This window comes from Candidatus Cardinium hertigii (assembly GCF_003788695.1).
The window spans coordinates 1-43781 of the sequence record NZ_RARA01000023.1 but is presented as its reverse complement, the minus strand read 5'-3'; the positions used below and the strand labels follow the sequence as shown (position 1 = coordinate 43781).

Genomic DNA, 43781 nt, shown 5'->3' with positions numbered 1-43781 from the left:
TAAAACAAGGGTTGCGTTTTTTAAGTGAACTGCTCTACAAACATTTTAACCAAAAGGTCTATATCTTGATTGATGAATACGATACCCCTATCAATAGTTCATATATTAAATTTGGTAGTCAAAGTGAGTCCTTTGAAGAAGTTTTAGAACTATTCCGTGGGATTTTTGGTAGCGCCTTAAAAAGCAATCCCTATTTAGAAAAAGGCGTTATCACGGGTATATTGCGCATAGCCAAAGCCAATCTCTTTTCAGATCTCAATAACATTACAGAATATACCCTATTAGACGAAGAATTTTCATCATTTTATGGTTTTACGCAAAGCGAAGTAGATGACTTGCTTAGTAAGGTAGCTACCCAAACAGAGCCAGCAAAAATTAAAGATTGGTATAATGGCTATACTTTCGGGGAGGAGGTAATTTACAATCCTTGGTCTATGATGCAATGCTTAGCACATAAAGGAAGATTAGATTATTATTGGTTAGACAGCGGTGGTACCGGTTTAGTGGATAAAGCATTGTTAACAGATTCTATACAATCAGATATACAAACTTTATTATCCGGGAAGGGATTGATTAGGAAATTATACAAACAGCTTTCCTTAGAAAAATTAACAGAGAATAAAGATCTGTTTTATAGTTTGCTGGTTTNAAGGTATCCAAATAGGAAAAGAAGAAGGTATCCAAATAGGCAAAGAGGAAGGTATCCAAATAGGAGAAACCCAAAAAGCCATGGCTATAGCCCAAAATTTGCTTCAAGAAAAGCTACCTATTTCCTATGTAGCCAAAGTTACTGGTTTAACCATTAGCCAAGTAGAACAGTTATATAACGTATCTTCCCAATAAATAAACAGAACGAGTAACACATGCCTAATTACGTATGGTAAGCATACATGCCAAGTGTATCAATTTTAAAACCTAAATTATAGTTAGNNTAGGCAAAGAGGAAGGTATCCAAATAGGTAAAGAAGAAGGTATCCAAATAGGCAAAGAGGAAGGTATCCAATTAGGCAAAGAGGAAGGTATCCAATTAGGAGAAACCCAAAAAGCCATGGCTATAGCCCAAAATTTGCTTCAAGAAAAGCTACCTACTGCCTATATAGCCAAGGTTACTGGTTTAACCATTAGCCAAATAGAACAGTTATACAACGCCTTTTCCGAGTGAACGGATACTTTCTATTTCCTTGCGGTTCCTACTGCCTTCCGTATGTCCTCCATGGTGCTAGATGCGTACTGACGAGCACGCTCTGCCCCTTGATTAAGAACGTTTTTTACATATCCTTTTTCCCCTTCTAGTTCTTTCCGCCGCTGACGAACGGTCCGAAATGTCTCATAAAAGCATTCGAGGAGACGGTGTTTATACGTACTATATCCCTTACCTCCTATTCGGCAACTTTCCTCAATATCAGCCATTTCCGATGGAGTAACCAACAACTGTAGCAGTGCAAAAATAGGAGATACACGCATATCTTTGGGTTCTATTACAGAAGAAGAATCGGTTTTGATTGACATAATCTTTTTTGTAATGATAGCTTCATCTGCAAAGATTTCAATTACATTATTATAACTTTTGCTCATCTTTGCTCCATCAGTTCCAGGCACAATGGACTCATCTTTCATAAAAAAGGGGGAAGGCAGCGTAAGTATGCCTGGTGCATTTCCCTCTTTGGTGCCTTCAGGGTCAGAAGCATCATAGCCTAGCACATAAGCTGTATTGAATTTGTTAGCAAGATCGCGAGCGATTTCAAGGTGCTGCATCTGATCTTTTCCCACAGGCACACGATCGGCACGATATAAAAGAATATCTGCAGCCATCAGAATGGGATATGCAAAAAGACCTACAGAGGGAAACAGGCCTCGAATAACCTTATCCTTATAGGAATGGGCCCGTTCCAGAAGGCCCATGGGAGCAACAGTAGCAAGATACCAAGCAAGTTCCGTGTGCTCCAACACGTCAGACTGGCGAAAAAGTATCGTCTTTTTGGGATCGAGGCCAAAGGCTAAATAGTCAAGAGCAAGACCATAGGTCATCTCTTGCAACTGTTGCCCATTACGCACTGTCGTAAGTGCATGGAGATCTGCAATAAAAAAAAGCGCCTGACCCTCTTCCTGTACTTTAATATATTTTTGAAGGGCACCAAAGTAATTCCCGAGATGAAGCCTTCCCGATGGTTGGATAGCTGAAACAATACGCATGTTGATACTAAATTAAGCGCAACCTCGTAAAAAGTGCCAAAAAAGTGAAAATAGTTTTTGTACGATTATAATCGTTTATACGTATCCGTTCACTCAATGGCGTCAACTTAAGGCAATTCATGATTAGCCTACCCTCCTATTCTACTTGGTTATCAATAACAGTTAAACCTTAAGTTGACGCCATTGTCCGTTCACTTGCGTGGTAGCCATATTTTATAGATTTAGGCCCCTCCACTGAACGGATACGTTTATACTTTTGCATTCTCTATTATATTACCATATATTGCCGCTTTTTATACTTTATAGGTAGGCAAATATAATATATATTATCCAATAAAATACATCTTTAATAGTTAAACTGTATTTACCGCTTCTGAAAAGCAGACACAATCCAACCGCCTCCTATCACATCTTCGCCTTCATAAAATACAGCAGCTTGTCCAGGGGTAATGGCATGCACTCCAGAACCAAAAAACACATGCATGCGATCATCTACCTGCTCAATCACCGCAGGGGTTCCTTGGTCATTATACCTAACCTTGGTAATCGTATCTAGCTTTTTCCCCTTAAGATTTACATATTTCGATAAATTAAGTTTATGTACATACATACCTTCTCGACGCAACTGATCAAATGTACCCAATACAACTCGATTTGTTTCTTTCTGAATTTCTGTTACATATACTGCATACCCTAAGGAGAGGTTTAACCCTTTTCGTTGACCAATGGTATAAAAAGGATAACCTTCATGCTGACCCACTACGGTACCATCCTCTAATACAAATGCTCCACCTTTAACTTGTTCGGCTAATCCTGGGACCTGCCGTTTGAGGAATCCACGGTAATCATTATCAGGAATAAAACATATTTCGTATGATTCAGACTTATTTACCAAGTCTGTAAATCCCCGCTCAGTAGCAAATGCACGAATAGAAGATTTAGTCAGTGTTCCCAACGGTAACAAGGTCCTACTAAGACTTTCTTGTGAAACGCCCCATAATGCATAAGATTGATCTTTCTTAGCATCTATGCCCTTAGAAATAATAAAACGCCCTCCCTCCTCTCGAACTTTTGCATAATGACCAGTCGCTAAGTAATCACAATTTAACTTATTGGCACGTTGCAAAAGTGCATCCCATTTAATATGGGTATTGCACAATATGCAGGGATTGGGTGTCCTACCTGCTAAATATTCAGACTTAAAATGGTTGATTACATGACCTCCAAATTCCGATCGGATGTCAACTACAATATGGGAAAAGCCCAATGCTACAGACACATTTCGCGCATCATTAATAGCATCTAAACTGCAACAGCCCGTCTCTTTTTTCTTCCCACCGCTACCAGCATAACTCCACGTTTTCATGGTAATGCCTACTACCTCATAGCCCTGTTCATGCAGCATCATAGCAGCTACAGAGCTATCTATTCCACCACTCATGGCTACTAATACACGTCCTTTTGTACTCATTACATTCTTTTTCGAAACCGGATTGTTATTTTGGATGGAGCTTTTTCCAAATGGCGTCCTTGAGGGCCGCAATACCTTCTCCTGTGCTAGAAGAAATACACAAGCGCTCTATGTCCTGAGGAAGCGCTTGCAACAAAGATGCGCGTCCTTTATGGTCTAATAAATCTATTTTCGAAATAGCGAGTAGCCTCGGTTTTTCTAGTAAAAAAGGATTATATGCTGCCAGCTCTCTACACAACATAGCATAATCTACACAGATATTTTCAGATGTTGCACTGATCATAAATAACAATACAGAGTTACGTTCGATATGTCGTAAAAATCGTGTACCTAAACCTTTGCCAGCAGCAGCTCCCTCTATAATACCTGGAATATCTGCCATCACCAAAGAATGATCATTTCGGTAGGCTATGACGCCAAGATTAGGTACTAAAGTAGTAAATGGATAATTATCAATACGTGGTTTAGCTGCTGATACAACCGAGAGTAATGTAGATTTACCAACATTAGGCAACCCTACCAGGCCTACATCAGCCAATAGCTTCAGCTCTAATACCATCCAATCTTCCATGCCTGGCTCTCCTGGATAAGCAATATGGGGCGCTTGATGGGTAGGAGATTTAAAATGGGTATTCCCCCAACCGCCTTTCCCACCTTGCATCAAAATATATTTTTGATTGTCCTCCAGTATTTCTACTAATACTTCTACCTGATCCCCCCTTTTAGCTACCGTCCCCAGTGGAACGTCTAATATAATATCTTTTCCACTGGCACCTGTTTTGCAGCCATCACCTCCGGGCTGCCCATTTATAGCAGCAATATATTTTCGGTATTTAAGATGCAGTAAGGTAGAACGCTGTTTATCACCACGTAAAATGATATGTCCTCCCCGTCCTCCATCTCCCCCATCTGGTCCCCCTTTGGGCACAAATTTAGCACGCATAAAATGGCTTACCCCAGCACCACCTTTACCAGCACGAAGGTAAACTTTAACATAATCAATAAAATTAGGAGATGACATAATGGTTATGGTCTTAATCCATCCATAATGCTTTGTATTACCTGTGTTACCCGATTTATATTTTGTCCACCATCTACTCTGTATAATTTATGTTGGGCTTTATAGTAGTCTACAATAGGTAGCGATTTTTGCTCATGTATACGTATACGTGTATTAATGTTATTAATATCTTGATCGTCTACTCTCCCTTCAATGGCTGCACGGTTTTTAAGCCGTTGTCGTAATATATCATGGGACACATCAAAAAAAATAACGCCATCTATTTTAGTATTATAGGTAGCCAACAAATCATCTAAAAAAGTTGCCTGTAGAATGGTTCTAGGAAAACCGTCAAATAGTAAAGATTTGGTTGCGCACTGCTCTCGCACCAGTTGTTCTACTAATGTAAAGGTTAGGCTATCTGGTACCAATTGACCATGATGTATATACCTTTCAATCAATGCTTTATCAGGGGAATTTTCTGCAATTTTCTTACGCAATAGTGCACCTACAGCAATGAGCGCAAAGTCATGCTTTTGAATAAGCCGTTCAGTTTGTGTTCCTTTTCCAGAACCAGGAGGACCCAATAAAATAATATTAAGCATGAATTATGGTAAGTTTTTTATAAAAAGAAAACTAATATCAATCTGACTGATGTTTCTCACATACATACATGTATATATACTTAGTATACCCGTTCGTGTGCGTGGCAGAAATATTTTTAATTTAATTACTAAATTATTGTATTTCTTTATTAGAAACTAATCTGTATCCGTTCACTTGCTTAGCAGAAATATTTTATAGATTAAGGCGCGTTTTTTATGACTTGCATTATTACACTATTTATAATTGGTACGAACACGGATACGCATAGGGGCCACATGGTTGAACGGATACACTAATCTTAAAGATAAAAATAGAAAAACTCCATTGCAAAATCGAATTTTGGATTAAATATAATTTGCATATTAACGTATTTTCAAACTAAAAAGTACTATATACGTAAACTATCCACTACACATTAAACACGTTTCTGCTTCATTTTGTATCTTACGTGTGAGCGGCGCAACAGGCAAAGGCGTTTCTTGAACAACTTCTTCTCTCTTTTGTATAGTAAACTTGATAGCGTCTGCTGCAGCCTTGGTACGCAGATAATACATCCCTGTTTTTAATCCTTTTTTCCAAGCATAAAAATGCATAGAAGTTAGTTTCCCCATTGTAGCATCTTTAACATAAAGGTTCAGGCTTTGACTTTGACAAATATAAGGTGCTCTATCTGCAGCCATATCTATAATAGCTTTTTGAGGGATTTCCCAGACAGTTCTATAAAGATTTTTAATGTATTGCGGAATACGTTGCATATGTTGAATAGAACCATTACCCATTATCAGCTCTTCCTTCATACGCTCATTCCAAAGACCCAGCTCAATCAAATCTTCTAATAGGTATTTATTAACCACAATAAACTCTCCAGAAAGTACCCTACGGGTATAAATATTAGAGGTATAGGGCTCAAAGCATTCATTGTTCCCCAATATTTGGGAAGTTGAAGCGGTGGGCATTAAGGCCACCAAGAGAGAATTTCTTACGCCATGTTGACCTATTTCTTTACGTAAATTATCCCAATTCCATCTACCTGAAGAAGGGGTTACCCCCCACATGTCAAACTGAAGAATGCCCTGTGAAATGGGTGATCCACGATAACTTTCATAAGTCGAAGTTTGCTGCGCTAAATCTTTAGAAGCAGTTAAAGAGGCAAAGTAAATGGTTTCAAAAATTTCTTGATTTAATACACGTGCTTCTAAGCTATCAAAAACAAGTTTCATTTTAAGAAAAGCATCTGCCAATCCCTGTACGCCAATACCAATGGGTCTATGTTTAAAATTAGAGGTACGGCTTTCCTGTACGGAATAGTAATTCCTATCAATGATCTTATTAAGATTTATAGTTACCAGATAAGTTATCTTATATAACTGCATATGGTCGAAAGATTGATCACCCTTTACAAACATGGGCAATGAAATAGAGGCAAGATTGCAGACGGCAATCTCCTCGGATGACGTATATTCTATAATTTCTGAACAAAGGTTACTAGATTTTATAGTACCCAGGTTTTTTTGGTTGGATTTTTGGTTGGCCGCATCCTTATAAAGCATATAGGGGGTACCTGTTTCTATTTGTGATTCCAAAATAGCAAACCAAAGCTCTTGTGCTTGAATAGACCGCCGTGCTTTACCTTCTTTTTCATATTGTTTGTATTTTTGCTCAAATTCGGATCCATAACAGTCCGATAGTCCCGGTGCTTCATTGGGGCAAAAAAGTGACCAGATGCTGTCGTCCTCTACACGTTGCATAAATAAATCTGGGATCCACAACCCATAGAAAAGATCTCTTGCGCGTCTTTCTTCTTTTCCATGGTTTTTTTTGAGATCTAAAAAATCAAATATGTCGGCATGCCAAGGCTCTAAATAGATAGCAAAACTGCCTTTGCGTCTACCACCACCTTGATCCACATAACGTGCTGTCATATCAAAATTCCGCAACATGGGTATAATTCCATTGGAATTACCATTTGTCCCCCGAATATAAGAGCCTGTGGCACGTACATTATGGATGCTTAAACCAATGCCTCCAGCGGATTGCGATATTTTTGCACATTGCGTAAGCGTATTGTAAATTCCTTCAATGCTATCATCTTGCATCATTAACAAAAAACAAGAAGAGAACTGGGGTTTAGGTGTTCCTGCATTAAAAAGAGTGGGCGTTGCATGGGTAAACCACTTTTCTGACATAAATTGGTAGGTTTCAAGTACAGCATCTAGGTCATTTCCATGAATACCTACGGCTACTCGCATCAACATATACTGAGGACGTTCTACTATTTCTCCATTTATTTTGAGCAGATAAGAGCGTTCTAATGTTCTAAAACCAAAAAAATCATAAGTAAAATCACGTTCATGTACAATCGCATCATCTAAACATGCAGCATGATCAGCAATAACCCTATAAGCATCCTTAGATATGAGTGAAGCGTTCTCTCCAGTTATAGGATTTACATAGGTGTAGAGCCTCTTTATAGTACTAGAAAATGACTTGCTGGTTTTTTTATGTAAATTGGAAATGGCTATTCGAGCAGCCAGAATGGCATAATCTGGATGTGATACCGTCATCGCCGCCACTGTTTCTGCAGCTAAATTATCTATATCTGAGGTAGTAACTCGATCGTAAATACCTCCAATAATCTTTTTAACAATAGCAATCACATCGATATAGTCCCTATTGAGCCCATAACAAAGCTTTTCTATCCTAAAGGTTATTTTATCGAATTTGACTGATTCTAAACGCCCGTCTCTTTTTACAACTAGCATTTACCTGTTTTTTGTAACTGTTTTTAAAATGCAATGGGAGAAACTTGCCAAGGCTAAAAATCCTCATCTAGCGCAAAGCGCGCTTTATCTTTATCTTGAGAAATACTGCCCATAACGCCTGATTTTTGGTATTCTCCTACCCTTTTTTCAAAGAAATTTGTTTTACCCTGTAATGCAATCATTTCCATAAAATCAAATGGATTGGTTACATTATAGATTCTTTTACACCCTAGTTCTAATAACAGCCTATCGGCAACGAACTGAATATACTGCGTCATCAGCTCTGCATTCATACCAATGAGCTTAACGGGTAATGCATCTGATACAAATTCACTTTCAATAGTCACTGCATCAGCTATAATTCTAGCCACTTCTTCTCGTGAAAGTTTATGTTTAATATGTTGATTATAGAGCAAACAAGCAAAATCGCAATGTAATCCTTCATCCCTAGAAATAAGTTCATTAGAAAAAGTTAGCCCCGGCATTAATCCTCTTTTTTTAAGCCAAAAAATAGAGCAAAAGCTGCCCGAAAAAAAGATACCTTCTACTGCCGCAAAGGCAATCAGCCGTTCCGCAAAGGAACCTTGGCTAATCCAACGTAGGGCCCAATCGGCTTTTTTGCCTACCCACTCAATAGTTTCTATAGCATTAAATAATCTGTGACGTTCCTTAGGATCTTTTACATAGGTATCGATCAGTAAAGAATAGGCCTCGGAATGAATATTTTCAATAGCTATCTGAAATCCATAAAAAAACTTAGCTTCAGTATATTGTACTTCATTGGCAAAATTCTGAACCAGATTTTCGTTTACAATACCATCGCTAGCTGCAAAAAAAGCCAGGACATGGGTGATAAAATGCTTTTCTCCTGATGTTAAATTTTCCCAGTCCTTTAAGTCTTGGCTAAGATCTATTTCTTCTACCGTCCAAAAACTGGCTTCTGCTTGTTTATAAAAACTCCAAATATCGTGATGTTCAATAGGAAATAAGACAAATCTATTTTTGTTTTCCTGGAGAATTGGTTCATCTATTCCAGCATCCATTCTGTTGTGCATCTGATTTTATCGTTTTAAATATTGGTAAGTGGGATACTTTTCGAAACATACCATAACGTGCACCACAAATTTAATTAAATAGAACAAAAGGTTCAACGCTTCTATACATTACCATTCTACATTACCAGTAGTGACATTTGACATTTAACGTTACGTATTCATATGGAGAAAGAAATAAAGTCTTTCCCTAAACTTCCCTAAATATATGCATTCAAACCTAAACCCCCAACTGCCCATGCCCAGATGTTTTATGCTGCATCCGACATTCTGCATAAAAAAAGTAGCTTTAAAATAAAATGATTAAAATAATTAATTACTGAATACTAGCAATTTTCTATAATCTATACCATATGGCTACTACATATATAAACCCATACGAATTATTGCACTTGGCTTTATACTCTGAATAAGATTTGAAACTTGTTACATTATTAATGTATAATGCGTATCATACATTATGAGGTCTAAAAATACTATTATTTATACAAAAAAAGCAGCATCAGAGGGCAACATCAGAGTGGCATTACACAAAAATGCTAACTGCTCTTATTATTTATTATTATATTAATTAGCTATAAATAGCTATTTTGGATAGCTAGTTTTCGAAACCCTACTCTAAAAAATTATGCAAAATCTTGTGACCGAACTTGACCAAGTATTTTTTCTTATGCTAAACAAATGTCACCACCCGGTTATAGATCACTTTTTTAGGCTGGTAACAAGCCATTTTTTTTCGTTGCCCCTGTATATATTTTTGATACTCTTTATAAGAAAAAATTTGGGCTGGTATGGCGTTATGCTTTTTGTCTTAACCATTGCCATTGCAGATCAATGTTCTGCTACATTGCTCAAACCCCTGTTTGGAAGATATCGGCCATGTTATGCAATGGATATGCTATCAATTCACCTGGTAGGTACACATAAAGGATTGTATGGGTTCCCTTCTTCCCATGCGAGTAATACATTCGCCTTTGCCATGCTTTTTTGGAAAATTTTTAAATGGAATTATAAATATAGTTACTTATTTTTCATTTGGGCTACAATCGTTTCTTATGGTCGAATATATGGAGGAGTGCATTACCCCCTAGATATACTTGGTGGTGCTATACTGGGAAGTGGCATAGGTATGTCAACTTACCAAGTTTATAAAAGAAGTAAATAAATAGTCGTTATGATTTATTTTTAAATAAAGAGGCTAAACCTTACATTCATAAAAAGCAGTCATTAATTCCTTTTTGCACTAGGTAGCCTACATGTCCCATTTTAAATTCTTTCCACTATGACCCATGTATCTACGCATTCCCGCATCCGAACCGGAACCGATGACTTTTATGACCTATTAGTAAATAGTGATGTATTTGTAGATAAAAGCTTAATGATTCAGGCCTTACTAGATGAGCCTAGTAAGGTAATACTGATTACCCGTCCCAGACGTTGGGGTAAAAGCTTGAACATGGATATGCTGCGCAAATTTTTTGAGATTGAAGTAGACCAAGAAGGGAATAAATTAGCAGAAGAAACACGCACAAATTATTTGCTTTTTAAGGGAGGTAGTATGGATGTAGGGTTTAACGAAACTAAAGTACTCTATCCTTTAAAAATTGCCAGCTATCCCCATGTTATGAAACGCCAGGGACAATTTCCAGTCATCTTGCTTAACCTGAAAGATGTTAAAGGAAGCAGTTATCAAGAAATTGAAGAAGGAATTAAAGATCAAATTATAACATTATTTTCCTACCATCGTTATCTAAGCGTACATCTTGCAGCATCAGGGAGATTACTGGATAATGCTCAAAAAGAGAAATTACAGTGCTATTTGGATGGAAAACTCTATAAAAATGATTTAAAACAAGGGTTGCGTTTTTTAAGTGAACTGCTCTACAAACATTTTAACCAAAAGGTCTATATCTTGATTGATGAATACGATACCCCTATCAATAGTTCATATATTAAATTTGGTAGTCAAAGTGAGTCCTTTGAAGAAGTTTTAGAACTATTCCGTGGGATTTTTGGTAGCGCCTTAAAAAGCAATCCCTATTTAGAAAAAGGCGTTATCACGGGTATATTGCGCATAGCCAAAGCCAATCTCTTTTCAGATCTCAATAACATTACAGAATATACCCTATTAGACGAAGAATTTTCATCATTTTATGGTTTTACGCAAAGCGAAGTAGATGACTTGCTTAGTAAGGTAGCTACCCAAACAGAGCCAGCAAAAATTAAAGATTGGTATAATGGCTATACTTTCGGGGAGGAGGTAATTTACAATCCTTGGTCTATGATGCAATGCTTAGCACATAAAGGAAGATTAGATTATTATTGGTTAGACAGCGGTGGTACCGGTTTAGTGGATAAAGCATTGTTAACAGATTCTATACAATCAGATATACAAACTTTATTATCCGGGAAGGGATTGATTAGGAAATTATACAAACAGCTTTCCTTAGAAAAATTAACAGAGAATAAAGATCTGTTTTATAGTTTGCTGGTTTTTTCTGGCTACTTAAATCCTATGCTGGTAGATGATGACCCGGAAGATCTAAAATATATATTAACGATTCCCAACAGGGAAGTACGGGGTATTTATGTAGAAAGAATTATTGATTGGGTGGGTAAGCAGTTACGTATAGCGCCTAGTGCATATCGTGATTTTATAGGGTTATTGTTAAACCAACAACTGGAACCATTTGTAGCGCAGCTAAGAAACTATTTGTTAAACGCTACGAGCTACCATGATTTAAGCCAAGAAAAAGATTATCATAATTTAATAGGCGGTTTGTTGGCTCCTTTATCAAATCGTTATCATATCACTTCTAACCAAGAAACGGGTTATGGTAGATGTGATCACTTGCTCTTTCCTAAAGTAGGCTATGGAGACTGGGCCATGGTTATTGAGCACAAATTAGCTGCATCATCTAATGATTTAGCAGCTACCGCTCAGGCAGGTTTGGAACAAATTATTACCAAAAAATATGATGCGCATCTCACAACCTATGCGCATATAAAAAAGATTAGTCGTATAGCATTAGCTTTTTATGGTAAAAAAGTTGCTTTGGCCTATCAAATGGATGAGCTAAGTGGTACAGGTAGGAACTCCTGAAAGGCTAGTGTCTGCTTAGGTATCCGTTCAATCATGTAGCCTACAATTCCGATCGCACATTATACTGCCACTATTTTAGCCACAAAACTAAAAGGTATCCGTTCATTTGCGTAGCAACGATATTATAGATTACAGCAAATGGCTAATATTATATTTAATAATTGATAATTTTATCCATTTTGTTAAAAACGACTTCTTTTAAAGCTACTTTTTTTGCTTGATCAAAAAAAGTAGCCAAAAAAAATCAAGCGCTGGTGAACAAAGCTGTTGAAAATTTCAGCCTGAAAGCTGAAAATCAAAACTCGCCCAGGCTTGCAGCCTTGGGCTTAAACAAGTTGATTTTCTAATAGCTTTCAGACTGAAATTTTCTAATCACAGCCTTGTTCAAGGCGCGTTTTTTTATGGTCTTGCATTATTGTACTATTTCTAATGGGTACGAACACGGATACGCATAGGCTACATCACTGAACGGATACAATTATTATTTCTCCCTCTTGTAATCCGGTATATTCATTTATAGTAAGCTTTTGAGTGTATTTACTTTTTAAGCATTTATATTATTATTCAATTGCTTATGAAGCTCTTCTATTATATCCATTTTATTAAGCATCTCTTCATAGACAATATTATACTTAGATTCAAGTGCCTTATACTCTTTATAAAATTCGTCACATTCTTTATTGTGTACACTTTTTAAATATTCACACCTTTTATTAAAATCTAGACACGCTTGTTCATGTTCATCGCGATCCCCATCCCACTCCTGTTCACGTTTAGTTATATACTCCTCTTGTGTAGCAAGTTTTGTTGCTAGCTCATTCTTTTGTTTAGTTACATCTCCTAGCGCATCAGTTATTTGATCCCAGGCATCTAAGAACGCACTATTTTTCTTTTCAAGAATTGCTACTTGCTTTACTTTCTTCTCCAATTCATTTTTTAACTTATCCTGAACGGCCCATCCATCTATTAGCTTGGTACGGACTTCAGATAATTCATCATCCTCATTTTCAATATTTTTTATTTTTTGACTTTTTGCATCAAGGAAATTTTGTAACATGACCTTTATTTCGACAAGATGCGATACTATTTCCTTATTATCTACAACAACTTCAACATAATGATCCCGTTCTGGCAATAATTTGTCACCATCTGAATCTTCATGAACAGCAATAGGCAGCGCCATACAGCTTTGATCGATTTCACCATCTATTATAGCAGCAACTGGCACCGGCGCCTCTGGCTTAATATTTTTGGGGACTGGTTTTTTTGCAAATTTAGTTCCAGTTGGATGGGAATATTTCAAATTACCTATACAATTACCCATATGACATTTCATTTTACTACAGCCACTTTGCACTATGCTAAGTAAAAACAAACCAAGAGCTGTAAATATTGTTTTTGAATGTGTTAACACTTTTTGAAAAAATGGAGTGTGGTTTTTCATATGATTTTCTTTTTTATATTATTGATTATGAATTTATTTAAGATTTTATTTTTTTTTAAAACTACTTCTTTTAAAGCTACTTTTTTTGCTTGATCAAAAAAAGTAGCCAAAAAAAATCAAGCGCTGGTGAACAAATCTGTTAAAAATTCAGTCTGAAAGCTGAAAATCAGAACTCGCCCTCTACGGTTACTCAATGGATTTGGGAAGCTGGCAAGGCGCGCGAGGGTGAAGCGCACGCAGCATAGTAGAACTATGTGAGTTCGCCCCATGATGTATATGCATACATCTGGGGACCCCAAGTACGCTGAATCCCGAAGCGGAACGCAGCCAGCTTTTCAAAGACGAAGAGTAGGCTCAAACAGGCTGATTTTCTACTACCTTTCAGACTGAATTTTTCTAATCACAGCTTTGTTCAAGGCGCGTTTTTTATGATCTTGCATTATTGCGCTATTGCTAGGTACGAACGTGAACAAATACGCATAGGTCACACCACTGAACGGACAATGGCGTCAACTTAAGGCAATTCATGATTAGCCTACCCTCCTATTCTACTTGGTTATCAATAACAGCTAAACCTTAAGTTGACGCCATTGACTGAACGGATACTTGTTTAAGGCGCGTTTTTATGATCTTGCATTATTGCACTATTTCTATTAGTTAGTACGAACAGGGATACGCATAGGCCACATAGCTGAACGGATATAAAAATTTTTAAGCAATTTGAGTGAAAAACCAACCTCTCAACCAAACGGTTGGAAACATATTATCCTCTAAATTAATCATTCCATGCTTTTAAAATTTTCTGCTTTTTATCTGGCAAGCAAGCAACTATTGTATTGTTATATTTGATAAGCAAAATAAAATATTTATATATGTTATAGTTAAGTGTATGGCATTTTTTTTAAAAGAAAAGTCAATTGTATACTGGTATATAAAAAATTTATACCATTATCGATAGTTCGTTTAACTAACTTACCGAATAATCCATTTTTAAAAATATTCGCTTTGCCATTTACTTTTTTTGCTTTACACTTATCAAAGCAGAATTTGTGTAGCAATTTTGCTATATGCCTTAGCTAGCTTCACTACCAAATAATATTCCTTAAGCTATTTTTTAATAAGCATATTAATAGCAATAAAATAAAAAATTACTATTTGACTATCGAACAAAAATAGCTAACTTGACTCAGCCAGCGTATTGGCTTACGCTACGCATGGTATTTGATACACAAGAAAGCGAGTGAAGCAAAAAGAGTGGGCTCTTAAAATAAAACTAATAGTGCTTAATGTGTTACACGGTATCCGTTCAACGGTGTGGTTTATGCGTATTTGTTCACGTTCGTATCTAGCAATAGCACAATAATGCAAGATTAAATGTATTAGCTCAATGATGTTGCCTATGCGTATCCGTGTTCTTACCAATTAGAAAATTAGAAATAGCACAATAAGAAAAAAGGAACGAATAATTTAGTAATTAAATAATTAAATGAAAAACATTTCTGCCACGCAAGTGAACCGATACATAAAGATCCTATTAAAAAATTATAACATTGCATAATAATAAATTTATAAGCTTAAGCTTATCCGCGGATATAATAAAGAAAAATACAATATGAAAAATTATATTCCCAACTGTTTATCTATTTTAAATTTGATTAGTGGCGTTATAGGCACTGTGTTGGCCCTAAATGGACATTTGGTATACGCTGCTTATGGCATTTTTTTGGGAGCTTTTTTTGACTTTTGGGATGGTTGTCTCGCAAAATTACTGAATGCAGATTCGCTTATTGGCAAACAATTAGATGCATTAGCAGATCTAATGACTTTTGGTATGTTACCTGCAAGTATCTTCTATATGTTGGCTAGTAACTATGGCACTTGTCCGTATAGTGCTTACTCGGCTTTGTTACTGGTTATTTGTTCTGCAGTTAGGCTAGCTAAATTTAATGTTGATGATAGCCAAAAAGATCAATTTATAGGGCTTCCTACACCCACTAATGCCCTAATAATAGGAAGCTTACCTATGATTTTGGAACGCGCCCTTTATCCTTGTTTGGTACATGCCTTAACACAGCCGTTTACGTTGCCTTTATTAGCTATTTTTCTATCTTTTTTATTGGTTTCCAGGGTTAAATTTATATCTATTAAATTTAAAGATTTTTCCTTTCAATCCAATAAATATCGCTATACTTTAATAGCCTTATGCACGGTTTTGGTAGCGCTTATGCAGGTTGAAGGATTTTTTTTGGGTATGTGGATATATATATTTTTCTCCTTGTATTACACCAAAACCAATTGAGACGGTACGATAGAAGAAATAGAAATCTACAAGAAACCACACCCTATTCTTAAACTTAAAAAGTTAATGATCGAAAAGAACATTCCCCATGCAGCTGTATTAACCACTATCAATCGAAAGGTGCAAGCGCAAATTTTGGAAGTGGTTGCTTTCGCAGAAGCGTCATCTTTTCTAGAGCCAACTACTCAGCCACTAACTGTTTATAATTATATTTACAAACCACCACACTATCCATTTCTTCAATATTAAGTTTTATGAAAATAGTAGATATCAATAGTATACCTAGAAGAGTAGTACCAAAGGGGCTTAATAGCGACCCCAAAAAAGCAATAGCTCCTATACAACCCAGGAAACGTATATTTTATGTTATAGGCTTTTTAGCAATATCCCACCTAATGGCTGCATCGATATGGTATACTTATCAAGAAAAACAAGAACTAGCCGCACAGAAGGAAATTTTCGAAGCTACCTACCACTTTGAATCTAGTGATTTTGATAAAGCACTAGAAGGAGATGGCACACATAAAGGGTTTTTGGCAATAATTAAACAATATCCCTATACAAAAACAGCTAATTTAGCCTGTTTTTATGTAGGGAGCTCCTATATGCACCAAAAAGAATATGATAAGGCTATCGCTTTTTTAAAAAAAGTGCATTTTGGGGATTTTATTTTACAAGCACGTGCTTGGTGTATAATGGGAGATGCTTATAGTGAACAGCAAGATCATAAGCAGGCAGCAGTATTTTACATAAAAGCAGCCCATTACAAAGAGAACAGTATATACACGCCCGGCTATTTGGTTAAAGCTGCTATTGCTTTTGAAGCGCATAACCGGTATGAAGATGCCTATGATTGCTATCAAGAAATTGTAAAAAAATATCCGAAATCTCAATATGGTAGTGATTTGGCTATTAAAGAAGCGAATCGCCTATCGGCGCTCCTCTTAATGGACTAATAATAGGCTGGTCAATCCTATTACTATTGCGTTTTATGCACAAACATTGGGTAATACAATCTTCTAAGGAAGCTGAAAAGGTAGCCGCATTGGGTGAAGTGCTAGGTACACCTCCTGCTATTTCAACTATTTTAGTCCAAAGGTCAGTAGAAACCTTTGAAGCAGCCAAACGTTTTTTTCGTCCTTCTTTAGAGGAACTCTATGATCCTTTTTTGATGCTAGGCATGGAGCGTGCAGTAGATCGTTTGTTGCAAGCGTTAGACAGAAAAGAGAAAATATTAATTTATGGTGACTATGATGTAGACGGCACGTCAGCTGTGGCTATGGTTTATTCTTTTCTGCAACAGCTCCCTGACGCTAGGGTAAGTTATTATGTTCCAGACCGTCTCGTAGAAGGCTATGGACTTTCTATGCAGGCTGTAGAAAAAGCCTACCAAAACAGTATTAAACTTATCATTACCCTAGACTGTGGCATAAAAGCGTATACATCCATTGCCCAAGCGGCTACATTAGGTATAGATGTAATAGTTTGTGACCATCATGAAGTAGGAGATTCTCTACCAATAGCCCATACTATTTTAGATCCAAAACAACCTGCATGTCCCTATCCTTTTAAAGGGCTATCGGGCTGCGGTGTAGGTTTTAAATTATTACAGGCGTTTTGCCAAAAAAAAGGATTAAAGCCGGAAATAACCTACCATTATTTAGATCTTGTATCCATTAGTATTATTTGTGATATTGTGCCTTTAGTGGATGAGAACAGGATTTTAGCCTACCATGGTATTAAACAGCTGGAAAACAATCCTCGCCTAGGATTACAACTGCTAATGGGTGATGGGCCTTTTGCTGCCGCTATTACGATTGCTGATATTGCTTTTAAAATAGGCCCCCGTATTAATGCCGCTGGACGCATTAGCCATGCCTCTTTGACGGTTCAATTACTAATAGAACAAGATGTAACAAAAGCCTATGACTTAGTCCAAACCATTAACCAGCAAAATCGCTTGCGTCAAGCACTCGATTATACCATTACGCAAGAAGCCTTAGCCATAATAGCCAATACTATATTGCCTAACCAAAAAAAAAGCAGTGTACTTTTTAACCCAGATTGGCACAAAGGTGTTATTGGTATTGTAGCGTCGCGCTGTATTGAACAATACTACAGGCCTACGGTTATCTTAACCCTTGCAGATGGGAAGGCTACTGGCTCAGCCCGGTCAGTACCTGGTTATAATATTTATGAAGCCATTGCCGCTTGTAGTGAGCTTTTATACCAATATGGTGGACATGCTTTTGCAGCAGGGTTTACGATGCCACTGGAAAATATAGCTGATTTTAAAGAAAAATTTGAAAAAGTGGTATCAGCAACCATAGCTGATCATTTATTAATGCCTCAGCAAACCATTCATCTCCTTATTTCATTTCAAATGATTACCCAAAAATTTGTAAATATATTGATGCAGATGGCGCCCTTTGGTATGGGGAATCCGACTCCAGCATTTGCTAGCAAAAAAGTTTATGCACATAAATGCAATCTTCTCAAAGGAAAACATCTTAAACTAGAACTCTTCCAAATAGATTGTAAACAGCGTTATGAAGCCATAGGGTTTGGCTTAGGGTCATACGAACCGCTGGTTTCTAGTGGGAAGCCATTTTCTATAGCCTATACCATAGGTTATAATTATTATTTAGGCACGCGGACATTACAGCTTATTGTAAAGGATATTAAAGAGGAAGCTTATGGTACAAATTGCCTAGTATAGCGTATATCAGTAATCCTTGTCATCTCTGCCGCTTGGGTCAGTATACGCAACGATAATGCATCCTTGTAAGTAAAAAGTGTAATAAATCAGCCAGTAGATAAATAGGATATATGCCTTCATAGGTACACAGGCCTGACTCAAAAACGTATAAATGTATTTTTACCATAGTGAAAAATAAATAAAATAGCTGTAATTTAGTTTCCTATGAGGAAAGTTATAATGCTAGCTTGGGGCTTTTTAATCGGAAGTTATACTGCTATGGCTTCGGCACGTTTTAGCGTCGAATTATCCCCTTCTTTTTCCATAAATAGGATTTATTGCCCGGATAAACCGCCCATCTGTGATAAAGGAGGTTCTGTAAAAATACACTTGGGTGCTGCCTATCATTTTACGCTACAAGAGCATTGCAGCCTTAGTACAGGTCTTTCCTATGCTTTGGGTCATATTGGATGGACTCGATCTGCCAGTGCCTCTACACTTGCCATAGATGAGGAACATTTTTTACAGTCTATTTGGGCACCTATATTATGCAGATTTTATACAAGTGAGATAATGATTGATACCAGTATCTATTGTAAACTAGGTCTGGTTCCTGCCATATATCTACCCACTAGACCTATTGTTAAATTGCATCCAGGAGGAGATACTGTTTTAAAAATGCGCCCATTTAGTTGTTTGATTCTTTGCGGTATGGGCATAAAATATGATTTTAGCCTAACCAATAGCCTTGCGGTTGGCTTAAGTTACTGTTGGGATGTATTAGGAGCGGGTATTATAAAAGTTACAAGCAATAACAGTGCAATATATTGCCATAACCATTTTGCTTGCTTTGATATTTGCGTTTTATTTTAAAAATTACCTACTAAAATATGTCCATAATCGTATCCGTTCAACGGTGTGGCCCATGCGTATTTGTTCATGTTCGTATCTAGAAATTTTGCTATAATCTATAAAATATGGCTACCACACCCCTGAACGGATACATAATACTTACTTAAGCGTTGCTAAATATAAACGCTTATTTTCTTTTTCGGTATAATTTTATTAAGTATAAATAAATCAATTTAAATACATATGAAATTATCAAATTTTAAGTTTGAGCTTCCAGCGCACAACATTGCACAGTATCCAATGCATCCAAAGGAAGATGCACGTTTAATGGTGCTACATAAAGATAGTGGACAAATAGAACATAAAACCCTGAAAGATCTTCCCTCTTATTTTAGTGAGGGAGATACTTTAGTAGCTAATGATTCTAAAGTTTTGCCATGTAAACTCTATGGCTACAAAGAAAAAACAAATGCAAAAGTTGAAGTGCTTTTGCTGCGAAAGTTGAATAATGAAAATGCCTTGTGGGATACCATTGTAGAACCGGCTCGTAAAATTCGTATAGGTAATAAAATTTATTTTGGCAATGGTGAATTGGTAGCTGAAATTATAGATAATACTACTTCACGAGGTCGGACCCTCAAATTGCTGTTTGACGGAACAGAAGAAGAATTCTATGCGCTAATAGACCAAATTGGCCATATGCCCCTACCTAATCAAATAGAACGCCCTTCAACGTTAGATGATAGAACATATTATCAGACGATATTTGCCCAAAATATAGGTAGTATCGTATTACCAGCCGCTGGATTGCATTTTACCCCTTATTTATTAAAGTATTTGGAATTACAGAATATTTCTGTTGTTTCTGTTACACTACACATTGGGTTAGGAGAACTAAAAATCATTGATATGGAAGATTTAACTAAGGTTAAGGCTTCCTCTGAGCGTTTTATAATTACCCAAGAAAGTGCAGATGTGGTAAATCAAAGTATTGCGAATCAAAAAAAAGTTTGCGCCATTGGCACTTCTGTTTTAAGAGCTATAGAATCTTCTGTTTCAGTTTCTTGCAAACTAAAAGCAAACAATAATTGGACCAATAAATTTATTTTACCATCTTGCTCCTTCAAAATTTGTAATGCATTGTTAACCACATTTCACCTGCCTTCTTCTATCTCTTTGGTTAGTGTAGCAGCTTTTGGAGGAGAAGAATTGGTTTTAGCGGCTTATGCCGAAGCTATAGATAAGCATTATCGATTTTTTTTGTACGGAGACGCTATGTTGATTATATAATCAAGCATATGGCTAATATTTAATAATTGATTATTTTATCCATGTTTTTAAAAACTACTTCTTTTAAAGCTATTTTTTTTGCTTGATCAAAAAAAGTAGCCAAAAAAAATCAAGCGCTGGTGAACAAAGCTGTTGAACATTTCAGCTTTGTTCAAGGCGCGTTTTTTACGATCTTGCATTATTGTGCTATTTCTAATGGGTACGAACATGGATACCTATAGGCCCCATGACTGAACGGATACACAGTTACATTTAGAACATAGCAAATAATATTTGCTATATTCGATAAAAAGTTGCGGCTAGCTGTAACGTATAAAGCGTGTTTTTTAAAAGAGATTGCAAATGAATTTGTATAACAGCATATTAGCAATTTTCATCTAATTTTATTGGATGGATATAAAGGTTCAATGGTCCTAATAAATGTACTTATTAAATATAATATAATGATAGATACCGGTATCAAAAAAGTCAAACGTTTTTTTCTTATGTGCTGCCTATCTATAGGTTTTACATGTCCAACGTTTGGATCGACGCGTTATACTGTGCAAAAAATTCAAGTAGTCGGTAATATTATGCTAGATCGTGAAATGCTCATTGCGCTTTCTGGTTTACAAGAGGGCACTATCATTGATCCGGATGCTGGGCAGATTCGTACTTCCATACGAAAAATTGCCAAACATGAGGGCGTTAAATCTGTTGAAATCTACTTAACTGATATGGATGCTACCCATAATTTAACAACTGTTGTTATTAATATTGAGGAACATGCTCACTTAGCTAACTATGTGATAGAAGGTTTAACTGGAAAAGAAAAAAAATCCCTTTTTGAAAAAGTTACGATCGATACTAATGTTGCGCTATCTCCCTTTTTCCTTCATAAGACAACGGCTAGCATTAAAAAATTCTTTTTAGATAAGGGGTTTAAAAATGTGCAGGTTTTTACAGAATTGGTTCCAGTAAAGGAAATGGCTGGAAAAGCAACCTTAAATATTAAGGTAAATAAAGGCAAAAAAATCACTGTTAATAAAATTATTTTTGAAGGGAATGAACAGATAGATGCCAATCTCTTACTATACCATATGCAAGAGCTTAACGAGGCGCCCCGTTTTACGCTTGTCAAGGATATCGTTCATAAAATAATTACCCTTGCCCCCATTCGTAAGGGAGGGATATTGTTACGGTTGCCTACAAAAATGGATGATGTCAAACGCTACTTTTTAAGCCATGTTTCCCTATTTGCATCTATTTTTACAGAAGAGAAATTTTTGAAGGCCAAAGAAAATATTATTCTTTTTTATCAGTCAAAAGGCTTTCGAGATGTCCGTATTGCAGAAGAACGTTTGGAGTATCTTGCTGCTGGGAAATTGAATATATTTTTAAAAATTGAAGAGGGCAAACAGTATACCATCCGTAATATGAAGTGGGTGGGTAATTATGTATATGATGAAGAGAAACTCAATAGGTTATTGAACCTAGATAAAAGCAAAATATATGATCCGATTTATATTAGTAGTCGATTCCAACCGGGCATGGCCAATGAAACCATTGGAGATCTCTATACCAATAATGGCTATGTCTTTTTTCATGCAGAAGCCATTGAAACTGGTATAGAAGATAACCAGGTAGATCTAGAAATTAGAATACACGAGGGCAAACAGGCCACTATCAATCAAGTAAATATTGTGGGTAATACCATAACCCATGATTATGTAATTCGTCGTGAATTACTAACGTTGCCAGGAGAAAAGTTTAACGTTAAACTGGGAATAGAATCTTTACGAAACTTGGCTATGTTAGAATTGTTTAAACCTGAAAAGTTAATTTTTCCAGAAATACATCCAAACGAGGCGAACGGCACGGTAGACCTTACCTATTCATTACAAGAACAACCTAAATTTGACCTTAAATTAGAGGGCAGTTATAGTGGAAAGCTTGTACTAGGATTTACGATGGGTTCAAACAATATTTCCCTTAAAAATCTCTTTACTGGCAAAAAACCATTGGGAGCTGGTCAACGTCTGCACTTAACAAGTGCATGGTACGGTAAAGACTATAAGCATTTTAGTCTTTCTTTGCGAGAACCTTATTTGTGGTTAGGAGAAAGTCCCTATATATTTGATCTAAGTGTAAATAGTTCTTTTCAAGAATTAGAACATGCTAGACGGACGGTTGCAGATAATGTAGCAGATGTAATACTATTTCCATTTGAAAAACTAGCTAAAAAAGGCAACATGATTGCCATTGGCAGTCGAGTTGCATTAGGGAAAAAGCTTTCTACCTATTGGGAAGGTCATTTCGGTATAGATTATCATTATTATACATACAAAAATTATGAATTGTTAGAAGATCATACAAAAAGATCTGGTACTTTACATGATATTAATGTAGACTTTTTATTAAGTCATGATAGTAGAAATAATCCAAATTATCCTACGCGTGGCTGGTCTTGGTCTAACTGTTTAACCCTTACGCCTCCTTATGCTTTATTTGGTTACAATGATGCCGAAAAATCGGTAATACCACGTTTTAAAGAATTCGCAAAATTTATGATGGACGCTTCGTTTTTCAAACGTTTACCAGGTAATTTTGTATTGAATTTACGTGGACATGCTGGATTTTTGCACGGCTTTTCTCAAAAAAAGATAGGGCCTTTTGGGCGATTTTATTTGGGCGGCACGAATATAGCAGATTTGAGTGGACTATTGAAAGCTGATTGTATTACATTACGTGGATATCCAGATGATAGCCTTACCCCCAAAAATTATGATAATAATATAAAAGGGGGCGTCTTATTTCATAAATTTGCTACAGAATTGCGTTATCCTATTATGCTTACGCCTTCTTGTCTTTATATCTTGGGATTTGTAGAGATGGCAGATAGCTGGTTAAATTACGAAGATTATGATTTATTCAGTATGAAAAAATCTGTAGGAGGTGGAGTCCGCATTCTTTTACCTATTGCGATTTTGCCCATGTTTGGGCTAGATGTTGGATATAGGCTTGATCGGGTAATGAAAGCAAGCGATCGCAATAAAGCTTTTGAATATCATTTTGTTTTTAGCAATAGCATGCGTTAAAGTTTAAGAATGGTGCGCTCGGAAGGACTTGAACCCTCAGCCTTCGGAGCCGAAATCCGACGTTCTATCCAGTTGAACTACGAGCGCAAATATATATGCTAGTCAAGCATTAGGCTACATATGCTCCTAAAACGCTAGCATAGGCGGGTCTTACAATAATACACAATTTTATGAACAATTTTATGAACAGTTTTATAAACATATATGCTTGTAGCCAACGAAATTTGCAAATCATACCATCAGCTTATGATTCTCAATAAGATTAGTTTATCTATCTATGCTGGAGAAATGGTGGCCATTATGGGGCATTCTGGTGCCGGAAAAACTACTCTACTACACCTTTTATCTACCTTAGATAAGCCAGATAGTGGCTCTGTAACGATGGATGGTATCAATCTTATAGGACTAAAGGGCTCTGCATTAGCGGAATTTAGAAATAAAAATATAGGGCTTGTCTTTCAGTTTCATAATCTTTTACCTGAGTTTACACTTTTTGAGAATATTTGTATTCCTGGTTATATTGGAAATTTTTCCAAAAAAGAAGTTGAAAAAAAAGCCAATGAACTTTTATCTTTATTGGGTATTAGCCATCGTAAAAATTACATTTTAAAAATTACCTACTAAAATATGTCCATAATCGTATCCGTTCAACGGTGTGGCCCATGCGTATTTGTTCATGTTCGTATCTAGAAATTTTGCTATAATCTATAAAATATGGCTACCACACCCCTGAACGGATACATAATACTTACTTAAGCGTTGCTAAATATAAACGCTTATTTTCTTTTTCGGTATAATTTTATTAAGTATAAATAAATCAATTTAAATACATATGAAATTATCAAATTTTAAGTTTGAGCTTCCAGCGCACAACATTGCACAGTATCCAATGCATCCAAAGGAAGATGCACGTTTAATGGTGCTACATAAAGATAGTGGACAAATAGAACATAAAACCCTGAAAGATCTTCCCTCTTATTTTAGTGAGGGAGATACTTTAGTAGCTAATGATTCTAAAGTTTTGCCATGTAAACTCTATGGCTACAAAGAAAAAACAAATGCAAAAGTTGAAGTGCTTTTGCTGCGAAAGTTGAATAATGAAAATGCCTTGTGGGATACCATTGTAGAACCGGCTCGTAAAATTCGTATAGGTAATAAAATTTATTTTGGCAATGGTGAATTGGTAGCTGAAATTATAGATAATACTACTTCACGAGGTCGGACCCTCAAATTGCTGTTTGACGGAACAGAAGAAGAATTCTATGCGCTAATAGACCAAATTGGCCATATGCCCCTACCTAATCAAATAGAACGCCCTTCAACGTTAGATGATAGAACATATTATCAGACGATATTTGCCCAAAATATAGGTAGTATCGTATTACCAGCCGCTGGATTGCATTTTACCCCTTATTTATTAAAGTATTTGGAATTACAGAATATTTCTGTTGTTTCTGTTACACTACACATTGGGTTAGGAGAACTAAAAATCATTGATATGGAAGATTTAACTAAGGTTAAGGCTTCCTCTGAGCGTTTTATAATTACCCAAGAAAGTGCAGATGTGGTAAATCAAAGTATTGCGAATCAAAAAAAAGTTTGCGCCATTGGCACTTCTGTTTTAAGAGCTATAGAATCTTCTGTTTCAGTTTCTTGCAAACTAAAAGCAAACAATAATTGGACCAATAAATTTATTTTACCATCTTGCTCCTTCAAAATTTGTAATGCATTGTTAACCACATTTCACCTGCCTTCTTCTATCTCTTTGGTTAGTGTAGCAGCTTTTGGAGGAGAAGAATTGGTTTTAGCGGCTTATGCCGAAGCTATAGATAAGCATTATCGATTTTTTTTGTACGGAGACGCTATGTTGATTATATAATCAAGCATATGGCTAATATTTAATAATTGATTATTTTATCCATGTTTTTAAAAACTACTTCTTTTAAAGCTATTTTTTTTGCTTGATCAAAAAAAGTAGCCAAAAAAAATCAAGCGCTGGTGAACAAAGCTGTTGAACATTTCAGCTTTGTTCAAGGCGCGTTTTTTACGATCTTGCATTATTGTGCTATTTCTAATGGGTACGAACATGGATACCTATAGGCCCCATGACTGAACGGATACACAGTTACATTTAGAACATAGCAAATAATATTTGCTATATTCGATAAAAAGTTGCGGCTAGCTGTAACGTATAAAGCGTGTTTTTTAAAAGAGATTGCAAATGAATTTGTATAACAGCATATTAGCAATTTTCATCTAATTTTATTGGATGGATATAAAGGTTCAATGGTCCTAATAAATGTACTTATTAAATATAATATAATGATAGATACCGGTATCAAAAAAGTCAAACGTTTTTTTCTTATGTGCTGCCTATCTATAGGTTTTACATGTCCAACGTTTGGATCGACGCGTTATACTGTGCAAAAAATTCAAGTAGTCGGTAATATTATGCTAGATCGTGAAATGCTCATTGCGCTTTCTGGTTTACAAGAGGGCACTATCATTGATCCGGATGCTGGGCAGATTCGTACTTCCATACGAAAAATTGCCAAACATGAGGGCGTTAAATCTGTTGAAATCTACTTAACTGATATGGATGCTACCCATAATTTAACAACTGTTGTTATTAATATTGAGGAACATGCTCACTTAGCTAACTATGTGATAGAAGGTTTAACTGGAAAAGAAAAAAAATCCCTTTTTGAAAAAGTTACGATCGATACTAATGTTGCGCTATCTCCCTTTTTCCTTCATAAGACAACGGCTAGCATTAAAAAATTCTTTTTAGATAAGGGGTTTAAAAATGTGCAGGTTTTTACAGAATTGGTTCCAGTAAAGGAAATGGCTGGAAAAGCAACCTTAAATATTAAGGTAAATAAAGGCAAAAAAATCACTGTTAATAAAATTATTTTTGAAGGGAATGAACAGATAGATGCCAATCTCTTACTATACCATATGCAAGAGCTTAACGAGGCGCCCCGTTTTACGCTTGTCAAGGATATCGTTCATAAAATAATTACCCTTGCCCCCATTCGTAAGGGAGGGATATTGTTACGGTTGCCTACAAAAATGGATGATGTCAAACGCTACTTTTTAAGCCATGTTTCCCTATTTGCATCTATTTTTACAGAAGAGAAATTTTTGAAGGCCAAAGAAAATATTATTCTTTTTTATCAGTCAAAAGGCTTTCGAGATGTCCGTATTGCAGAAGAACGTTTGGAGTATCTTGCTGCTGGGAAATTGAATATATTTTTAAAAATTGAAGAGGGCAAACAGTATACCATCCGTAATATGAAGTGGGTGGGTAATTATGTATATGATGAAGAGAAACTCAATAGGTTATTGAACCTAGATAAAAGCAAAATATATGATCCGATTTATATTAGTAGTCGATTCCAACCGGGCATGGCCAATGAAACCATTGGAGATCTCTATACCAATAATGGCTATGTCTTTTTTCATGCAGAAGCCATTGAAACTGGTATAGAAGATAACCAGGTAGATCTAGAAATTAGAATACACGAGGGCAAACAGGCCACTATCAATCAAGTAAATATTGTGGGTAATACCATAACCCATGATTATGTAATTCGTCGTGAATTACTAACGTTGCCAGGAGAAAAGTTTAACGTTAAACTGGGAATAGAATCTTTACGAAACTTGGCTATGTTAGAATTGTTTAAACCTGAAAAGTTAATTTTTCCAGAAATACATCCAAACGAGGCGAACGGCACGGTAGACCTTACCTATTCATTACAAGAACAACCTAAATTTGACCTTAAATTAGAGGGCAGTTATAGTGGAAAGCTTGTACTAGGATTTACGATGGGTTCAAACAATATTTCCCTTAAAAATCTCTTTACTGGCAAAAAACCATTGGGAGCTGGTCAACGTCTGCACTTAACAAGTGCATGGTACGGTAAAGACTATAAGCATTTTAGTCTTTCTTTGCGAGAACCTTATTTGTGGTTAGGAGAAAGTCCCTATATATTTGATCTAAGTGTAAATAGTTCTTTTCAAGAATTAGAACATGCTAGACGGACGGTTGCAGATAATGTAGCAGATGTAATACTATTTCCATTTGAAAAACTAGCTAAAAAAGGCAACATGATTGCCATTGGCAGTCGAGTTGCATTAGGGAAAAAGCTTTCTACCTATTGGGAAGGTCATTTCGGTATAGATTATCATTATTATACATACAAAAATTATGAATTGTTAGAAGATCATACAAAAAGATCTGGTACTTTACATGATATTAATGTAGACTTTTTATTAAGTCATGATAGTAGAAATAATCCAAATTATCCTACGCGTGGCTGGTCTTGGTCTAACTGTTTAACCCTTACGCCTCCTTATGCTTTATTTGGTTACAATGATGCCGAAAAATCGGTAATACCACGTTTTAAAGAATTCGCAAAATTTATGATGGACGCTTCGTTTTTCAAACGTTTACCAGGTAATTTTGTATTGAATTTACGTGGACATGCTGGATTTTTGCACGGCTTTTCTCAAAAAAAGATAGGGCCTTTTGGGCGATTTTATTTGGGCGGCACGAATATAGCAGATTTGAGTGGACTATTGAAAGCTGATTGTATTACATTACGTGGATATCCAGATGATAGCCTTACCCCCAAAAATTATGATAATAATATAAAAGGGGGCGTCTTATTTCATAAATTTGCTACAGAATTGCGTTATCCTATTATGCTTACGCCTTCTTGTCTTTATATCTTGGGATTTGTAGAGATGGCAGATAGCTGGTTAAATTACGAAGATTATGATTTATTCAGTATGAAAAAATCTGTAGGAGGTGGAGTCCGCATTCTTTTACCTATTGCGATTTTGCCCATGTTTGGGCTAGATGTTGGATATAGGCTTGATCGGGTAATGAAAGCAAGCGATCGCAATAAAGCTTTTGAATATCATTTTGTTTTTAGCAATAGCATGCGTTAAAGTTTAAGAATGGTGCGCTCGGAAGGACTTGAACCCTCAGCCTTCGGAGCCGAAATCCGACGTTCTATCCAGTTGAACTACGAGCGCAAATATATATGCTAGTCAAGCATTAGGCTACATATGCTCCTAAAACGCTAGCATAGGCGGGTCTTACAATAATACACAATTTTATGAACAATTTTATGAACAGTTTTATAAACATATATGCTTGTAGCCAACGAAATTTGCAAATCATACCATCAGCTTATGATTCTCAATAAGATTAGTTTATCTATCTATGCTGGAGAAATGGTGGCCATTATGGGGCATTCTGGTGCCGGAAAAACTACTCTACTACACCTTTTATCTACCTTAGATAAGCCAGATAGTGGCTCTGTAACGATGGATGGTATCAATCTTATAGGACTAAAGGGCTCTGCATTAGCGGAATTTAGAAATAAAAATATAGGGCTTGTCTTTCAGTTTCATAATCTTTTACCTGAGTTTACACTTTTTGAGAATATTTGTATTCCTGGTTATATTGGAAATTTTTCCAAAAAAGAAGTTGAAAAAAAAGCCAATGAACTTTTATCTTTATTGGGTATTAGCCATCGTAAAAATTACTTACCAACGGATATTTCTGGGGGAGAACGACAACGCGCAGCTGTAGCTAGAGCATTGGTTAACAATCCATCTATTATTTTTGCTGATGAGCCAAGTGGTAGTCTTGACACTAAAAGTGCAGGGGTACTGCATGAACTCTTCTTAGAGCTAAGAAGAACATTAAAACAAACCTTTGTATTTGTAACCCATAATCAATCGCTTGCAACTATTGCAGATAGAATTTTGTTGCTGCAAGATGGTAGATTACAGTAATGGTATGTATTTTTTGGTTTAAACAGTATCCAGACCCATATGATTCAATCAGCTGAAACTGTTTTACAAAATTTAGCAAAAAAAATTTATGAACCCATTTATTTTTTGCAAGGGGAGGAAGTCTATTACCTGGATGCCATTACCCGGCATATCGAAGAGCAATTGCTCACTCCAGCTGAAAAAGGATTTAATTTAAGCATTTTTTATGGAAAAGAATGTAGTATGGCTGCTCTACTCACCCAAGCGCGTCGTTTCCCTATGGGAGCAGACAAACAAATTGTTATTGTAAAAGAAGCACAAGAGATGGCAGACTTAAAAAATGCTACTGGGCAACAGTTATTATTGCATTACTTGCACCATCCACAACTTACTACATTATTGGTTTTTGCATACAAATATAAAACCATCGATGGAAGAAGTACTTTTAGTAAAGTGCTGAATAAAAATACAGTTCTGGTTACTTCCAAAAAACTATATAACCAACAGCTACCTACTTTTATCAAATCTTTTGTAAAAACGTTAGAGCTCTCTATAACAGAAAAAGCCATTTGGATGCTGCAAGCGTGCATTGGCAATGATCTAACTAGAATAGTCAATGAACTCCATAAATTACGGCTTAACCTGAATACAGGCAATACCATTACCGACAGCATCGTAGAGACCTATATAGACTTATCTAAACCTTTCAATGTATTTGAATTGCAGAAAGCCATTATGCAAAAAGATTACCCAAAGAGCTATCAAATCATTAGTATTTGCGCATTAAATGCAAAGGAACATGCTGCATTACCGATTATAACCATTTTATATATTTTTTTTTCCAAATTGCTTTTGTTACATCAAACAAAAGAAACCGATCCTGCTAAAATTTCTAAACACATTGAAATACACCCCTATTTTGTTCAAGGATATCTTGACGCTAGGAGACATTACCCCTTACACCAAATCCTGCAAAATATAACCTATCTACATCAAGCTGATGTGCAGGTCAAAGGAATTGATTGTAATACAAATGATTATCAGGTTATGAAAGAATTAATCTTTAAGCTTATGCACGCATAAAGATATCCGTTCATCTGTGTGACAGACATATTTTATAGATTACAGAAAATTGCTAATATTTAATAATTGATGATTTTATCCATTTTTTAAAAAAATTACTTCTTTTAAAGCTACTTTTTTTGCTTGATCAAAAAAAGTAGCCAAAAAAAATCAAGCGCTGGTGAACAAAGCCGTTGAAAATTTCAGTCTGAAAGCTGAAAATCAAAACTCGCTCTATGGTTACTCAATGGATTTGGAAAGCTGGCAAGGCGCGCGAGGGTGAAGCGCACGCAGCATAGTGGAAACTATGTGAGTACGCTGAATCCCGAAGTGGAACGTAGCCAGCTTTTCAAAGACGAAGAGTAGGCTTAAACAGGCTGATTTTCTACTAAGCTTTCAGACTAAAATTTTCTAATCACAGCTTTGTTCAAGGCGCGTTTTTATGATCTTGCATTATTGCACTATTTTTAAATAGGCATAGGCCATTCCACTGAACGGGCAATGGCGTCAACTTAAGGCAATTCATGATTAGCCTACCCTCCTATTCTACTTGGTTATCAATAACAGCTAAACCTTAAGTTGACGCCATTGACTGAACGGGTACGCATAGGCCATACCACTGAACGGATACTATTTTTGATCGGGTTTGTTATGAACATACTATGGAACATACGCCAATAAAAGTTGGCCATCCATGGACGAATGGACAATAACTTAATATTAATAATTATATTTTACAATAGAACTATTAAACGATTTAAGCCACTCCACTGAACGGATGCGTTTCATTTTGGTTATTTGGTTATTAACAATTTATTTTATAAATTTGTATTTCGGTAAATCAGAACGCTTTTGCCAACTATGTATCTATGTTAGATTTTTCATATGTTTTCAATGGAAATTATCATGATAGCTGCTGGGATAGCCGGCTTAATCAGCGCTATTCATTTAACTAAAAGCGGATTTGCAAGTAGCTTTTCTTGTCAAGAACAACTATCCTATGCTTTATGCTTTTCCTTACTTTAAATTTTTTATTTAATCAAAAAATCAACCCAAAAAATCAAACAGCAGCCGTTTCTATGCTACAGAGCATAATATATTTAATTTAAAACTTTTAAAACACCCATCATGTATTTTTTTCTAATTTTGTTCCTAATCTTCAGTGGATGTACTAAAGTACGGCAAGGTATAGGTACTTCAAACGACATGGCATTGGCAGGCAGTTCAAAAACAGATTTAGGTGAAAATCAAGAAAAAATTGATTATCCGGAACTCATGCAATTGATCAATGAAAATAAACTTAAAAATAATAGATACTGGGACTGGACGGGTCAACCGAATAACAAAATAAGTATATTCTTGGACAAGCTACATGGAAAATACGTGTCCACTTGCGTGTCCACTTTGGAGGTAAAAAATCTACTGGGTAAGTTGGTACCTTATCTGTGTAAGGCACCGTGCTCTAGTCTTACAGTAGATTGCAGTTCTGTAAATTTATTAGGTGAATATCTTGATGCGATATTGGTTGCTCTTAAAGATACAGCTGTTCGTAGCCTAGAGATAAAATCGGCTAATTTAGGCCTGATGCAAGCGGATCTATTGAGGACAGCATTTTCTAAACTCAAACATACAAAGATTGAAGAATTGAACCTGTATGGTAAAGATTTAGCAAATAATGTAGATTCCCTACTTTCTGCACTTGTGGACTCAAATGTGCGTGAATTAAATTTGAGTTTCAATTATTTACACCTGGTGCAAGCGGATCTATTGAGGACAGCATTTTCTAAACTCAAAGATACAAAGATTGAAAAATTGGCACTGTGTGATAACAAATTAGCAAATAATATAGATCCCCTACTTTCTGCACTTGTGGGTAACACAACTGTGCGTGAATTAGATTTGAGTTTAAATGATTTACACCTGGTGCAAGCGGATCTATTGAGGACAGCATTTTCTAAACTCAAAGATACAAAGATTGAAAAATTGATATTGTGTGAGAACGGATTAGCAAATAATATAGATCCCCTATTTTCTGCACTTGTGGACTCAGATGTGCGTGAATTAAATTTAGAAATGAATGATTTAGGCCTGGTGCAAGCGGATCTATTGGGGACAGCATTTTCTAAACTCAAACATACAAAGATTGAAAAATTGGGACTGGATGATAACGAATTAGCAAATAATGTAACTGTCCTGCTTCCTGCGCTTGTGGATAATACAGCTATACGTCACATAGATTTATGTAACAATAATTTAGATACAGTAGAATTGAAAACTTTATGTGAAGCTTTCTCTTCGCTTCAGCATACAGCCGTTGATAGTTTGAGTTTTCGTGAAAGGTTTCGTACAGTGGGTTTTGGCTCTTGGGATTTAAACAGTATGGAAAAATTGCTGGCTAAGTTAAGCGGTACAAAGATACGTAAAGTTTCGTGCTATGGACCTGAGGGTTCAGGAAACTTAGTTAATTGGTTTAATTCAAACATTGCTTATCCGCACGATACTGTGTACCATGAAAGTGGATTACAAAGAGCATGTATACGTACCATGATGCAAAACAATTTAGATCTAAATGCAGCAAGGTCTAATATACAATTAGAAAAAATAATTAATGAATATGAATCTGATGAACTTGGTTTAGAGATAGGGTCCATATACGACGAAGAGGATACAACAGATGAGGATATAGGAAATTCCGACGAAGAGGATACAACAGATGAGGATATAGGAAATTCCGACGAAGAGGATACAACAAATGAGGATATGGAAATTCCAACGAAGAGGAGCAAGCTGCTATAAATTATGTGGACAGGGATACCCATTTTGTCTAAGCCGGAAGCAGCAATCCTCAATAGCTTTGGAACGTTGGCAACGTATAAAGCTACTCCATATTTACACACTTAAATAGACAAGCCTGTAATAAAAAAAATCAAGCGCTAGTGAACAAAGGTGCGTTTTTATGATCTTGCATTATTGTGCTATTTTTAATGGGTACGAACACAAATACACAAAACCTTTGCCATACCATCTTTACCATAACAGCATTTTGAATAAAATAAATAATGTAGTGGAGTAAATTATATTATTTATAAACTTGTTTCCTATCGCAACGGTTTCAAAAGGTCTAATATTAAAAAATTTAACAGGCTTACCTTTAAAGGCAATTTAGTTATATTGTAAGTGGTTGGCTATGTATAATATTTAAGAACGCTTTATATTCGTATTTCTTCAGTGGTGTGGTTTATGTGTATTTTTTCACGTTCGTATTTAGAAATAGCGCAATAATGTAAGTTTAGTTCGTATTTAGAAATAGCGCAATAATGTAAGTTTATAAAAAACGCGCCTTGAACAAAGCTGTGACTAGAAAATTTCAGGCTGCAAGGTAGCAGAAAATCAGCCTGTTTGAGCCCAAGGCTGCAGGCCTGGGCGAGTTCTGATTTTCAGCTTGCAGTCTGAAATTTTCAACAGCTTTGTTCACCAGCGCTTGATTTTTTTTGGCTACTTTTTTTGATCAAGCAAAAAAAGTAGCTTTAAAATGAAATAATTTTAAAAAAAATGGATAAAATCATTATATATTAAATATTTATTTAGCCATTTGCTATAATCTATAAAATAGGGCTGCCACGCAAGTGAACGAACACTTTATATTCTCTATGATTCAAAAAGAAGAAATTATAAACGCCATTAAACAAGTCTATGATCCAGAAATACCGGTAGATGTCTATGAGCTAGGGCTTATTTATAACATTACGATTTTACCGCTCAACAATATTGAGATATTAATGACGCTTACTTCTCCTAATTGCCCAGCAGCAGATAGTATACCTGGACAAATAGAAGAAAAAATTAGAGCTATAGAAGACGTAAATGAAGTAATGATTCATTTAACATTTGAACCACCTTATACGCCAGACCGAATGTCGGAAGTGGCTAAATTAGCATTGGGGTTTTCTTAACGGCATACCACTTTTTCAAACTACTTTTTATATCTTATTTGACTTACCTTTTGTGTTAATGGCCAAAAATAATTATAAAGTCCAACCAGAGACTCCTAAAAAAAAACTTTCATTTAAACTATTTACGTTAGATCAACGTATCAAAATTGCCATTGGATTTTTGCTACAAGGCACTGCCATTTTTCTAGCACTTGCATTCTTTTCTCACCTTATTCATGGAGATCATGATCAACATATTATTGAATCTTTTCAAACATTAGGCGTAAAACAATCGGGCGCAGCCCTATGCAACTGGCTAGGTTTTATAGGAGCTTTTGTAAGCTATTATTGTGTTCATTTATGGTTGGGTATAACTGCTTTTATCTTTTTACCCTGCCTATTCTTTATAGGGATAAAAATGGTTACACAAAAAATTTGTCCTGATCTCTCCCTATTAAAGTTGATTATAGCATCTATTTTTCTTGTCTTATGGTTTAATATTTTATTAGGATACCTACATACCCTTTACCCAACCGCTCAAATACTTGCCAACCAATTAGGGGGCGTCAGCTATGAACTAGGCCCTTTGTTTAAAGGACTGCTGGGATATGGAACTTTTATACTGCTTTTTATTTCTTTTGTAATTTTTACGGTTGTATCCTTTAATGTAACCTCTTTTCCAATCATTTATTTTTTTATACGTAAGCTATCCCCTTCCCCTCATAAAGAGGATGACACATCCTTAAGCAAGGATAATGAAAGTAAGCATAATGAGACGTATGATTCAGAATATGGTTTGAACAATGAGGAAGTGTCCAGTAAAAAAAAAACGAATAATTTGGCAATAACACAGACAAATACTACGCAATCAAGTCTTATAAGTGGTGCAGAGGATCCAGATCTAGAAAATTATCCTCAACATAATCGCAATATAGACTTTGAAGTAGTTTCATGTACTCCCAAAACACTTTCTAAAAATTTGTTAAAGGAGCAAGCCATCCATACTTCCGCTCCTATTCGATTAGGTAATATTCAGGTAGAAAACTATGACCCTACCCTAGACTTATCTAACTATACGTATCCTTCCTTAGATCTATTAGAACGCTATGAACAAGAAAATATATCTGTTACGCAAGAAGAATTAGCTATAAACAAAAACAATATTGTACAAACCTTACACAATTTTAAGATCAATATAGCAAAAATAAAAGCAACCATTGGTCCTACCGTTACCCTCTATGAGATTATACCCGAAGCAGGCGTAAAAGTTTCTAAAATCAAAAACCTGGAGGATGACATTGCCCTTAACCTAGCTGCCCTCGGCATCCGAATTATTGCACCCATACCAGGAAAAGGAACCATTGGTATCGAAGTACCAAATAAAAATAGAGAACTGGTGCCCCTTCAAGAGATGCTTGCTTCTGAAAAATTTTTAAAGGGCAAGATGGACCTACCAGTTGTATTAGGAAAAAGTATTTCAAATGAACTATTTATTGCAGATTTAGCACGCATGCCGCATCTACTTATTGCGGGAGCTACCGGGCAAGGAAAATCTGTAGGTCTTAACGTACTACTCACCTCTTTGATTTATAAAAAGCATCCTTCTCAACTAAAATTAGTATTAGTAGATCCTAAAAAAGTAGAGTTATCGTTGTATAACAGGTTAGAAAACCATTTTTTAGCCAAATTACCCATTAGCGAAGAAGCCATCATTACAGAGACCAAAAATGTAGTCCATACTTTACATTCCTTATGTATTGAAATGGATCATCGGTACGAATTGTTAAAGGAAGCAGGTACACGCAATATTAAAGAATATAATGAAAAATTTGTAAAAAGAATACTTAATCCCCAAGCAGGGCATCGATTTTTACCTTATATTGTGTTAGTTCAGTTTCATAATCTTTTACCTGAGTTTACACTTTTTGAGAATATTTGTATTCCTGGTTATATTGGAAATTTTTCCAAAAAAGAAGTTGAAAAAAAAGCCAATGAACTTTTATCTTTATTGGGTATTAGCCATCGTAAAAATTACTTACCAACGGATATTTCTGGGGGAGAACGACAACGCGCAGCTGTAGCTAGAGCATTGGTTAACAATCCATCTATTATTTTTGCTGATGAGCCAAGTGGTAGTCTTGACACTAAAAGTGCAGGGGTACTGCATGAACTCTTCTTAGAGCTAAGAAGAACATTAAAACAAACCTTTGTATTTGTAACCCATAATCAATCGCTTGCAACTATTGCAGATAGAATTTTGTTGCTGCAAGATGGTAGATTACAGTAATGGTATGTATTTTTTGGTTTAAACAGTATCCAGACCCATATGATTCAATCAGCTGAAACTGTTTTACAAAATTTAGCAAAAAAAATTTATGAACCCATTTATTTTTTGCAAGGGGAGGAAGTCTATTACCTGGATGCCATTACCCGGCATATCGAAGAGCAATTGCTCACTCCAGCTGAAAAAGGATTTAATTTAAGCATTTTTTATGGAAAAGAATGTAGTATGGCTGCTCTACTCACCCAAGCGCGTCGTTTCCCTATGGGAGCAGACAAACAAATTGTTATTGTAAAAGAAGCACAAGAGATGGCAGACTTAAAAAATGCTACTGGGCAACAGTTATTATTGCATTACTTGCACCATCCACAACTTACTACATTATTGGTTTTTGCATACAAATATAAAACCATCGATGGAAGAAGTACTTTTAGTAAAGTGCTGAATAAAAATACAGTTCTGGTTACTTCCAAAAAACTATATAACCAACAGCTACCTACTTTTATCAAATCTTTTGTAAAAACGTTAGAGCTCTCTATAACAGAAAAAGCCATTTGGATGCTGCAAGCGTGCATTGGCAATGATCTAACTAGAATAGTCAATGAACTCCATAAATTACGGCTTAACCTGAATACAGGCAATACCATTACCGACAGCATCGTAGAGACCTATATAGACTTATCTAAACCTTTCAATGTATTTGAATTGCAGAAAGCCATTATGCAAAAAGATTACCCAAAGAGCTATCAAATCATTAGTATTTGCGCATTAAATGCAAAGGAACATGCTGCATTACCGATTATAACCATTTTATATATTTTTTTTTCCAAATTGCTTTTGTTACATCAAACAAAAGAAACCGATCCTGCTAAAATTTCTAAACACATTGAAATACACCCCTATTTTGTTCAAGGATATCTTGACGCTAGGAGACATTACCCCTTACACCAAATCCTGCAAAATATAACCTATCTACATCAAGCTGATGTGCAGGTCAAAGGAATTGATTGTAATACAAATGATTATCAGGTTATGAAAGAATTAATCTTTAAGCTTATGCACGCATAAAGATATCCGTTCATCTGTGTGACAGACATATTTTATAGATTACAGAAAATTGCTAATATTTAATAATTGATGATTTTATCCATTTTTTAAAAAAATTACTTCTTTTAAAGCTACTTTTTTTGCTTGATCAAAAAAAGTAGCCAAAAAAAATCAAGCGCTGGTGAACAAAGCCGTTGAAAATTTCAGTCTGAAAGCTGAAAATCAAAACTCGCTCTATGGTTACTCAATGGATTTGGAAAGCTGGCAAGGCGCGCGAGGGTGAAGCGCACGCAGCATAGTGGAAACTATGTGAGTACGCTGAATCCCGAAGTGGAACGTAGCCAGCTTTTCAAAGACGAAGAGTAGGCTTAAACAGGCTGATTTTCTACTAAGCTTTCAGACTAAAATTTTCTAATCACAGCTTTGTTCAAGGCGCGTTTTTATGATCTTGCATTATTGCACTATTTTTAAATAGGCATAGGCCATTCCACTGAACGGGCAATGGCGTCAACTTAAGGCAATTCATGATTAGCCTACCCTCCTATTCTACTTGGTTATCAATAACAGCTAAACCTTAAGTTGACGCCATTGACTGAACGGGTACGCATAGGCCATACCACTGAACGGATACTATTTTTGATCGGGTTTGTTATGAACATACTATGGAACATACGCCAATAAAAGTTGGCCATCCATGGACGAATGGACAATAACTTAATATTAATAATTATATTTTACAATAGAACTATTAAACGATTTAAGCCACTCCACTGAACGGATGCGTTTCATTTTGGTTATTTGGTTATTAACAATTTATTTTATAAATTTGTATTTCGGTAAATCAGAACGCTTTTGCCAACTATGTATCTATGTTAGATTTTTCATATGTTTTCAATGGAAATTATCATGATAGCTGCTGGGATAGCCGGCTTAATCAGCGCTATTCATTTAACTAAAAGCGGATTTGCAAGTAGCTTTTCTTGTCAAGAACAACTATCCTATGCTTTATGCTTTTCCTTACTTTAAATTTTTTATTTAATCAAAAAATCAACCCAAAAAATCAAACAGCAGCCGTTTCTATGCTACAGAGCATAATATATTTAATTTAAAACTTTTAAAACACCCATCATGTATTTTTTTCTAATTTTGTTCCTAATCTTCAGTGGATGTACTAAAGTACGGCAAGGTATAGGTACTTCAAACGACATGGCATTGGCAGGCAGTTCAAAAACAGATTTAGGTGAAAATCAAGAAAAAATTGATTATCCGGAACTCATGCAATTGATCAATGAAAATAAACTTAAAAATAATAGATACTGGGACTGGACGGGTCAACCGAATAACAAAATAAGTATATTCTTGGACAAGCTACATGGAAAATACGTGTCCACTTGCGTGTCCACTTTGGAGGTAAAAAATCTACTGGGTAAGTTGGTACCTTATCTGTGTAAGGCACCGTGCTCTAGTCTTACAGTAGATTGCAGTTCTGTAAATTTATTAGGTGAATATCTTGATGCGATATTGGTTGCTCTTAAAGATACAGCTGTTCGTAGCCTAGAGATAAAATCGGCTAATTTAGGCCTGATGCAAGCGGATCTATTGAGGACAGCATTTTCTAAACTCAAACATACAAAGATTGAAGAATTGAACCTGTATGGTAAAGATTTAGCAAATAATGTAGATTCCCTACTTTCTGCACTTGTGGACTCAAATGTGCGTGAATTAAATTTGAGTTTCAATTATTTACACCTGGTGCAAGCGGATCTATTGAGGACAGCATTTTCTAAACTCAAAGATACAAAGATTGAAAAATTGGCACTGTGTGATAACAAATTAGCAAATAATATAGATCCCCTACTTTCTGCACTTGTGGGTAACACAACTGTGCGTGAATTAGATTTGAGTTTAAATGATTTACACCTGGTGCAAGCGGATCTATTGAGGACAGCATTTTCTAAACTCAAAGATACAAAGATTGAAAAATTGATATTGTGTGAGAACGGATTAGCAAATAATATAGATCCCCTATTTTCTGCACTTGTGGACTCAGATGTGCGTGAATTAAATTTAGAAATGAATGATTTAGGCCTGGTGCAAGCGGATCTATTGGGGACAGCATTTTCTAAACTCAAACATACAAAGATTGAAAAATTGGGACTGGATGATAACGAATTAGCAAATAATGTAACTGTCCTGCTTCCTGCGCTTGTGGATAATACAGCTATACGTCACATAGATTTATGTAACAATAATTTAGATACAGTAGAATTGAAAACTTTATGTGAAGCTTTCTCTTCGCTTCAGCATACAGCCGTTGATAGTTTGAGTTTTCGTGAAAGGTTTCGTACAGTGGGTTTTGGCTCTTGGGATTTAAACAGTATGGAAAAATTGCTGGCTAAGTTAAGCGGTACAAAGATACGTAAAGTTTCGTGCTATGGACCTGAGGGTTCAGGAAACTTAGTTAATTGGTTTAATTCAAACATTGCTTATCCGCACGATACTGTGTACCATGAAAGTGGATTACAAAGAGCATGTATACGTACCATGATGCAAAACAATTTAGATCTAAATGCAGCAAGGTCTAATATACAATTAGAAAAAATAATTAATGAATATGAATCTGATGAACTTGGTTTAGAGATAGGGTCCATATACGACGAAGAGGATACAACAGATGAGGATATAGGAAATTCCGACGAAGAGGATACAACAGATGAGGATATAGGAAATTCCGACGAAGAGGATACAACAAATGAGGATATGGAAATTCCAACGAAGAGGAGCAAGCTGCTATAAATTATGTGGACAGGGATACCCATTTTGTCTAAGCCGGAAGCAGCAATCCTCAATAGCTTTGGAACGTTGGCAACGTATAAAGCTACTCCATATTTACACACTTAAATAGACAAGCCTGTAATAAAAAAAATCAAGCGCTAGTGAACAAAGGTGCGTTTTTATGATCTTGCATTATTGTGCTATTTTTAATGGGTACGAACACAAATACACAAAACCTTTGCCATACCATCTTTACCATAACAGCATTTTGAATAAAATAAATAATGTAGTGGAGTAAATTATATTATTTATAAACTTGTTTCCTATCGCAACGGTTTCAAAAGGTCTAATATTAAAAAATTTAACAGGCTTACCTTTAAAGGCAATTTAGTTATATTGTAAGTGGTTGGCTATGTATAATATTTAAGAACGCTTTATATTCGTATTTCTTCAGTGGTGTGGTTTATGTGTATTTTTTCACGTTCGTATTTAGAAATAGCGCAATAATGTAAGTTTAGTTCGTATTTAGAAATAGCGCAATAATGTAAGTTTATAAAAAACGCGCCTTGAACAAAGCTGTGACTAGAAAATTTCAGGCTGCAAGGTAGCAGAAAATCAGCCTGTTTGAGCCCAAGGCTGCAGGCCTGGGCGAGTTCTGATTTTCAGCTTGCAGTCTGAAATTTTCAACAGCTTTGTTCACCAGCGCTTGATTTTTTTTGGCTACTTTTTTTGATCAAGCAAAAAAAGTAGCTTTAAAATGAAATAATTTTAAAAAAAATGGATAAAATCATTATATATTAAATATTTATTTAGCCATTTGCTATAATCTATAAAATAGGGCTGCCACGCAAGTGAACGAACACTTTATATTCTCTATGATTCAAAAAGAAGAAATTATAAACGCCATTAAACAAGTCTATGATCCAGAAATACCGGTAGATGTCTATGAGCTAGGGCTTATTTATAACATTACGATTTTACCGCTCAACAATATTGAGATATTAATGACGCTTACTTCTCCTAATTGCCCAGCAGCAGATAGTATACCTGGACAAATAGAAGAAAAAATTAGAGCTATAGAAGACGTAAATGAAGTAATGATTCATTTAACATTTGAACCACCTTATACGCCAGACCGAATGTCGGAAGTGGCTAAATTAGCATTGGGGTTTTCTTAACGGCATACCACTTTTTCAAACTACTTTTTATATCTTATTTGACTTACCTTTTGTGTTAATGGCCAAAAATAATTATAAAGTCCAACCAGAGACTCCTAAAAAAAAACTTTCATTTAAACTATTTACGTTAGATCAACGTATCAAAATTGCCATTGGATTTTTGCTACAAGGCACTGCCATTTTTCTAGCACTTGCATTCTTTTCTCACCTTATTCATGGAGATCATGATCAACATATTATTGAATCTTTTCAAACATTAGGCGTAAAACAATCGGGCGCAGCCCTATGCAACTGGCTAGGTTTTATAGGAGCTTTTGTAAGCTATTATTGTGTTCATTTATGGTTGGGTATAACTGCTTTTATCTTTTTACCCTGCCTATTCTTTATAGGGATAAAAATGGTTACACAAAAAATTTGTCCTGATCTCTCCCTATTAAAGTTGATTATAGCATCTATTTTTCTTGTCTTATGGTTTAATATTTTATTAGGATACCTACATACCCTTTACCCAACCGCTCAAATACTTGCCAACCAATTAGGGGGCGTCAGCTATGAACTAGGCCCTTTGTTTAAAGGACTGCTGGGATATGGAACTTTTATACTGCTTTTTATTTCTTTTGTAATTTTTACGGTTGTATCCTTTAATGTAACCTCTTTTCCAATCATTTATTTTTTTATACGTAAGCTATCCCCTTCCCCTCATAAAGAGGATGACACATCCTTAAGCAAGGATAATGAAAGTAAGCATAATGAGACGTATGATTCAGAATATGGTTTGAACAATGAGGAAGTGTCCAGTAAAAAAAAAACGAATAATTTGGCAATAACACAGACAAATACTACGCAATCAAGTCTTATAAGTGGTGCAGAGGATCCAGATCTAGAAAATTATCCTCAACATAATCGCAATATAGACTTTGAAGTAGTTTCATGTACTCCCAAAACACTTTCTAAAAATTTGTTAAAGGAGCAAGCCATCCATACTTCCGCTCCTATTCGATTAGGTAATATTCAGGTAGAAAACTATGACCCTACCCTAGACTTATCTAACTATACGTATCCTTCCTTAGATCTATTAGAACGCTATGAACAAGAAAATATATCTGTTACGCAAGAAGAATTAGCTATAAACAAAAACAATATTGTACAAACCTTACACAATTTTAAGATCAATATAGCAAAAATAAAAGCAACCATTGGTCCTACCGTTACCCTCTATGAGATTATACCCGAAGCAGGCGTAAAAGTTTCTAAAATCAAAAACCTGGAGGATGACATTGCCCTTAACCTAGCTGCCCTCGGCATCCGAATTATTGCACCCATACCAGGAAAAGGAACCATTGGTATCGAAGTACCAAATAAAAATAGAGAACTGGTGCCCCTTCAAGAGATGCTTGCTTCTGAAAAATTTTTAAAGGGCAAGATGGACCTACCAGTTGTATTAGGAAAAAGTATTTCAAATGAACTATTTATTGCAGATTTAGCACGCATGCCGCATCTACTTATTGCGGGAGCTACCGGGCAAGGAAAATCTGTAGGTCTTAACGTACTACTCACCTCTTTGATTTATAAAAAGCATCCTTCTCAACTAAAATTAGTATTAGTAGATCCTAAAAAAGTAGAGTTATCGTTGTATAACAGGTTAGAAAACCATTTTTTAGCCAAATTACCCATTAGCGAAGAAGCCATCATTACAGAGACCAAAAATGTAGTCCATACTTTACATTCCTTATGTATTGAAATGGATCATCGGTACGAATTGTTAAAGGAAGCAGGTACACGCAATATTAAAGAATATAATGAAAAATTTGTAAAAAGAATACTTAATCCCCAAGCAGGGCATCGATTTTTACCTTATATTGTGTTAGT

At 35.7% G+C, this 43781-nt stretch carries 30 protein-coding genes and 2 tRNA genes (2 of these 32 only partly in view); 22 read left to right on the top strand and 10 right to left on the bottom strand.

Translation table 11 applies throughout. The features are described 5' to 3' along the window. Window positions 1–8, bottom strand: partial view of an AAA family ATPase gene (locus EDM02_RS02205; RefSeq protein ID WP_123662712.1) — the start only. It extends 466 nt beyond the left edge of the window; only the first 8 of its 474 coding nucleotides appear in the window; the start codon lies at window positions 6–8; its stop codon lies beyond the left edge, outside the window. Here EDM02_RS02205 and EDM02_RS02200 point away from each other — a divergent pair. Continuing rightward, window positions 1–806: the 3' portion of an AAA family ATPase gene (locus tag EDM02_RS02200; protein WP_123662710.1), read on the top strand. 22 nt of this gene lie to the left of the window's left edge; only the last 806 of its 828 coding nucleotides appear in the window; its start codon lies beyond the left edge, outside the window; its stop codon occupies window positions 804–806. The genes EDM02_RS02205 and EDM02_RS02200 overlap by 30 nt on opposite strands. A gap of 367 nt (window positions 807–1173) precedes the next feature. On the opposite strand, the gene trpS is transcribed toward EDM02_RS02200, so the two are convergent. The 6 genes from trpS to EDM02_RS02170 all read right to left on the bottom strand — a co-directional run bounded on the left by trpS (window position 1174) and on the right by EDM02_RS02170 (window position 9087). Next, complete coding sequence (gene trpS / locus EDM02_RS02195; RefSeq protein WP_123662708.1) at window positions 1174–2193, bottom strand: tryptophan--tRNA ligase; 1020 nt, start codon at window positions 2191–2193, stop codon at window positions 1174–1176. 364 nt (window positions 2194–2557) lie between these two features. After that, on the bottom strand, window positions 2558–3664 hold the full coding sequence (gene mnmA, locus EDM02_RS02190; protein WP_123662706.1) for a tRNA 2-thiouridine(34) synthase MnmA: 1107 nt from the start codon (window positions 3662–3664) through the stop codon (window positions 2558–2560). 25 nt (window positions 3665–3689) lie between these two features. Beyond that, window positions 3690–4685, bottom strand: a complete 996-nt coding sequence (gene obgE / locus EDM02_RS02185) for a GTPase ObgE (RefSeq protein ID WP_123662704.1) — start codon at window positions 4683–4685, stop codon at window positions 3690–3692. Between the two features lie 5 nt (window positions 4686–4690). Beyond that, window positions 4691–5269 carry an adenylate kinase family protein gene (locus EDM02_RS02180; RefSeq protein WP_123662702.1) on the bottom strand — a complete coding sequence of 193 codons (579 nt, stop codon included), beginning with the start codon at window positions 5267–5269 and terminating at the stop codon, window positions 4691–4693. Window positions 5270–5671: 402 nt separating this feature from the next. Then, entirely contained in the window at window positions 5672–8032 is a 2361-nt protein-coding gene (locus tag EDM02_RS02175) for a ribonucleoside-diphosphate reductase subunit alpha (protein WP_123662700.1), read from the bottom strand. Between the two features lie 53 nt (window positions 8033–8085). Continuing rightward, entirely contained in the window at window positions 8086–9087 is a 1002-nt protein-coding gene (locus EDM02_RS02170; protein WP_184891096.1) for a ribonucleoside-diphosphate reductase small subunit, read from the bottom strand. A 625-nt stretch (window positions 9088–9712) separates the two neighbouring features. On the opposite strand from EDM02_RS02170, the gene EDM02_RS02165 reads away from it, so the two are divergent. Beyond that, complete coding sequence (locus EDM02_RS02165) at window positions 9713–10249, top strand: phosphatase PAP2 family protein (protein ID WP_123662698.1); 537 nt, start codon at window positions 9713–9715, stop codon at window positions 10247–10249. A gap of 117 nt (window positions 10250–10366) precedes the next feature. Next, window positions 10367–12187: an AAA family ATPase gene (locus tag EDM02_RS02160; protein ID WP_123662697.1), complete on the top strand. Its 1821-nt coding sequence runs from the start codon at window positions 10367–10369 to the stop codon at window positions 12185–12187. 544 nt (window positions 12188–12731) lie between these two features. Here EDM02_RS02160 and EDM02_RS02155 read toward each other — a convergent pair. Beyond that, the gene (locus EDM02_RS02155; protein ID WP_123662695.1) at window positions 12732–13511 is read right to left on the bottom strand and encodes a kinetochore Spc7 family protein; all 780 of its coding nucleotides are present in this window, start codon (window positions 13509–13511) and stop codon (window positions 12732–12734) included. A gap of 1732 nt (window positions 13512–15243) precedes the next feature. Here EDM02_RS02155 and pssA point away from each other — a divergent pair. The 7 genes from pssA (at window position 15244) to EDM02_RS02120 (ending at window position 23847) form a co-directional block, all read left to right on the top strand. Next, entirely contained in the window at window positions 15244–15930 is a 687-nt protein-coding gene (gene pssA / locus EDM02_RS02150; RefSeq protein ID WP_123662693.1) for a CDP-diacylglycerol--serine O-phosphatidyltransferase, read from the top strand. Window positions 15931–15996: 66 nt separating this feature from the next. After that, entirely contained in the window at window positions 15997–16179 is a 183-nt protein-coding gene (locus EDM02_RS02145) for a hypothetical protein (RefSeq protein WP_123662692.1), read from the top strand. Between the two features lie 5 nt (window positions 16180–16184). Beyond that, window positions 16185–16886, top strand: coding sequence for a tetratricopeptide repeat protein (locus EDM02_RS02140; protein WP_123662690.1), 702 nt, complete (start codon window positions 16185–16187; stop codon window positions 16884–16886). Between the two features lie 35 nt (window positions 16887–16921). Next, complete coding sequence (gene recJ, locus EDM02_RS02135) at window positions 16922–18649, top strand: single-stranded-DNA-specific exonuclease RecJ (RefSeq protein ID WP_123662687.1); 1728 nt, start codon at window positions 16922–16924, stop codon at window positions 18647–18649. Between the two features lie 219 nt (window positions 18650–18868). Further along, on the top strand, window positions 18869–19501 hold the full coding sequence (locus EDM02_RS02130; RefSeq protein ID WP_123662685.1) for a hypothetical protein: 633 nt from the start codon (window positions 18869–18871) through the stop codon (window positions 19499–19501). A gap of 222 nt (window positions 19502–19723) precedes the next feature. Next, the gene (queA, locus tag EDM02_RS02125) at window positions 19724–20770 is read left to right on the top strand and encodes a tRNA preQ1(34) S-adenosylmethionine ribosyltransferase-isomerase QueA (RefSeq protein WP_123662681.1); all 1047 of its coding nucleotides are present in this window, start codon (window positions 19724–19726) and stop codon (window positions 20768–20770) included. 485 nt (window positions 20771–21255) lie between these two features. After that, a complete protein-coding gene (locus EDM02_RS02120) occupies window positions 21256–23847 on the top strand; it encodes a BamA/OMP85 family outer membrane protein (protein ID WP_184891095.1) in 2592 nt (863 codons plus the stop codon). A gap of 10 nt (window positions 23848–23857) precedes the next feature. On the opposite strand, the gene EDM02_RS02115 is transcribed toward EDM02_RS02120, so the two are convergent. Continuing rightward, a tRNA-Arg gene (locus tag EDM02_RS02115) sits at window positions 23858–23934 on the bottom strand. A 159-nt stretch (window positions 23935–24093) separates the two neighbouring features. Between EDM02_RS02115 and EDM02_RS02110 the strand changes: the two genes are divergently transcribed. The 3 genes from EDM02_RS02110 (at window position 24094) to EDM02_RS02100 (ending at window position 28803) form a co-directional block, all read left to right on the top strand. Further along, window positions 24094–24471 (top strand): ATP-binding cassette domain-containing protein, encoded by a 378-nt coding sequence (locus EDM02_RS02110; protein WP_260215016.1) that lies wholly within the window; start codon window positions 24094–24096, stop codon window positions 24469–24471. Between the two features lie 208 nt (window positions 24472–24679). After that, window positions 24680–25726: a tRNA preQ1(34) S-adenosylmethionine ribosyltransferase-isomerase QueA gene (queA, locus tag EDM02_RS02105; RefSeq protein WP_123662681.1), complete on the top strand. Its 1047-nt coding sequence runs from the start codon at window positions 24680–24682 to the stop codon at window positions 25724–25726. 485 nt (window positions 25727–26211) lie between these two features. Then, a complete protein-coding gene (locus EDM02_RS02100; RefSeq protein ID WP_184891095.1) occupies window positions 26212–28803 on the top strand; it encodes a BamA/OMP85 family outer membrane protein in 2592 nt (863 codons plus the stop codon). 10 nt (window positions 28804–28813) lie between these two features. Here the strand turns inward: EDM02_RS02100 and EDM02_RS02095 are convergent. After that, window positions 28814–28890, bottom strand: a tRNA-Arg gene (locus EDM02_RS02095). 159 nt (window positions 28891–29049) lie between these two features. On the opposite strand from EDM02_RS02095, the gene EDM02_RS02090 reads away from it, so the two are divergent. The 9 genes from EDM02_RS02090 to EDM02_RS02050 all read left to right on the top strand — a co-directional run. Then, window positions 29050–29658, top strand: a complete 609-nt coding sequence (locus EDM02_RS02090) for an ABC transporter ATP-binding protein (RefSeq protein WP_317614976.1) — start codon at window positions 29050–29052, stop codon at window positions 29656–29658. 39 nt (window positions 29659–29697) lie between these two features. After that, window positions 29698–30720, top strand: a complete 1023-nt coding sequence (gene holA / locus EDM02_RS02085; protein ID WP_123662095.1) for a DNA polymerase III subunit delta — start codon at window positions 29698–29700, stop codon at window positions 30718–30720. A 1185-nt stretch (window positions 30721–31905) separates the two neighbouring features. Then, a complete protein-coding gene (locus tag EDM02_RS02080; RefSeq protein ID WP_123662673.1) occupies window positions 31906–33495 on the top strand; it encodes a leucine-rich repeat domain-containing protein in 1590 nt (529 codons plus the stop codon). An 854-nt stretch (window positions 33496–34349) separates the two neighbouring features. Next, window positions 34350–34652: an iron-sulfur cluster assembly protein gene (locus EDM02_RS02075; RefSeq protein WP_123662672.1), complete on the top strand. Its 303-nt coding sequence runs from the start codon at window positions 34350–34352 to the stop codon at window positions 34650–34652. A gap of 58 nt (window positions 34653–34710) precedes the next feature. Then, complete coding sequence (locus tag EDM02_RS05955) at window positions 34711–36918, top strand: DNA translocase FtsK (protein ID WP_123662675.1); 2208 nt, start codon at window positions 34711–34713, stop codon at window positions 36916–36918. 39 nt (window positions 36919–36957) lie between these two features. Beyond that, window positions 36958–37980, top strand: a complete 1023-nt coding sequence (gene holA, locus EDM02_RS02065) for a DNA polymerase III subunit delta (RefSeq protein ID WP_123662095.1) — start codon at window positions 36958–36960, stop codon at window positions 37978–37980. 1185 nt (window positions 37981–39165) lie between these two features. Continuing rightward, window positions 39166–40755 (top strand): leucine-rich repeat domain-containing protein, encoded by a 1590-nt coding sequence (locus EDM02_RS02060; RefSeq protein ID WP_123662673.1) that lies wholly within the window; start codon window positions 39166–39168, stop codon window positions 40753–40755. A gap of 854 nt (window positions 40756–41609) precedes the next feature. Next, window positions 41610–41912: an iron-sulfur cluster assembly protein gene (locus EDM02_RS02055; RefSeq protein WP_123662672.1), complete on the top strand. Its 303-nt coding sequence runs from the start codon at window positions 41610–41612 to the stop codon at window positions 41910–41912. Between the two features lie 58 nt (window positions 41913–41970). Next, on the top strand, window positions 41971–43781 hold a 1811-nt coding region (locus EDM02_RS02050), incomplete at its 3' end, for a DNA translocase FtsK (protein ID WP_148053558.1).

Bases quoted from the DNA above. Each gene is read 5' to 3' on its own strand.
- trpS (WP_123662708.1), bottom strand. From the start codon at position 2,193: ATGCGTATTGTTTCAGCTATCCAACCATCGGGAAGGCTTCATCTCGGG.
- mnmA (WP_123662706.1), bottom strand. From the start codon at position 3,664: ATGAGTACAAAAGGACGTGTATTAGTAGCCATGAGTGGTGGAATAGAT.
- obgE (WP_123662704.1), bottom strand. From the start codon at position 4,685: ATGTCATCTCCTAATTTTATTGATTATGTTAAAGTTTACCTTCGTGCT.
- EDM02_RS02180 (WP_123662702.1), bottom strand. From the start codon at position 5,269: ATGCTTAATATTATTTTATTGGGTCCTCCTGGTTCTGGAAAAGGAACA.
- EDM02_RS02175 (WP_123662700.1), bottom strand. From the start codon at position 8,032: ATGCTAGTTGTAAAAAGAGACGGGCGTTTAGAATCAGTCAAATTCGAT.
- EDM02_RS02170 (WP_184891096.1), bottom strand. From the start codon at position 9,087: ATGCACAACAGAATGGATGCTGGAATAGATGAACCAATTCTCCAGGAA.
- EDM02_RS02165 (WP_123662698.1), top strand. From the start codon at position 9,713: ATGCAAAATCTTGTGACCGAACTTGACCAAGTATTTTTTCTTATGCTA.
- EDM02_RS02160 (WP_123662697.1), top strand. From the start codon at position 10,367: ATGACCCATGTATCTACGCATTCCCGCATCCGAACCGGAACCGATGAC.
- EDM02_RS02155 (WP_123662695.1), bottom strand. From the start codon at position 13,511: ATGGGTAATTGTATAGGTAATTTGAAATATTCCCATCCAACTGGAACT.
- pssA (WP_123662693.1), top strand. From the start codon at position 15,244: ATGAAAAATTATATTCCCAACTGTTTATCTATTTTAAATTTGATTAGT.
- EDM02_RS02145 (WP_123662692.1), top strand. From the start codon at position 15,997: ATGATCGAAAAGAACATTCCCCATGCAGCTGTATTAACCACTATCAAT.
- EDM02_RS02140 (WP_123662690.1), top strand. From the start codon at position 16,185: ATGAAAATAGTAGATATCAATAGTATACCTAGAAGAGTAGTACCAAAG.
- recJ (WP_123662687.1), top strand. From the start codon at position 16,922: ATGCACAAACATTGGGTAATACAATCTTCTAAGGAAGCTGAAAAGGTA.
- EDM02_RS02130 (WP_123662685.1), top strand. From the start codon at position 18,869: ATGCTAGCTTGGGGCTTTTTAATCGGAAGTTATACTGCTATGGCTTCG.
- queA (WP_123662681.1), top strand. From the start codon at position 19,724: ATGAAATTATCAAATTTTAAGTTTGAGCTTCCAGCGCACAACATTGCA.
- EDM02_RS02120 (WP_184891095.1), top strand. From the start codon at position 21,256: ATGTGCTGCCTATCTATAGGTTTTACATGTCCAACGTTTGGATCGACG.
- EDM02_RS02110 (WP_260215016.1), top strand. From the start codon at position 24,094: ATGATTCTCAATAAGATTAGTTTATCTATCTATGCTGGAGAAATGGTG.
- queA (WP_123662681.1), top strand. From the start codon at position 24,680: ATGAAATTATCAAATTTTAAGTTTGAGCTTCCAGCGCACAACATTGCA.
- EDM02_RS02100 (WP_184891095.1), top strand. From the start codon at position 26,212: ATGTGCTGCCTATCTATAGGTTTTACATGTCCAACGTTTGGATCGACG.
- EDM02_RS02090 (WP_317614976.1), top strand. From the start codon at position 29,050: ATGATTCTCAATAAGATTAGTTTATCTATCTATGCTGGAGAAATGGTG.
- holA (WP_123662095.1), top strand. From the start codon at position 29,698: ATGATTCAATCAGCTGAAACTGTTTTACAAAATTTAGCAAAAAAAATT.
- EDM02_RS02080 (WP_123662673.1), top strand. From the start codon at position 31,906: ATGGCATTGGCAGGCAGTTCAAAAACAGATTTAGGTGAAAATCAAGAA.
- EDM02_RS02075 (WP_123662672.1), top strand. From the start codon at position 34,350: ATGATTCAAAAAGAAGAAATTATAAACGCCATTAAACAAGTCTATGAT.
- EDM02_RS05955 (WP_123662675.1), top strand. From the start codon at position 34,711: ATGGCCAAAAATAATTATAAAGTCCAACCAGAGACTCCTAAAAAAAAA.
- holA (WP_123662095.1), top strand. From the start codon at position 36,958: ATGATTCAATCAGCTGAAACTGTTTTACAAAATTTAGCAAAAAAAATT.
- EDM02_RS02060 (WP_123662673.1), top strand. From the start codon at position 39,166: ATGGCATTGGCAGGCAGTTCAAAAACAGATTTAGGTGAAAATCAAGAA.
- EDM02_RS02055 (WP_123662672.1), top strand. From the start codon at position 41,610: ATGATTCAAAAAGAAGAAATTATAAACGCCATTAAACAAGTCTATGAT.